Consider the following 57,671-nt stretch of genomic DNA (forward strand, 5'->3'; position numbering starts at 1 on the left):
GCAAGGCACGAATGAGCAGCATGACCGCGCCGCCCAATATCGGTGCGATCGTGGCAAGTGCGGCGACGAGCAGCCCGCTCAGTGTCGGCGCCGCCGTCGAGATCAGCGTCGCCGCACCGAAGTAGAGGAACAGCAGGCCCGAGCCGATGCCGATGGCCCGTTCCGGTAGGTGCTTGCCGACCAGGATGCCGATGCCGATGGCGAGCGCGTCGGCGGCGACCATGCCGATCGTCGAGCCGATCCACACGCCGACCCAGTCGTAGTCGGTGGCCAGCGCCGCGGTCGCGAACATGGTCCGGTCGCCGAGCTCGGCGAGCAGGAACGCGGACAGCACCACGAAGAACGGCGCGGTGCTCGCCCGCAATGACTTCGGGGCCTGCTCTTCCTCGTCCGCGCGGAAGTGTTCACGCAGCGTCCACAGGCCGACGGCCAGGAAGGTGAGCGCGGCGACCAGTGCGATGGCCCGCGTCGGCAGCGCCGAGCCGAGGAAATAGCCGACGCCCACCGAGAGCAGGTGGACCGCGGCTGAGGCGGTCGCGATGCCGCCGAGCACCACCCACCAGCGGTAGCGCAGCGCGAACGTCAACGCCATCAGCTGGGACTTGTCACCCAACTCGGCGAGAAAGACGATGCCGATACTCAGCAAAACAGTGGCGATCATGATGTGTGCGGCTCCCGGGTCTCCGGCCTGCCGGTCGGAGTCTGGGTATGCCTCCGGCCGACAACGAATAGTTGTCTAGGCCGAAGGTCTCGCCCACCGGATTGTTCCGGTTCACACAGCCGGACCCGAACCCTCGTGGGGTGGCGGGTCAGTATGTCGACTGTGCAATTGGGGGCTACTCCCCTTCGCTGTCACCGACTCTACCGGCAGACGCGCGACTGTGCCAACATGGTGTTGCCCAAATCGCAATGCGCGCAATAAGTTTGGCGATCCGTCCGGCGGGTTTCGGGTACCCTTACGCGGCAAGCAGCATGGCCAGAACCGCGGTGTCGGGATCGCTGATCGGGTCCAGGCCGACGCGGCTGACCAGGGAGGTCACCGTGCCGTCGGATTCCGCCTCGGCCCACGCGGCCCGGTGTTCCAGCCCGAGATGCGGCACCCCGGGCAGCAGCACACAGCCCGACGCGGCGCCCGCGCATTCCGGCAGCGACGGCCGGGTTTCCGAGGGCGGATGCAGCATCAGCAGGGCGGCCGGCACATGATCGGCAAACCGGCCCGGCGCCAGCGCCTCCGCACCCAGCACCGTGCCCTCGGCCAGCACCAACCCGACCGTGCCCGGCGCCGGATCGTCCGGTAACTCCTCGCGCACCCCGAACACCGTCGAGGTGGTCAGCAGGCCGGGCAGCGTGGCCACCCGGACGGCGAGCACCAGTACCTGGGCCCATTCCTTGGTGGTGTCCGGCCAGCGGCCGGAGATGACGAAGCCGCGCAGCGAGCCACGGGCCTGGAAAGGCGTGATGCCGATTGGTCCATTCATCCGCATGATGCCTCCCGTCGTATAACCGGGGGCGGCTTTGCCCGTCCTCTGTGGATTCAGAGAATGACTGACGAAACACCTGGCACACAAGTACCAAAGAGTGCCAGCTGGCCAGCGGAAACGAGCTGACCAGCGATCGTTGCTGCCCAGGGGCTCGCGGCGGCTCGTCGCTCGCGTGCCCGATACCGGTTTGCGGCCCGGGCGTGTCCTGATCGCGTCGAGATATCGAGCTCCGGATACAGACGGGCCCGCGCCCCGACCGCTGATCTGCGGAAGGAGCGCGGGCCCGTTCGGTGCCTACCGGCTATCAGCCGAAGATGAGGCCTTTGCCCTGGCCGACGGCGCGGGCGAAGCGATCCTGCACGTCTTCCCAGTTGACGACGTTCCAGAACGCGGTGACGTAGTCCGCCTTGACGTTCTTGTACTGCAGGTAGAAGGCGTGCTCCCACATGTCGACCTGCAGCAGCGGGATGATGCCCAGCGGGACGTTGGCCTGCTGGTCGTAGAGCTGGAAGGTCAGCAGCTTCTGGCCGAGGGTGTCGTAGCCGAGCACCGCCCAGCCGGAGCCCTGCAGGCCGTTGGCCGCGGCGGTGAACTGACCGCGGAACTTGTCGAACGAGCCGAACTGGTCGTCGATCGCCGCGGCGAGGTCGCCGGTCGGCTTGTCGCCACCGTTGGGGGACAGGTTCTTCCACCAGATGGAGTGGTTGACGTGCCCGCCGAGGTGGAAGGCCAGGTTCTTCTCGTACAGGAAAATGGCGCCGTGGTCGCCGCTGTCACGGGCGGCCTCGAGCTTCTCGAGCGCGGTGTTCGCGCCTGCGACGTAAGCGGCGTGGTGCTTGGAATGATGCAGCTCATTGATCTGCCCGGAGATGTGGGGCTCCAGGGCGCTGTAGTCGTAATCCAGATCTGGCAGCGTGTACTCAGCCACGATGTCCCTTCCTATGTCGGGCTGTGTGCGCCCGTCTCGAGCACACCCAACCATCATTCGTACACCCGCTCGGTTCCAACCGGGCCTGATGCCCCCGCATTCCGTTGTGGGCTTGGGTTGTGCACCTCGAAGTCACCTCGGCGCCGGGTCGAACCTCACAAATAGCATCGAACCATGTAGTCCTCGTGCCGGATACCCACAAGGTCAGCAGTCATCCCCTTGCCGCCGACGATTCCCGGCGGCGGGCACAGAAACGAATACCGCACATCCGGAAGCCGGGTGTGCGGTATCGGTGTCGGTGGTTCAGAGGGGCGGCGCGATGCCGGGCCGGGTTGCCCGCGGGTCGCCCGCGTCGTGGGCCTCCCACCAGCGTGCCGCGCCCGCGATGAATTCCGCCAGCGGGATCTCCCGGCCGGTCGAGTCGTTGATGAGCAGGTTGTCGAACCAGACGCGCACGTCCAGCTCGCGCGGGTCGATGCCCTCTTCCTGGGAGAACTCCAGGACGTGGGCGGAGATGTGCTCGTCGATCTCGGTGTCGAAGCTGAGCAGCTCGCGCCACAGGGCCCAGCCGCTGTCGTCGAGGTCGATGAACTCCCAGCCGTGCAGCCTGCCGCCGCCGAAGCTGCGGATCGCCTCGTCGAGGCCGTTCAGTTGCAGGGGCAGCACCTGCGGTTCGAGGTCGTCCCAGTTCTGCATGCGCAGCGACGCCGCGACGCGACCGACTCCGGTGAAGGTCACCTGAACTCGGTAGTCCTCGGTGGGCGTTCCGTTCTCCGGAAGCGTCAGCACCTCTAAGTCGAGTCGTAGTTGCTTGGCCGCCGCATCGACCTCCAGGCCGAGGCATGTCGCCTCGGACAGCGCGACGTTGAGCCCAGCTGTGTCCATGCCGTCGAGTAGCCCCCTGCTCACGTTCATGGCCACAGGCTACCGACAGCTACCGCTAGAGCCCAGTATTTAAGTTTTTCGCTAGTGTTCTCGTTTTTTATGGAACCGAATCGGACCGGCCGCCGTCCAAGTACGTATCGGAACCCGCTGAGCCCGCGAGTTTCGAGGTCGGCGGCGAATGACCGCTCCGGGATTGGATGCTGGAGGGGAGTCCCGGATCGGTCGTTCGCGCCGCACGCTTACGCCGCGAATCTGCTGTCGATCGGGGAAACGCCCTGGATCGGGGTGCCTGGGCCCGCAGCGTGCATTAGCCGGTGGGTAGCTTTGATAGCCAAATCCTGAACTGGCGCGCTGTCTGATAGCTGCAGCCTGTGGATGAAGTTGTGGATTATGTGGATAACTCTGTCGGAGGTATGCACATGCCCGCCCCGAGCGGGGCGTCGATCAGGGATCCGGGACGCAGAACATACCTGAAGTATTGGCTCGATGTCGAGTCGCCGACGGCCGAGGCGCGGGCCGGAACTCCACGGCACCCGCCCACCCATGGCAGGATCGAAACCGTGACGAGTCCCCATGTTCCTTCGGTCCCGGTGGACGCGGTGCCGAGCGAATTCGACAGCAGCCCGCCGAGCACGGCCGAGGGCGCGCGGGCGATCCTGCTCGATGTGCGCGAAGACGACGAGTGGCAGCTCGGGCACGCGCCGGGGGCCGTGCACATCCCGATGGTCGACGTGCCCGCCCGGGTGGACGAACTGGATTACGACGTCGATCTCTATGTCATCTGCAGGCAAGGCGGCCGTTCCCTCCAGGTGGTCGAATACCTCACGCACATCGGCTTCGACGCCATCCAGGTGAACGGCGGCATGGTCGCCTGGCAGCAGGCGGGCCGCCCGCTGGCCGCCGACGGTGACCAGCAGGCGAAGATCTACTAGTCCGGCAAGACACAGGAGGCACGGTGAGCACGGTCGTACAACCTTGTGCGCGGTGTGGCGCGCGCTGGGCCGTGCAGTCGACCCCGATGCACTGGTGCCCGCGCTGCCGCGGCGTGCTGCTCTCGCCCGCGCCGATCGACGCGCCCGCCGAGCGGCGGAACTATCGCTGGGTGGCGCGCAGGCCCGACCAGCGCACCCGCCGGTCCCCGGTCGCCGGTCGCACGCAGAGCCGGGAAACCCCGCGCTACACCCAGATTCCGCGCTGGGGCCTGCTCGACCCGCCGCCACGTCCCGCCGCCGCGCCGCCGCGTCCGCTCACCAGGCTGACCAGGTGGGCGTCCGTGCTGCCGATCGCCACCGCGGCGTTGTTCGCGCTCGCGGCCGTCGCCGAACTGCTGCGCTATCTGCTGCTGTTGCGTAATCGCACGCGGCTGATCCATCCCGCGGTGCTGGTCTGTTCCGATGTGTTCGTCGTCGCCGCCGCGCTGCTTGCCCTGTTGCTCGCGTTGCTGACCGCGGTGGCCGTCATCGGCTGGTTGATCGACACGCGCAGGCTCGCCTTCCAGGAAACCGGCCGCGCTGACCCGCGCTCGGTGCGGGCACTGGTGCTCGGCTGCGTGATTCCGGTGGTGAACCTGCTGTGGCCCGGCGTCTTCCTGACCGAGATCGTCGCCCAGCGCGCCGATCCACGGGCGCTGCGGGCGATCCGGATCTGGTGGGCCGCCTGGGTATTCGGCGGTCTGGTCGCGGTGGCCGCGCTGCTGTGGCGGACCGCGGATTCGTTGCAGGTGAAGGCGGACGGGGTGCTGTTCACCGCGTTCACCGATCTGGTCGCCGCCGCGGTCGCGCTGCTCACCCTGGCCATGATGCGGGCGGTGGAAGAGCGAGATGTGCTCGGCCGCAGCCGGACTGCGCGACGCTGGTTGATCGCCGTCGACCCGGCGGTGCCGGTGATCGAGCCGGTGCATCCCGGCGGGCGAGCGCAGCGTGCGGCCGTCGAACCGGTAGGGGACACCGAGCCGGTGCGGGACACAGATGAGGACAACGGTGCAGTCGACCGTGAGCACGAGGAGGTTTTGACCAAGTGAGCGAGGCCAGTCGCGCACCGTTCGTGGTGGCGCACCGAGGTGCATCGGCGGCGCGCCCCGAACACACGCTCGCCGCATACGAATTGGCGCTCCAGGAAGGCGCGGACGGGGTGGAATGCGACGTCCGGTTGACCAGGGACGGGCACCTGGTGTGCGTGCACGATCGCACCGTCGACCGAACCTCCTCCGGCACCGGCCTGGTCAGCGAGATGACCCTGGACGAACTGAAGGAACTCGACTTCGGTGCGGACGGCGAAGCGGCCGAGGTGCTCACCCTCAGCGAGCTGATCACGCTGGTGCTCGACTGGCGCAGCAGGCCGACCAAGCTGTTCATCGAGACCAAGCACCCGGTTCGCTATGGCGCGCTGGTGGAGAACAAGCTGCTCGCCGAGCTGCAGCGGTTCGGCATCGCCACCCCCGCGTCCGCGGATCATTCGCGCGCGGTGGTCATGTCGTTCGCGGCCACCGCGGTCTGGCGGATCCGCCGCGCCGCGCCGCTGCTGCCGACGGTGCTGCTCGGCGAGTCGTCGCGCTATCTCGGTGGCGGTGCCGCGACCACGGTCGGTGCCACCGCGGTCGGCCCGTCGGTGAAGACGCTGCGCGATCACCCGGAACTGGTCGACAAGGCCGCTGCGGCGGGACGTGCCACGTACTGCTGGACCGTGGACGACCCCGACGATGTGCGACTGTGCGCCGATCTCGGCGTCAGCTGGGTCGCCACCAACCATCCCGGGCGTACCAAGGCGTTGCTCGACGCCGCCTGAGTCGCTCGAAACAGGCTCGCGCCGGTCACTTCTGGACCGAACCTCGGCTCGCGCGACAGCTGGGCGAAAGCCGGCTTGACAGAGTCGGTCCGATGTCCAGGTCGCCTCGGTTCCTGGTGTGGGCGAATGAGGTTGTGCACCTGCGTAGTTGGCCGGTCGCCGGTCCGCGTTCCGCCCCGACGCCGTCTCCGACCGGGTTTGATGCCGTGGCGCGCGGGGTAGTGGCGCGCACACCATGTAGGTTGACCCCCCGTGGGTAAGAGCAAGCGGAATAGTCCTAAGCCCGGAGGGAACCGGGCACTGCGTCTCGCCGAGCGGAAGGTGGCGCTGGAGCAGGCGACCCAGACCGTCTCGCGTCCCTTCGAGGGGCTGGCCGCGGAGTGCGATCTGGTCGCGCTGTGCGAGTTCGTGCCGTCGGCGACCGCCGAGCTGAAGCTGGCGCCCGGTGTCGCGGCCGAGCGTCCGGTCGTGCTCGCCACCGTGCTGCCCGGTGCGGTGGCCGCGCTGGTCCGGGCCGGCGATCAGCCGAGCGGCTATGTCGGCGCGCAGGTGCAGTTGCAGGGCGCCGACCTCGGTGCCGATCTCGCCGCCGCCATCCTGTGGACCCAGTCCGCCGAGCCCGGCGACTCGCTGGCGTCGGTGGAGAGCGTGGCCGGCGGCCCGCGGCTGACCGACGTGATCGATCCCGGTGCGGACCTGGAACTCACGGTGCACCAGGACTTCGACTGGTGGGTGCCCGAGGGCGTGCAGCCCGACCCGCAGGTCGCCGCGACCATCGAGCAGGCCAAGCAGGCGATCAAGCCGTCGGCGCGGATCGCGCTCGGCCCGGACGCGACCGGCGCGGCGTGGTGGGTGGACGCGGGTGACAAGGCGCATATTCGCTGGGTCCGTCCGGAGAACGAGGACGACCTGATGCTGGCGCTGGCCCGCCTGCATGCCGCGGGTGGTCTGCACCTCGGCGAGGGCTCCCGGTTCGCCGGCTCGTTCCGCACGCACGGCGTGCTGGTTCCGGTCTTCGATCTGGATCCCGAACAGCATCCCGACGAGTGGGTAAAGCCCGCACAGGAATTCGATGCCCGGCTGGCCGAGGCGCTGGCCTCGGAGGCGCCGTTGACCGCCGGTGAGCGCCGGTCCAGGGACGGCCTGCGGTCGCGTCAGGTGACCCTGCGCTGATCTTCGGCGACAGTGCGGAGAATTTTGTGAAGAATCCCCCTTTCTAATATTGTCAGCGTTGGGTTCTCCGCTACTATCGGACGCTGGTGGACTCACCGACCTGATGATTGAAAGAGGAAAGACTCCATGGACGAACTGATCGCCGCGCTTCGGCTACTGCTCAGCTCCATCAGTGCCAAGTAGGCCATCTGCCTGAACGACAAAAAGCCCAGCTCTTCGCGAAGAGCTGGGCTTTTTTGCGTTTAACCGGCAACGCGGATCAGATGGATCCACCCGCGGCCGAAGGTGCACCGGAAGCATCGCTGGCACCACTCATTTCCCTGGCGATGAACTCTTCCAGATCGAACAGGTTGGACCCGGCGCGCTCGGCGATGGTGAGCAGGGTGGTCATGTTGGCGACCTCCTCGACCTGCTCCTTCAGGAACCACTGCATGAACTGCTCGCCCAGGTAGTCGCCCTCTTCGCGGGCGGTGCTGGCCAGCTGGATGATCTGGTCGGTGACCGTCTTCTCCTGCGCGAGGGCCAGCGCGATCGGCTCGTGCACATTCTCGAACTTCGACTTCGTCGCGTCGATGCCGGACAGGTCGACGGTGATATCCCGATCGAGGAAGTACTGGATGATCATCATCGCGTGGTTGCGTTCTTCGACCGCTTGCGCGTAGAAACGCTTGGCCAACTGCGGCAGGTCCGCATTGTCGAACCACACCGCGATCGCGATGTATTGATGCTCGGCGTTGAATTCATGCCTGATCTGATCATGGAGCAGGCCGTGGAATTTGCTGCGTGGGGACTCCGGATGGCTGGACATGGTATGGGACATTAGCGCTGGTCACAGTGCTTGTCATCCAAGTGCAACCTTATTGAGGCTAGTATTGCCTAATTAATTCTTCGCTGCCCCAGCCATTCTCGGAGTCGCGTTGTCGACCCGTTGCGGGGCGCGAAGTTCGCGTGCGATGAAGTCCTCGACGTCGAAAAGATCATCCGTCGAACGGTCGATCACGGTCAACAGAGTGGTCATCTTCGCGACGTCTTCGACCTGTTCCTTGAGGAACCATTGAATGAAGCGCTCGCCGAGATAATCACCCGATTCGCGGGCCGCGCGCGCGAGCCCGGTGATCTGCCCGCTCCTGGTCTGCGACGACGCCAGCAGGAAAGCTATTGCGGCACGGGGGGATTCGAAGGTGGACCGGATCTCGTCCAGGCCGCCGATGCGGATCTCCAGATCGCGGTCGAGCAGATACTGGACCATCCGCAGTGCGTGCGCGCGCTGCTCGTCGGACTTGGCGTAGCAGTGTTTGGCCAACTGCGGCAACCGATTCGAGTCCAGGTACACGGCGGCCGCGAGGTACTGCTGCGCGGCCGTGAAACCGCGACGAATCTGCGTACTGAGCAAAGTGGGGAACGGCTGATCGAGCTCGGTATCCGTCATGTAATCGACGCTACCGCGTCAGCAGGTCCTCCGGAATCGGTCTGTCCGAGGCAATCGCATCGAAGAACTGGCCCGCCTTGTTCTTGTCCCACAGCAGCACATTGCCGCTGTCGGTGTCTTCGAAACCGCCGACCGGTACCGTCGTCGGGATCGTGTCGCCGCGCATCGCCCAGCCGAGCTGCGCCAGATTCCAGATATGGTCGCCGTCGTCGACCTTCAGCGATTTCACGGTGTCGGTCGCCAGCGGCCACAGCTTGAACGGATTGGCCAGCGTCGCACCGCTGGTCGCCTTCTTCACCAGCGCCGCCATGAAGATGCGCTGATTGTTGATCCGGTCCAGGTCGGCGAGCGCGGTCGCGCGGCTGCGCACGAAGCCCAGCGCCTGCGGTCCGTTCAGCTTCTGGCAGCCCGCGGGCAGGTTGATGCCGGCCAGCGGGTCGTCGATGGCCTTCGGCACGCAGACGTCGATGCCGCCGAGCGAGTCGACGACACCGGCGAAACCGCCGAAGCCGATCTGCGCGTAGTGATCGATGTGCACGCCGGTCGCGATCTCGACGGTCTGCACCAGCAGCTGCGCTCCGCCGATCGCGAAGGCCGCGTTGAGCTTGTCCTTGCCGTTGCCGGGAATGCTGACGTAGGAGTCGCGCGGCAAGCTGACCACCGTGGTCTTACCCGACTTCGGGATGTGCACCAGCATGATCGTGTCGGTGCGTTCCGGGCCGACCTCGCCGCCGGTGGCGAGCTGCTGCTCCTGCTCGGGCGTCAGGCCCGCGCGACCGTCGGAGCCGACGAGCAGCCAGTTGGTGCCCGGCGTATCACCGACCCGGCCGGCATAACCGGCCAGCGCGGGGATGCGGGTCAGCGAACCGTCGAGTTTCACGACGGCGCCGACCACGGCCACGATCAAAATCAGCAGCAGGACCAGGAACCAGCGGAAGTAGTGGCGCTTGCGGCGCGGCCGCGGCGGGCGCGGCTGAAGTTCGCCGCGCGGCGGACCGGGCGGCGGTGGCGGCGGGCTGCCCCGGTGCGGCCGCTGCGGCGGCGGACCCTCGCGATAGGGGACCGGCTGCTGCGTCGGCGCGTGCGTCGGTGCCCGGTACGGCTTGTCCAGCGGCGGTGGCCTGCGTGACGCGACGTTTTCCGGCGGGACCTGCGAATACGCGAGCGGCTGCTGCGGGCCACCGCGGTGCAGCACCTGGGTCGGCTCGAGGTACGGCGACTGCGGCTCACCCGGTGGCCCAGCGCGATGCGGCCCGGGACGCGGCATCGGCGGTTGACCGGGCGGCGGCACCCGGCGCATCCGCGCGCGGTACTGGGGGTCGTCGCCATTCATCACTGAGACTCTACTTATCCGTCGTCGTTCGGGGTGGTCGTGCGACGGATGATCTCGCTCCGATTCCGGCGCTCGGCGTACCCAACTGCCCTGCGTACGTCGCGCCGGTCTCAGTGCCCGTCCGTCGGTGCACTCTCTATGAATTCGCCTGTGCCGCCGCGCTGTTATCGCAAAGCGGAGAACAGTTGGATCACGAGCTCGGCTCGGTCGTATCGATGCAGGTGAGGGCGATGTCGGCGGATGGATGTGTTTGTCGACACCCGGCGGCTTCCGCGCGGACGACGGCCCGGGCGGTCGGTGCGGCGGCGGTCGGGCAGTCCGGTGCGGCGGTAAGGGTGCGCGGGGTGCGGCGGAAATGACTCGAGGGGCGCGGCACGCGGGGCGTGCGCGTCGCCGGTCGCGGCGGGGCAATAGATTCGAGTCCATGCGTGGTGAGTCCGGGGCCGAGAGTGGCGAGTCCGCGGTGACCGATCTGGAGCGGCTCGGGATCAAGCTCGAGATCGCGGTCGTGCTGGTGGTCACGTTCGGGTTGAGCGGGCTCAACGCGGCGCTGTCGCTGGTGGAGAGCGCGCTCGCGCCGGGCGGGGTGGGCGGGCGTACCGTCGCGTTGAATCCGTCGCGGTCCGCGCAGTCGACGATCGATCTGCTGTTCCAGCTGCTGAGCGTGGCGCGGCTGGTCGGGTGGGCGGCGCTGGGCCTGTATCTGTTGTGGCGCAGCGGGATCGGGCCGCGCCTGATCGGGGTGGCGGCGCGGCTGCGCTGGCGCGCGGATGTGGTGCCGGGGCTGGTGCTCGCGGCCATCATCGGCCTGCCCGGCCTCGGCCTCTATCTGACCGCACACGCCATGGGGATGAGCGTGACGATCGTGCCCGCGTCGCTCGGCGACCACTGGTGGCGGCTGCCCGCGCTGATCCTGTCGGCCTGCGCGAACGCGCTGGCCGAGGAGATCATCGTGGTCGCCTACCTGATCACCCGGCTGCGGAAACTCGGCTGGTCGGAGAACTCGTCGCTGCTCGCCTCGGCCCTGCTGCGCGGCAGCTACCACCTGTATCAGGGCCTCGGCGGCGGCATCGGAAACCTGGTGATGGGCTTGATCTTCGGACGCTACTGGCAGCGGACGAACAAGCTGTGGCCGCTGATCCTCGCGCACGCCACCATCGACACGGTTGCCTACCTCGGGTACACGATCTTGCACGGCCACGTGTCCTGGCTGCCATAGCAAACCCGTGAGCCGTCAGCCAGCACCCCACACAGTTCGAACACCACGTCTGATGGTGGCCGTTATCGCCATGCCCGTAATCGGCTAGTTGCCGGGGGTTGAGTGACCGGGTGGATCAGTCGGCGATCAGATGCGGCGGAGTCCGTTGAGGAATGGGCAGCCCGCCAAGGTGCGGACGGCGCGGCTGAGGGATTCGATGTCGTCGGCGGGGGAGCTGAACGGGAGGCGGAAGTCGTGGTCGCCGTCGCGGCCCTCGACGCGCAGGGTGAGGCCGTAGCGGTCGATGGCGAGCGGGTGCACGATGCCGTGCTGCAGCCGGGGCGGCAGGTGGCGGGCCAGCTGCGCGACGACGTCCGCGTGGTCGGCGTCCATGTGCTGCAGCCAGGCGGATTCCAAGGTGCAGAACGGATCCGGCTGGGCCAGCCGCAGTTCGTCGATGCTCACCGATTCGGCGCCGGTCGAGTCGGCCACCACCGCGGAGTTGATCACCAATCGCAGCAGGGTCGCGGTGTGTCCCACGTCGAGCAGACCGGGATCCGGGTTCTCCTTGGCGACCTCACCGGCCAGCGCGCGCTGGGCCTGCGCGGGCACCGCGCGCACCCAACCGCGCAGCCAGACCAGCGCGCGAACCGGTTCGCGCAGCGGCAGCGGCGCGTGATCGGTCAGCTCCAGCACCGCGGGTGCGCCCGCGTCCGGGGAGTTCCCGGCCACGATCGCCGCCACCGAGGTGGTCGGCACCGCGATCACCGCGTCGCCGCACTCGCGCACATGATGCACGGAGACGGGCGTCGGGTCGATGCCCGGCATGGCCAGCACCGCCTGTTCGGCATGCGCGCACGCACTGCGCACCCGCTCTGCGGTGGACGGTGTGACAGTCGGTGTCGGACGCGGCATGCAAACCTCCGTGGTCGGGCGTTGTTCGCCTCGCTCGGGCGCTCAATTAGGTTACCCTAAGCTAAGTGACGAGCGGAACATCCGCAACCGTTCGCCCCATCCTGATCCTGAGAATTCGCCCGCGCGATCGCGCTCGGCAGCGTGCCCGGACCCGGTTGTTACGGTGGATCAGTGGCGCACGGATCGGAATCAACCGCAGAACCAGTACTCATCGCATTGACGACCCCGGCCCGGCGCAGCATCGTCGACGGCCTGGTGCGCGCCCCGCGCCCCGGCGCCACCGCCCCGATCCTCGACGCGGACGCCCCCGACCCGGACATCGCCGCCTTCCTGGCCACCATCGTCCACACCGACACCGGCTTCATCGCCCGCACCGCCTCCGGCCCGCGCGCCCTGGCCATCGTCGCCGCCACCGCCGCCGCCCTCTGCGGCGAAGACATCCGCACCGCCCTCGCCACCCCCGACACCACTTTTCTCAACGCCCTGAAACCCCCTGCGGTAGAAGCACTCCGAACCGTCCTCCTCGCCATCGAGACCGACGCCATCGCCGAAGTAACCCAAGCCCTCCACCCCTTGGCCCGCTGACCCACAAGCGGCAACCTGCCCAGCCGATGTCGCAGCCCGGTGCCACTCGCCCCGACGTCAGCGAGCGAATCTCGAAGCCCGAGCGGGGGTGTGTGGCGCATCATCGCGGCGGTCGGCACGCATCTTGGCGCAGGGCGAGCGAGGAGGGCGCTATGGCGGAAGCCAAGTCGGCCGCGGCCGTAGCAATGTCCTGCTCGGGCGATGTCGCATCCATGTGGCACTCACGGGGAGGCTGCGGTGCGGTAGCTCGGGATGCTGCCGACGGACCGATGCGCGGCGGCGGCGCGCTGTGGCCGGCGGCGGAAAAGCCTGGTCGGGTGGGGGTGGTGGTTAATAGCGGGAGCGTCGGTCGCGGACGCAAGTAAGGTCGTAACCGTGCCGCGTATCGCGTACTTCGGGCCCTCCGGAACTTTCACCGAGATGGCCCTTGCCGAACTCGAAACCTCGGGCGCCTTCGAAGGGGTCGTCGAGCGGGTTGCCGCGCCCAGTCAGGGGGCCGCGCTCGAGCTGATCCGGTCCGGGGACGTGACGGGGGCGGTGGTGCCGATCGAGAGTTCGGTCGAGGGCTCGATCTCCGCGACGCTCGACTCCCTTGCCATCGGCCCGCGGCTGCAGATAGTCGCGGAGACCGAGCTGGAGGTGACCTTCACGATCCTCGGTCATCCCGGCACCAGCCTGTCCGAGGTGCGCACGCTGGCCGCCTATCCGGTGGCCGCCGCCCAGGTGCGTGAGTGGGTGTCGCGGGAGCTGCCGCAGGCGCAGCCCTACGTCTCGGCGTCGAACGCCGCGGCGGCCGAGGACGTGGTGGCGGGCAATGCGGATGCCGCGGTGTCGACGGCGCTGGCGGGGGCGCGGCTCGGGTTGGCCGTGCTGGCCTCCGGCGTGGCCGACCACGAGCAGGCGATCACCCGTTTCGTGCTGGTCACCCGTCCGTGTGTGGCGCCGCCCGCGACCGGTGCGGACCGCACCTCGATTGTGCTGGAGTTGACGAACGAGCCGGGTTCGCTGATGCGCGCGTTCGCCGAGTTCGCTACTCGCGGCATCGATTTGACCAGGATCGAATCCCGCCCCACCCGCACGGGCATGGGCACCTATCGTTTCTATCTCGACTGCGTCGGGCACATCGATGACACCGCGGTGGCCGAGGCGCTCAAGGCTTTACATCGCACCGCCCGGATCCGGTTCCTCGGTTCCTGGGCGGCGACGTCGGCAACCGGCACGCCACCGCCCTCGGACGATGCGGCGGCCGAGTGGCTGACCCAGCTCAGAAAGGGGGTGGCGGATCTGTGACCGAAGCAAAGATCGGCCCGGGCAAGTTGGTTCTGGTCCGGCACGGCGAGACCGAGGGCAACGTCGCGAAGCTGCTCGACACCAAGGTTCCCGGCTTACCGCTCACCGAACGCGGTGCGGCACAAGCCAAGCTGTTCGGCGAGAACCTGCTGAACCCGCCGCAGGTCCTGTTCTGTTCCGCGGCGCAACGCGCCCGCCAAACCGCCGGCTACATCGAAGCCGCAACCGGCGTGCCCGCCGTCGTCTTGGACAACGTGCAGGAGGTGCAGGCCGGCGACCTGGAAGGCAAACACAGCGAAGAGGCCCACCTCTACTTCCAGCGGATCTATCGCGCCTGGCACAACGGCGACCTGGACCAGCGCGTCCCCGGCGGTGAATCCGGCCGCGACGTCCTGGCCCGCTTCCTCCCCATCATCGAGGAACTCCGCGAAACGTACCTGACCCCCGACTCGGCCACCGGCGATGTCCTCCTGGTAAACCACGGCGCCGCAATGCGTCTGGTCTCCCGCTACCTGGCCGACGTCCTCCCACCGTTCACCACGAACAACCACCTCGACAACACCGAAACCATCGAACTCGTCCCCCTCCCCGACGGCACCTGGGACTGCATCCGCTGGGGCCGCTTCACTCCACCCTTCGGCTACGACGTCGCCCCCACCTCCGACGACCCGATGGGCTAGCAGCGCCCCACGTCCCGCGCACAATCCCTCCCGCCGCGCACGAATCCGTTGGCAATCTCTTGCGCGGCACACAAACCCGTGCGCTGGGTGTTCGACGCTGCGACTGCTGGCGGCTCCGGTCGGCTAGTTGAGCCGCCCCCGGCCTCGCGCACGAATTCTCCCGGCGCGCGCGATTTTGCTGGCAAATCCGTGCGCGGCAGGCAAATCCGTGCGCGGCGTGCTCGGCTCCGCCGCGACATCGGCCCGACTCTGGCGGGCCGGCGGAGTAGCTCTACGGCCCTGCGCACGATTTGTTCCGGCGCGTGCGATTTTGCTGGCTAGCTGGTGCGCGGCCAGCCAATTCGTGCGCGGCGCCTTGCTCGGCACCGTTGCCGAGGCACCCATTGCGTCGCACGCTCATTCGGGGCGACGTCCATGCTGGGGCTTGTGCGCACTGCGAAGGGCGTGGCTGGCCGGTGTCAGGACGCCGCTGCGTGCTCACCTTGTATCGATCTGGACAGGCGGGTGGCGAGGGCTGCGACGCCGAGGCCTAGCAACCAGCCGACGAGCACATCACTGGGCCAATGCGCGCCCAGGTACACCATCGCGCAGCCCACCACCACGACGATCCCGGTCAGAGCGACACCTACCAACCAGCGCACCGACGTCGTGGACCACGCAGCGCCCAAGATCAGCGTCGCTGCTCCGCCCGCCGTAATGGCAGCCACCGTAGACGGCATCGACCAGCCACCCACGTGAACAATCGACACGTCCGCCGAGGGCCGTGGTCGGCCGATGATCGTTTTCAGTATCCAGGTCAGCACCAACGCCGACACCGCAGCGCCACCCACCACCAGGCCGAGCCGCCACCACCGACCCGCGAGCACCGCGACAAGCCCAACGACACCGCACACCAGAATCACGAGCGAGCTGGTGCCGAAATCCATTGCCCACCGCGCCACCGTCGTAACTGCCGGATCTCGATGATCATCAAGAAAGGTCATGATGATCCGATCCAGTTTCACGACTGAGCCTCGCAACCGCTCGGCCCGGTCGCGCGCGACCGCACGCTATATCGTCGCTCCACTAGCTGACACTTCCGCACGAGGCCATACTGCCGACCCTCGTCGAAAAGCACATCATCTCCACAACCCACGCACCCGAACTGGCTGACAATGTAGTGCGCGGCAAGCAAATTCGTGCGCGGCGTGCTTTGCTCTCCGCGACGTCGGCCCGACTCTGATGGGCTGACCGGCTAGCGGAGTCACCCGACGTACGGGCCCGCGCGACTTCTGCTGGTGCGAGCGACGTTGCCGGCAACTTCATAAGCCGCAGGCGAATTCAGTGCAAACCCCTGGAGTGCGATCCCTACCGGGAACTGCACGCCAGGGGTGGCCAAGAATATTCACCGAGCGGACCTGAGCCGTTAGACCTGCTCCGGCTTGCGCGGGAACTCTGCCCGCTCGGGCAGTTCACTGATCAAGTCCTGCAACGCTGTTCGCAACCGTGCCGGTGTCCCGGTGGCAAGCGACGTCCACTTGACGCCGTCGTCGGACTTGCTTGCGGTCGCGATGAAGCGGCCGCCGCGGGTGTTGAAGACGGCGATGTGGTTGTCGGTGACGTCGCGGGTGCCGTCGCCGTACACCACGGCGACGATCTCGGCGTGGGAATGGATCTGCACCATGGCCGAGGCGAGGGCTTGCGCGTCGGCGGGCGGGGTGCCGACCTTTGCCAGCCGGGTGGTGGTGGCCGCCGCGTCACCGGTGTCGTCGAAGATCGGGACCAGCTGTTCGGTGGGTGCCCGCATGCCGGTGAGGTCGAGCGGGTCGGCCGGGCCGAGGGCCGCGATCACCGGGCCGGGCAGGTCGTCCTGGGCCTCATCGATCACGTAGGACTGCGGCCCGCGCAGGGCGACGGTGACAACATCGTCGCCCTTCGCGAGACACATGCGGCTCGCCTGACCGTCGACGAACAGCCGCAGCGCGACCACCCAGTGCGGGCGGTACAGCGCGAGCAGCCGGTCTTCGAGTTCCTGATGGATCACGTCGCCGATCAGCAGTTCCCGATCGGCGAGCGACTGAGCGGCCACGGCCATCGCGGCATCGTGATCGGCCACGTTGTCGTATTGCCCGCGTGCGTCCAGCACGACGGGCACCTCGTCGATCTCCAGCTTCTCCAGGAGAAACTGCATCTCGTCGAGCGACAACACCACCGACGCGAGCATCGACGGGCCGCGGCCCGCACCGAGCACCGTCACTTAGCGGCCGTACCGGCTGCGTCGGCGCCGATCACTCCGTCGGCGGCGTAGCGGCCGTCGCTGAAGTCGTCCGAGCGCAGGTAGTCCAGGCTCTTGTGTTCGGTCTCGTCGTCCTCGTCGCGAACCTGGTTGCCCAGCAACGGGCTACCCGGCGTGTTATTGCGCTGCACCGGCGCCGCGGTGGATTGGCTGACCGAGACGTTCTCGGCGACCGGCGCCGCGGTGGGTGCGCCACCGATGGTGCTCGAACCCCAGCCTTCGGGCAGCTTCATCGAACCGTTGCCGAGCGAGACCGAGGCACCGGAGCCGAACGATGCGGATCGCGTGCCCGCGGACACCGCGGCGGACGCCAGACCCGCGCCGCCGACCATGGTGGCCGGTGCGACACTGCTGACGCTGGGTGCCGCGACACTGCTGACGGCTGCGATGGCGTGCGAGCCGATGGTGCCTGCGGTGGACACACCGGTGGTCGCCACCGAACCCGCGACGTTCGCCGCCTGCGTCACCGCGCCGACCACGCCGGGGTTGTTCACCAGTGCCGCCGCCGTCGAGATCGCGGTCTGCACCGGATCGGCATTGGTGGCCTGGTACGCCTGATCGGCCTGGCCCGCGGAATCCGCGGTGCCCGCGCCGTGCGCGATCGCGGGCGGGTTGATGAACTCGCCCGGCGTCAGCACCATCGCGGTGGTCGCCGCCTCGTAGGTCTCCATGGTCAGCGCCGCGCGCAGGTCGAGCGCGGCCTTGGCCGCCTCGGCCGCTTCCGAGGAGCCGTTCAGCACACCGCCGGTGGAGGCGGCGGCGACCCGCGCCGCGTCGACGGCGGCGATCTCCGGGAGGCTCGGCATGGCGATCGAGGCCACGGTGTACGCGATCGCGTTGCCCGCGGCCTTCGAGCCCATGGTGGCCGCCATGACGCCCTGCTGCTCGGCCCAGCCGATGAAGCCGGTGAGCTTGGACAGCGCCGAGATGCCGTTGATGCCCTGCATGCCGACACCGAGCTCCGCCATCACCCGGGCGACGGTCGCGGTGGCGTCGACCCAGGCGGCGGTGAGCCCGCCCCAGGCGGTGGCCGCGGCCGAGATCGGGATGGCGTGCGCGCCCGAGTTCAGCGCGATCGAGTTTCCTTCTGCGAGGCGGGGCAGCCAGAACACCCCGGTGATTCCTGCGGTCATGCTTTCTCCCCTTGCTTGTGCTGTTTGCGATGCCCGCAGGCGTTAAGCGATTGTTCCGCTGATGATGCTGACGACGCCCGCCCGGGCGACGTCCTCACCGATGTGGGTGACGAGCTGGCTGCGCAGCGTCGCGGCGGCGTGATGCAGCTCCAGGATCCCCTGGGCGACCGCCTGGTCGTGCGTCATCGCGCCACGGTTGAGGTGGTTCGCGGCGTGCAGCGACACCTCGTCGACGCCGGAGGGGATGACGTGCGTCGCGGGCGCGGTCACCGCGGCGGCGGCAGCCAGCCGCTCGGCGAGTAGATCCAGCTCAGCGGCGGCAGCGAGGACGACTTCGGGTTGTACTAATACGTGGCCAACCATGACTCGACTCCTTCTAGTGGCGGCTATGGGGCGGAACCACGAGAATTCCCCCTTCGAGTGATAGGACGCGACAGCGAAGCGATCGGTTCCATCGAATCCCCTAAAGTTTCTTCCTGTCTCACCCCAACTGCAACCGCACTCATACAGCTGGGATAAAGACTAGCCCCATCCCAGCTGATGTAGGCGGTCTTCGTCAATGCCGAAATAGTGTGCGATCTCATGGATCACGGTGATTACCACCTCTTCCACCACTTCGTCCTCGTCCGCGCAGATGGCGAGGATGGACTCGCGATAGATCGTCACCGTGTCCGGCAGCGAGCCGCCGTAGTGGCTGTCGCGTTCGGTCAGCGCGATCCCGTGATAAAGCCCGAGTAAATGTGGATCCTTCGGATTGCGTGGTTCGATCAGCACGACCACGTTATCGATGGCTCGGGCCAGCTCCGGCGGAATGCGGTCGAGCGCGTCGCCGACCAGCTCCTCGAAACGGTCCTCGGACATGGAGACCGGCATCGTCGCGGATTACCTCGGCTGCGGGGGCAGCGGCGCCGCGCCGGGCAGCGGCGTCGGGGTCGAGCGCCCGGAGTTCGGCGGTGGCTGCGGGGCCTGGCCGTTGATCAGGATGTCGCCCTTCGCGGAACCGGTGATCGGCGCGAACCCCTCCCGATCGGCCCCCTTGCCGACCATGCAGTCCAGCTTGCGACTGCCCGCCAGCCAGCTGCGCGCGTCCAGGTAGTCGAAGAACAGCGTCAGCGTCTTGTTGCGCACCACGTCGGGCCCGCCGAGATAGTCCGCCGAGGTCCGCGCGCATTCGTCCTCGACGAACCTGTCCTGATCATCCTTGGCGGGCGGCCCGCCCTGGAACCGCTGGCCGAGGTCGATGGTGGATACGACCTCCACCGCGTGCACCTGCCCGCAATCCACCGGATCGGTCGGCAGGTTCTGATTGATGCCGAGGCACACGCCCGGCCCGTACACCTTCGACTGATCGTGTTCGGCGGCGCTGCCCACCGACGGCGGCGTGCCGGTGCTGGCCGCGTACTGCAGTCCGCAGCGCAGCGTGCGGTCGCCGTGCTGCCAGCCGTCGGGGCTCGGATACATCAAACCGACGATGTAGCGCCCGCGCGGATCGAACTTCCCGCCCAGGTACTGCTGCACCGCGGGCACGCAGTGCTCTTCCTTCAGTTCGGTCAGCCGCAGCGAGTCCGGGAACCGCGAGCCGGGCCCGAATTCCTTGCCCGGGTACTTGCTCATGTCGACATCCGCCGCGACCTCGAACATGTGCTTGGTATCGCAGCGCACCTTGAACAGATCGGAGTGATCCGGCTTGGACCAGCTCAGGCAGTCGCCCTTCACCGCGGTGCCGAATTCCTTGTCGACCACCGGCTCGCCGGGCGAGCCCGGCGTGTGCGCCTCGATCTTGTTGTTGTCGAACCCGGTCACGAACAACGTCACCAGCGCGGCGATCACGGCACCGGCGGCCACCAGCAGCAGTCCCCAGCGCAGCGTCGGCGCGGGCAGCGGCGTATCACCGGTGAACAAGCCCCGAAACGTGTCGAGCGAACGCCGCGTCCCGCCGGGGCGCGACGGCAGGCCACGTTTGGTCAGCCGGCTCGATGGCTCTGGCTTGGGTGCACGATCGGAGGAGGACATCGCGATCCATCATGGCAGTCTCCGCGCCGCGGTGCCACGACCTGGTCTGATCAGCCCTTTTCGCCCTGCCCGGCCGGGTCAGCCGCGGAACGCGGAGACGAAGATGCCGGGAATCCGCGCCGGGTTGCCGCTCGCGTAGAACTCGGTCAGCTTGCGTCCGGTCTCCGCCGCGGCCGCGTTGTCGACGAACCACGGCGGCTTCGGTGACAACGCCAGCTCACCGTGCAGCACCGAGCGCGGTGCCGGCCGGAACGGTCCGTGTACCACCGTGCGTTCCACGTCGTCCAGCAGGAAAGCGTTGTGCACCACGCCGATGCCGCTCTGCACGTCGTCGAGGGTGTGGCCGGGGAACGCGCCCCACGAGGCGCGCGGGGCGAGGAAGGCGAGCCCGGTCCACGCGTTCACCGCGATCGCGCCGTAGCGCAGCCGTTCGATCGCGCGGTCGAAGCCGACGCCGAGTTTGCGGATGGTCGCCGGATGGGCGAGCACGTTGGCGCCGAGCGTGCCGGTGAGTTCGTTGTTCGCGAAATCGACCGCCTGCTGCAGGAATTCACCATCCGCGTAGGGCAGTTCGACCACGCCGAGGACGGGCGAGAAGTATTCGGTGCGCAACAGCGGCGTATCGGTGAGCGGCAATTGTTCGACCAGCACCCGACCCGATCCGACCTGGTCGGCGTCGGGATAGGCGGCGAGCGCGTCGGCCACCCGCGAGTCGCTACCCGGGTAGTACGCGGTCCGCTGCGGCGCCTGCGCGAGCGCGGTGCGCAGCTCGGCCAGGAACTTGTCCTTGAGCGGCCAGTCCTTGCTGAGCACGATGGCCTGCGCGGCGATGCAGTTGTAGCCGCCGTTGTGCAGCCGCTGGGTCGCCACGTGCTCGGCCTGGAATCGCAGATCGGCGTCGGACCAATCGCCCGGCACCACGATGGTCGGCGAGACCCCGCCCAGCTCGCTGGTGATCGGCTTGTCCAGCAGCGGCCGCTTGTCCTGCTTGCGTTCCAGCCCCTCCGGCCCCGCTCCCCACACGATCGCGTCGTGCGTCTGCGCGCTGCCGGTCATGTGCACATGCGCGACGTCCGGATGATGCACCAGGTAGCCGCCGGTCGCCGCGCCACCCGTCACGATCCGCAGCACGCCCAGCTCGCACAGCGGCGCGAACACCATCTCGAACACCGTGTACAGCGGATCAGTGATCGGGTTCAGCTTCAGCACGACCACCCGGTTGTGCGCGTACAGCTCGTACAACGCGTCCAGCGGCGGAATGGAGGTGATGTTGCCCGCGCCGAGCACGACCCCGATGCCGCCGGTCGCGGTCGGATCGAGCTGCGCCAGCCCGGCCCGCCGCCGCGCGGTAGCGGCGTCCACACCCGGCCGCAGCCACACCTCGCCGTGAAAACCGTTGAGCAACAGCCGGTCATAGGTGCTCAACGGCAGAATCGGGACCGCGACCCGATTGCCCGGCGCGGCTTTGATCGCCACCCCGTCGAGCGGACTGCGCCCGTCCTCCAGCGCGGCCATCGTCGCGGACAGCGCCGCGGTGGCCTGCAGCAGGGTCATCGGTCCGGACATCCACTCCTCGCCGACCAGCGGCGAGTCCGCGTCCAGGCCCTTGATGGTCCGCGCGGCCCGCACCCAGTCGTCGGCGAAGCGTCCGGTCCGGGCGTGGATGTCGTCGAGGAGCTCCCGGCGGCGGCGCAAGGGGGTCTGTGCCCATACCTTCGCGCCCGCGGTCAGCTCGGCCAGTGCTTCATCGATCGCTGATTCGTCGAAAGTTGTACCCACCAGCCAACTATGCGCGCGTCAGCGGCCGAGCGGCCAGCATCCTGGGATATCGGGGTGAAACAGTAATAGCCGGACCACTAGGCTGAGGACCCATGATCGACCTCCGATTCCTGCGGGACAACCCCGACGCGGTCCGCGCCTCGCAGCGCGCCCGTGGCGAAGACCCCGCCCTCGTCGACGCCCTGCTCGCGGCGGACACGGCGCGCCGCGCGGCGGTGGCCACCGCCGACAACCTGCGCGCCGAGCACAAGGCGATGGGCAAGCTGGTCGGCAAGGCGAGCAAGGACGAGCGCTCCGGCCTGCTCGCGCAGGCGCAGGAGATGTCGGTCAAGGTCAAGGAGGCCGAGGTCGCGCAGCACGCCGCCGACGCCGACCTGGACGCCGCGCACCGCGCCATCTCGAACGTGGTGCAGGACGGCGCGCCCGCCGGCGGCGAGGCCGACTATGTCGTGCTGGAAAACGTCGGCACGCCAACGGAATTCGATTTCGAACCGAAGGACCACCTGGACCTCAGCGAGTCGCTCGGCCTGATCGACATGGAACGCGGCGCGAAGGTCTCGGGCGCCCGCTTCTATTTCATGACCGGCTACGGCGCGCTGCTGCAGCTCGGGCTGCTGCAGCTGGCGGCGCAGAAAGCGGTGGCCAACGGCTTCACCATGATGATCCCGCCGGTGCTGGTGCGCCCGGAGATCATGGCGGGCACCGGCTTCCTCGGCCAGCACGCCTCGGAGGTCTACCGGCTCGCCGAGGAGGACCTCTATCTGGTCGGCACCTCGGAGGTGCCGCTGGCCGGTTACCACTCGGACGAGATCCTCGACCTGAGCGACGGCCCGAAGCGGTACGCGGGCTGGTCGTCGTGCTTCCGCCGCGAGGCGGGCAGCTACGGCAAGGACACCCGCGGCATCATCCGGGTGCACCAGTTCGACAAGGTCGAGATGTTCGTGTTCACCACGCCCGAGCAGGCCGACGCCGAGCATCAGCGGCTGCTCGGCTGGGAGCGGGAGATGCTCGCCGCCGTCGAGGTCCCGTACCGGGTCATCGATGTTGCCGCAGGCGATCTCGGCAGCTCGGCCGCGCGCAAGTTCGACTGCGAGGCTTGGGTGCCCACCCAGCAGACCTACCGGGAACTCACCTCGACCTCGAACTGCACCACCTTCCAGGCCCGCCGCCTCTCGGTCCGCTACCGGGACGAGAACGGAAAGCCGCAGATCGCAGCGACTTTGAACGGCACGCTCGCGACCACCCGCTGGATCGTGGCGATCCTGGAGAACCATCAGCAGGCCGACGGTTCGGTGCGTGTGCCCGCGGCGCTGGTCCCGTTCGTCGGTACCGAGGTGCTGACTCCGCCGAAGTAGGCACACCCGGAGTCGGCCGCGCCAGCAGGCGACAGGCGGACATTCGGCCGTCCGAACTGCCTGCGGTTGGCCTCTGTACAGACCGCGCCGGTGCCGACGAATGTGGACTGTGGGCACCGGCGGCCAAGTCGCGTTGGCTACCCGAATGTTTCGCGAAGATGAATAGCTACCAGTTCGCCATGCCGGATTCACGGGATGTGGCAACCGCTGGGATTCGTTGTGTCTAGGCTATTCCCCGTGCGAGGAATCGGGGCGCGCGGCGATACCCGAACCCGGGTGCGGGCGGCATCGGCGCTGGCGACAGCTATGGTCATGGCTCGGACCACCGGGGCGTTCTACGTCATGGGTGGTGTGCTGGGTCTGCTGATTACTGCGATCGCCCCGGGCGAGGAGGGTAATCGGCCGCTGGTCGGCACGGCTGCGGCGATTGCGCTGACGCTCGGGCTCACCCTGCTCGCGTGGGGTCCGCGCCTGCCGCACTCCGTCCATCACGGGTACGTCGCCATCGCGACGGTGCTGGTGACGGTCGCGGTCTACGCCTTCCCCAATACCGTCGGCGCGATCAGCCTCGCCGCCTTCTATGTCTTCGTCGCCTGTGACGCCGCGCTGTTCTTCGCGTGGTCGCAGGCCGCCGCGCACATCGCCTTCGCCATGGTGCTGTGTCTCTGGGTATTGCCCATGCGGCCGGTGCATCCCGGCTTGCCGTGGTGGTCCGGGTTGATCCCGGCCGGGGTGACCCTCGGCGTCGGCGTGGTCGTCGGCATCCTCACCCGGATGGCGTCGGAAGCCGATATCGACGTGCTGACCGGCCTTTTGAACCGGCGCGGCTTCGATCGCGCGCTCAACGCCGCGATCGAGCAGGCCACCCGCACCGGCCAGGGCCTTGCGCTGGTGCTCGTCGACCTCGACCGATTCCAGAAGATCAACGACCACCTCGGCCACCGCGCCGGCGATGCCGTGCTGCAGCGGGTCGCCGACACCTGGTCGAAACTGCTTGCGCCGGACCAGCGCCTGGCCCGCTACGGCGGCGACGCGTTCGCAATGCTGTTGCCGAACACCACCGAGCAGGCCGCCATTCTGCTCACCGAGCAGTTGCGCGCGGCGGTGACCACCGGCTGCTCGGCGGGCGTGACCTCTTGGCAGCCAGGCGAATCCGGTTCGCTGCTGGTGAGCCGCGCGGACGTCGGCCTGTATCGGGCCAAGCAGGCGGGCCGCAACCGGACGGTGCTCGAGTCCTCGCGCCAGCTGCCGCTCGCAGTGGAATTGCGCGAGGCCATCGACCGCGGCCTGCTCGACGTGCACTACCAGCCGATCGTCAGCCTCACCGAGGGCGGCGGCAAGGCGGTCGGTGTCGAGGCGCTGCTGCGCTGGTCGTCGAGCGCGCAGCCGGACGTCACCACCGAGGGCCTGATCCGGGTCGCCGAGGAATACGACCTCATCTCCGATCTGGACGAGCTGGTGCTGCGCCGGGCCTGCGCGGACGCGGCGCGACTGCAGGACACCTTCGCGCAACTCGATCTGACCTTGAACGTGAACGTCAGCGGCCTGGAGCTGGCCGAGGCCGGCTATGCCGATCGCGTCGCGGGCATCCTCGCCACCACCGGCTGGCCGGCCGAGCAACTGGTGCTCGAGGTGACCGAGAGCGAGCTGGCGGCCGAATCGCACACCGCCATCGCGAATCTGCACACCTTGCGCGACCGCGGCGTGCGCATCGCCATCGACGACTTCGGCACCGGATACTCCTCGCTCAGCAGGCTGGCCACGCTGCCGAGCGACATCCTCAAGGTCGATCAGTCCTTCGTCGCCGCGATCCGCTCCGACTCCCCGGCGCCGCCACTGCTCGGCGTGATCGCCGCGTTGAGCAGCGCGCTGGACCTGCAGGTGATCGCCGAAGGCGTGGAGACCGAATATCAGGCCGCGGTGCTCACCGAACTCGGCTTCGCGCTCGCGCAGGGTTACCACTACAGCGACTCGCACCCGGTGGCGGATCTGATCAGCGACCTCAACGAGAACCATGGACGGGTCGGGCCCGGCACGATCGGCCGGGAGCTCGACGACGGCGATTCGATGCACGCCGCCAACGGTTGGCTGCCGCTCGGATAACTGCTTGACGCAGCATGTCGCAGGTACCCATGCTGATTCACATGCGTTTGCTCGTTTACGTCTGTTGATCTGTCAGAGGGGTGTTCGCCCGGCAGACGGGTAACGCCGCCACTCTCCGTCTTCATTCACGCTCGTCCCCGCTCAGAGTGCCGACCGTTCCGTCGTTGCGCTCACTGACGATCCGCGCCGTGCTGTTCAAGGGCATCGGCGACCTGATCCCGCTGTACGCGCTGTACTCCCTGCTGTTCGCCGACCATGGGCTGAGCACCGGGCAGATTTCGTCGTTGTTCGCGATCTGGTCGACCACCGCGTTCCTGCTCGAGGTGCCTTCCGGTGCATGGGCGGACACAGTGTCGCGACGTGCGCTCCTGGTCCTCAGCGGTGTCCTGCTGACGGCCGGATTCGCCCTCTGGACTCTCCTCCCGACCTACCTGGGCTTCGCCGCCGGATTCGTACTATGGGGTGCCGCAGGCGCTTTGGTGTCCGGCACCTTCGAAGCGCTCTTGTACGACGACCTGGCCGCTCGTGGCGAGCAGTCCGCCTACGCCCGCATTCTCGGTTACACCCGCGCGGCCTCGGAAACCGCGATAGTCGTCGGGATCGTTGCCGCCACACCGTTGTACCTGTGGGGTGGGTACGCGCTGATCGGTTGGTGCAGCGTCGGATTCGCCGCACTGCATACAGTGATCGCGCTGTCGTTCCCCAGCGCGCCGAAGGTGGTTTCCGCCGCCGATATCGATGAACTGGAAGACGAAGCGACGACACCGGCAGTCGGATCATTGGCGGACAAGGGCACCTCGACGCCGGATGATCGTGCGGGCGAGCCGAATCGGGATGTCACCACGGACGGTCTCGCAACGACGGTTGGTGATCGAGCCGTATCGGTCGACGCCGACGCGAAGCATTCGGCGGGACCGTTCGCCCGTTACCTCGCCATGTTGAAGACCGGTGTCGGAGAAGCGATTCGAGTGCGCACGGTGCGCAACGGCGTGCTGCTCGGCGCCTTGTTGTTCGGTATCACCGCCTTCGACGAGTACTTCGCACTGCTCGCCGAGTCGGTCGGTGTGCCGACTGCGGTGGTGCCGCTGCTCGTCGGCCTCACCGTCCTCGGTTCGCTGGGCGGCTCGGTCCTGGCCGGCCGCACCGAGGGCATGTCGGGCCGCGCCATGGCGATCGCCGTCGGCGTCGGCGGCGTCCTGTTCCTCGGCGGCGCACTGATCGCCGGACTCGCCGATCACCGCCCGAGCGCTGTGTATGTCCTTACCTGCCTTGGTTTCACCGCAATCGGCAGTTCCTACGGCATCATCTACAACGCCGGTGTCGTCGCCGGAGCACGTCTCCAAGACGCGATCGAAGGCCCGGCCCGGGCCACCGTGACCTCGGCATCCGGCCTGCTCGGCGAAGTCGTCGCACTGGTCGTCTTCGCCTTCGCCGCCCTCACCACCACCTGGTGGTCGATGGCCGCCATCCTCGCCTTCCTGGGCGCGACGATGCTCCCCATCGCCTTGCTGACCCCGTCCTGGCTACCGCCGAGGCGTCCGGACTAGTCGAGCCGGACGCCGATGAGATGGCCTGCGGTGAGCAGGAATTGGTCGGTGGAGCGGTCGATCAGGTCGGCACGGGTGACCGGGAGGGTGCCTGCCAGCCAGCTGTTGGTGGTTTCCCAGAGGCCGCCGAGCAGGTGGGTGGCGGCGAATTCGGCTTTGTCACCGGCACTTTCGACCAGTTCGGCGCCGACCTCGTCCGCGCACACCGCCATCATGATGCCCGCGAACGAGCGCATCACCTCGGCCCTGCGCATCAGCAGGGCCGGGTTCAGTTGGGCCTCGACGGTGGCGATGCGGGCCTTGCGCGGGTCGTCGGCGATCAGATCGATGGCCGCGGCGATCGCCGCCCTGGTTTTGGCGCGGATGTCGGTGGGCGTGGTGACGAACGCGGTGACGACCGCCTGCCCGATCTCGTCGACGATCCGGTCGAACAGCTCGCTGAACACCGCGTCGAGATCGCGGAAACTCTCGTAGTAGTACCGCTCGGACAACCGGGCCTGGCCGCACAGTCCGGACACGGTCAATTTGGCGAAACCCGAGGTCCCGATGATTTCCTGCGCGGCGTCGAGCAGCGCGGCGCGCCGCCGCGCTCTGCGCTGTTCGATCGGCACGCCGCCGTAGGACCGCGAGGTGGTAGCCATCCGGCCCATTCTGGCATACATCCTTGCCAGATATCTGATTCTGTGGGACGGTCTTGTCAGAATGCTCGACCGCGAACCTCGATCCGACGGGTGAAGTGCAATGGCGCATGACAACCAGAAACTGCCCACTCCGCAGCTGTTCACGGAGTTCCCGTACAAGTACGCCGTGCCCGTACTCGCGCCCGGCGACCTGAGCTGCACCGCCGCCCAGCGCGACTCGTTCCGCCGATTCACCACCGTCGGCGATCCGCTCGCCGACGCCATGGTCGCGATGTTCAAGCAGCTACCGGTCGGCGAGGGACGCCGGATGTTCGAGGTCGCGGTCGAACGCGGCATCGCCGCCGTGCCGGACGCGCCTGCGGAACTGGCCGCGTTCTTCGAGCAGGTGGAAGCCGATCCGTACTGGCTGGACCGGGAAAAAATCGACCGCGGCGCCCGCGTCGTGGGCCGCACCAGCGTCTGGGGTGGCATCGCGATGGGCATGTTCGCGCTGATGGGCGGCTACCTGGCCTCGCGTGCGGACAAGACCCTGGTCGGCACCGGCGATCTCGACGCGATGGCGCCGCGCCGCCTCGCCGAAACCACCCAGTGGTGGCTCGACGTGACGACTCCCGGTGGCCTGCAACGCAATGCGGTCGGCTACAAGAGCGTGCTGCGGGTGCGATTGATGCACGCACTGGTGCGCGCCGGCATGAACCGGCGCCCCGACTGGGACTACGAGGCGTGGGACCATCCGATCAACCAGGTGCTCACCGTCGGCACCCTCGGCCTGTTCTCCATGGCGAATCTCGTTGGCGCCCAAGCACTCGGCCTGCAGTTCTCGGCCAAGGAGAAGGACGCCGTCTTCCAGCTCTGGCGCTACGTCGGGTTCCTGCTCGGCGTCGACGCGGAGATCCTGCCGACCTGCGAGACCGACACCTGGCGCGCCTTCTGGATCCTCGCCGACACCGAATTCATCCCGGACGCCGACTCCCAGCGCCTGGCCCAGGCCCTCATCCCCGCGGCGGGCGGCCTGTTCGTCGGCGACACCACCGCCGGGCACCGCGCGCTACGCCGGGTGATCACCGCCTACATGGTCGCGTACAGCCGAATCATCCTCGGCCCCAGCAACGCCGACTTCCTCGGCCTGCCCGACAGCAGGTTCTTCCAGAGCGCCGTCATGGCCACCGCCGTCGTCAACGGCGCACTCGAGCTGCCCCGCCGCATCCTCCCCGGCGCCACCCGCTTCCACGAAAACCTCGGCGCCCGCCTCCGCACCCGCCTGGTCCGCGGCTCCATCGCCCGCAACGGCGGCGACCGCACCTACGCCCGCCACGACACCTACGCCACCCGCCCGGCCCTGCGCGCAGGCTGACCCGCACCGCGCGCTTCTCGGCCGGGTGCGGCGGTAGCGTGCCGAGGATGACCGCGCGGGTGAGGTTGGGGCTTGGGTTCGGGTTCTGCATCGGTGCGGGAGTGGCGGTGCAGGGGCGGATCAATGGTGCGCTCGGGGCGCGGCTGCATGATGGAATCGCGGCGGCCACCATTAGTTTCGGGTCCGGTCTGTTGATTCTGGTGATCGCGTTCGTGTTCAGTAGTCGGCTGCGTGCGGGTGCGACGAAGGTTCGAAACGCGCTGTCGGCGGGCACCTTGCGGCCGTGGCATCTGCTCGGCGGGCTCTGTGGTGCCTTCTTCGTCGCGTGTCAGGGGCTTACCGTCGCGGCGATCGGCGTCACCGCATTCACCGTCGCGGTCGTCGCGGGTCAACTCCTGAGCAGCCTGGTGGTCGACCGCCTCGGCGTCGCCCCGAGTGGTCGAACTCCGGTCACCGCGTTGCGGTTCGGTGGTGCCGCGCTGGGCATACTCGCGATACTGATCGCCGGGGTCGGCCGCTCGGGCGCATCTCCTGGCGCACTCTCGGTCCCCGACTCGCTGCGCGGCGCACCCACCGCACTGCTGATCATCCTGCCCGCCTTGGCCGGCATCGGGCTGGCCTGGCAGCAAGCGGTCAATGGTCGCGTCGGCGAGGTCGGCGGCTCGCTGTCCGCCACGTTGGTCAACTTCTGCGTCGGCCTCGTCGCGTTGGTCGTGCTCGAGGCCGTCGTGCTGATCGGCTCCGGCCTTCCCGACGAATTCCCCACGCAGCCTTGGCTCTACCTCGGCGGCCTCATCGGCATCGCCTTCATCGCGCTGGCCGCCAGCACCGTCCGCTGGATCGGCGTCCTCCTACTCGGCCTGACCTCCGTCGCAGGCCAACTCCTGATGTCGATCGCCCTGGACATCGCCACCCCGACCAGCGCGGGCTTGTCCGCCACCGCGGTAGTCGGCAGCGCTTTGACCTTGGTCGCCGTCGGCGTCGCCACCCGCTCCCATCCCTGACGTCCGAGTCGGCGGTGGCTCAACTCAGCTTGCGCGAGCGCAGTTCGTGGCCCTTGGACGTCTTGCACCGGCCCGATTCCAGATCCCACTGCCAGCCGTGCAGGTTGCAGGTAAGCGTATTACCTTCCACCACACCGAATTTCGACAGGTCCGCCTTGAGGTGCGGGCAGCGGCGCTGCACTTCCCACCCGGCCAATTCGGTCGAGGCGGAATCGTCGTGCGCCTCGGAGAACCAGCCGTCGGCGTAGGCGATGCGTTCGTCGGTAAGACATTTGAAGAAGGTGTAGAGGAATTCGTTGTAGCCGCCGATCCGCCACGCCTGGAAACGGGTGGACAGGAAGATGGTGTTCACCCAGTCGGGTTCGTTGTCCCGCAGCACGGTACGCACCAATTCGGGAGCGATGCGGAAACCGTAGCGGTACTTGCCTTCTCCCTCGATGGCGCCGCGCACCACGCGCTTGGGGAAGTCGAGCACCACGGTCTCGTCGCCGATCACCAGGCCGACGGGGTAGCCGATGCCGTCGCAGATCAGGTCGCTCTGCGCCATGATCGGCTCGAACAGCTCCTTCAGCGGTTCCAGCAGCGGGCCGTCACCCGTTGCCCAGGAAGCCTTTTCGGCCGCGAGCACCGGCGCGAGCCGCTGCGCCATCAGCTCGATGTATTCGGCCTTGTTGTCGTAGACCAGGCCCGGCTCGAACGGATGGGTCAATTCCAGCTCGGCCCCGCGCACGTCGGCGACGGACCCGGGGATCATCAGGATCCCGCCCTCGTTGCCATGGATCCGCATCTGATCCAGGAACACCATCTGGTCCGGGAAGATGTTGCCCTCGTCGCCGCGATCGTCGTTCAGGTAGCGCAGCTCGTCGTCCAGGAACACCGGCGGCCCGGCCGACGGCACCACCCAGGTGGCCCCGACCTGCTCGATGTAGCTGCGGCACCGGTCCATGCCGCGCTGGCGTTTCTGCTTGCCGAAGTTCGACTTGGTCCGGCTCGGGATGTCGTAGACCATCGGGTACCAGATGGCGCCCGAGTACTGCAGCAGGTGGATGTCGATGTGGCCGAACGAGTCGTGCAGCACGTCCATGTCGACCGGGCGGGCGTCGTTCATGTTGAAGCAGGTGGTCTCGCCGTCGGAGACGACCAGCCCGGAGTCGCCGATCGGCCCGTCGGCGGGCGCGCGCAACGCGATGATCATGATGTCGAGCTCGGCGCCGTTGCCGGTGATGGTGTGCTTGACCGAGTCCTCGGTCTCGAAGAACTTGTGGAAGCCGAGCTTCTCCAGCTCGCGCTTCAGATCCGGTACCGGATAGTCCGGCAGCAGCACCGTCGCGTCCTTGTTGACGTGCTCGGCCAGGTTCTCCGCGTCGAAGTGGTCGCGGTGCAGATGCGAGACGTAGAGGAAATCGCAATTGCCCAGCTCGTCCCAGTCCAGCTGGGTGTTGTCGGGAAACGGGAACCACGAACCGAAGTACGCGGGGTTGACCCAGGGGTCACAAAGGATCGACCCCGCCGCGGTGCGGATGTGGAATCCGGCGTGTCCGACGCTGGTGATCTGCACGAGCTGCTCCTCCTACCGTTACCAGCCATTCAGGGTAATGGCTGTATGGAACTACCAGACGCTCGCGGTGCCGATGGCGAGCGGGTTACGGGGAGACGTCGCCGATGCAGTAGCCCTGCGTCCCGGAGGTCAGGGTGAAGGTGCGGGTCTGGGTTGCCCCTGCGGCGTTGGTGACCGGAGCGAAGACGGCGATGTAGTCCCCGCGCAGTGGTTCGGATCGGATCTCCTGGTCGGCGAACTTGGTGACGCCGGTCAGCTTGCCCGGGTTGTCGGCCAGCGGCGCGGCAATCGACTTCCCGGTGCCGGTGGGATCCCAGGTCGCCGGGGACGCCTTGCAGACCAGCGGGTAGGTGCCTTCCTTGTCGGCGGCGTCGAGCGGAGTGCCGACCAAGCGGGACAGGTAGCGCCGCACGGTGTGCCTGGCGTCGGCGTCGTCGTACTCGATGTCCGCGCCCGCCGAGGCGACGCGGGGGCAGGCGTAGCCGGTGTCGAGCGCGGCCCGGTCGACGGCGACGGTGGTGGTCCGGGACTTCCAGGTGATGGCGTCCGGCGTCGCGGTGCCCGGCTGGGCGAGGGCGGCCAGGATGGGCTGGTCGTCGGCGTACATGGTGGCCACGGTCTGCGGCGCGATGGTCCAGCACTTGGCCTGCAATTGAGCGATGGTGCTCGTCTTCAGATCGGCGGTCCAACGCTGCACGGCGGCAGGCAGTTCGGTGACCGGGCCGACCGAGGGCGCCGCCGAGGTGGTGGTCGGCACCGGGGTGTTCTGGGTGGGGACAGCGGCCGCCGGCGTCCCGATCGAGGCCGTGGCCTTTACCGGTTCTTCGTTCGGAATGCCGACCGCGGAGTCGCATCCCGCAAGCACCAAGGCCCCGGTGATCGCCAAGCCGCCGGCCAATACTCGTCGGCCATGGGTACTGCGCTGTAGTCGCGAGGTGGTCGCACGGATCGCGGCCGAAACCGGGTCGCCGGGGGAGTCGGGCGCTGTCCTGCCGAGGTGATCCGGTGCGCTCCGGTCGCGTCCAGGTGGATTCGGATGGGCGCTTGGCACTTCGACGATCCTCTTCTCTACAGCGTGCGACGGGCCGATCGAGCCGCCCAGCCTCGGTGTGACCCATAAAGCAGCGGCCCACTGCCGGATGGGACAGTCAGCGACTACGCTAGCGGAATTGTGGAACCCGTCTACCGGACGATCATCGGCCTTGCCCGTACCGTCTTCTTCGTCGAAGGCCTGAAGTTCACCGTCAAGGGCGCTGAACATATCCCCGCGCGGGGTGGTGCCGTACTAGCGGTCAACCACACCGGATACATGGACTTCACCTATGCGGGCCTGCCGGTGCGCACGCCCAAGCGCTATATCCGGTTCATGGCCAAAAAAGAGGTCTTCGACGACAAGATCTCCGGCCCGATCATGCGCGCGCTCAAGCACATTCCGGTCGACCGGGGTGCGGGCGCCGACTCCTACAAAGCCGCAGTCGATTACCTGCAGCGCGGCGAGCTCGTCGGCGTGTATCCCGAGGCGACCATCAGCCGCAGCTTCGAGATCAAGGACTTCAAGTCCGGCGCCGCGCGGATGGCCATCGAGTCCGGTGTGCCGATCATCCCGATCGTCATCTGGGGCGCGCAGCGGGTGTGGACCAAGGGCTTCCCGAAGCGGCTCGGCCGCACCAACACGCCGATCTCCATCGCGGTCGGCGCGCCCATCGCCCCGTTCGAGCCCGCATCCGAGCTGACCGCTCAACTGCGCACGACCATGCAGGAAATGCTGCTCGACCTGCAAAAGGACTATCAGCACGAGCTGGGCGCGTACTGGGTACCGGCCCGGCTCGGCGGCAGCGCTCCTACCCTGGAGGAGGCCGACGCGCTCGATGCCGCCGAGGCCGCGGAGAAGGCAGCTCGGAAGAAAACAGCCTCGTAGTAGCGGAGATTCGGATGGCGCGGGAACCGGTTTACGACATCCTCACCGGCTTGGTTCGCACCATTTTCCGGTTACAAGGGCTGCGGATCGACATCGCCGACCAGCACCGGATTCCGAGTGCGGGCGGCGCGGTGCTGGCCGTGAACCACACCGCGTACCTGGACTTCATGGAGGTCGGACTGGTCGGCCGCAAGTCCGGCCGCAACGTCAGATACATGATGAAGGCCGAGCTCGAGCACGGCATCGTCGGCTTTCTGATGAAGCACTGCAAGGCAATCGGCGTCGACCGAACGGCGGGCGCCGAATCCTATAGCCGCGCGGTGCAAGCCCTGCGTGACGGCGAACTCGTCGTGGTCTATCCCGAGGCGACCATCAGCCGCAGCTTCGAACTGAAGGACTTCAAGTCCGGCGCTGCCCGCATGGCCATCGAAGCCGACGTCCCGATCATCCCCGTCGTCATCTGGGGCGCCCACCGCGTCTGGACCAAGGACATCCCGAAACAGCTAGGCCGCCACAAGTTCCCGATCAACATCCGCATCGGCGACCCCATCCCACCCGCCGAACCCCCGGAATCCCTCACCACCACCCTCCGCACCCACATGACCGACCTCCTCACCGCGGCCCAACACGACTACCCCATGGCCCCCGGCGCCCGCTGGGTCCCCGCCCGCCTCGGCGGCACCGCCCCCACCCTCGCCGAAGCCGCCATCCTGGAACAGGAAGAACTAGCCCGCCGCCGAGCCAAATCCCAACACCCGAACCCCTGAGTTCGCTATCGAGTAGTGGCAGGGCGCCCGAGTCAGCGCCTATTCCGCTTCGTTATTCACCCTTTCGAGCCGATGCTGAGAACCACCCCGAAGACGGTGGCACCCACCTCCCAACCCGCGAACGGGAACCAGAGCACGGTCCCGGAGGGGTTCGCCGCTCCGCGGCTAGAGGTGTGACTCGCAGCCGTGGATGGCGCTGTTCTCGTAACCACAGGTGGCAGACCAGCGATGAGGATCGCCCGCATCCGACGATTCGGCGTATTCGCATTTGACCTTGCCGTAACGGCAACTTCTACCGTCGAAGACAGGCCGGACAGACCGGTTACATGGAAGTGATGGGAAGTGTCATGAGTTGGTCGATCGCCGAGGTGGCGAGGATGTCGGGCATCACCGCCCGCACCCTGCGGCACTACGACGACATCGGTCTGCTCGAGCCCGCGCACGTGGGTGTCAACGGCTATCGCTACTACGAGGAAGAGCAACTGCTTCGCTTGCAGCAGATCCTCGTGCTGCGTGAGCTCGGCCTGAGTCTGGCCGAGATCGCCGAGTCGGTCGACTCCGAGCCCGACACCCTGGTCGCCCTCGAGCGCCAGCACATCCGCCTGCGCACCGAGAGCAACCGCCTGGCGCGGATGGCCGACACCGTGGCACGCACCATCGCAGACTTGGAGGGGAAGACCGAGATGGCAGTGAAGATCAATCGCCCGGAGAACCTGTTCGAGGGCTTCGATCACTCGCAGTACGAGGCCGAGGCCCGCGAGCGCTGGCCGGAGCAGTACGAGCAGTCCCAACGCCACTACGCGACGATGACCGCCGAGGATATCGAGCAGTGGCAGCGGGAGGGCACGGCGTGGCTGATCCGTATGGCCGAGCACATGGCGGCCGGCACGCCGGTCGAGGACCCGGCGGTCCAGGCAGAGATCCACACTCATTACCTGGGCTTGTGTCGCTTCTGGACTCCGAACCGGGAGGCGTACAAGGGTATGGGCCAAATGTTCGTCGATGACGACAGGTACAAGGCGACGTACCTGAAGATCGCCGAGGGCCTCGCCGAGTATCACCGGGACGCGATGATCGTCTACGCGGACCAGCGGCTCGCCGAGTAGAGCCTTCGGCGGTGAGTGACGCGTGGCTGCGGCATCGGTCCGGGTAGCACCCGCCGCGGTGGGGATCAGAGGTGGTCGAGGGGGCGGCAGGGGGAGGGGGTGGGGACGGCGCCGCGGAGGAATGAGCTGGGTGGGACGCCCATGAGGGTGCGGAAGTCTGCGGTCATGTGGGATTGGTCGAAGTAGCCGTTGTCGGCGGCGAGGCGGGCGAGAGACGTTGTCGGCTCGTAATCGCCGGTGGTGGTGGGAAGTTGCGGCGATGGTGTGCTTCGCGCTTGTGCCAGGATGCGGCGCACTCGATCGATGCGCGCGAAGTGCTTGGGGGAGACGCCGATTCCGGCGGTGAACAGGTTGCGGAGTTGGCGTTCGCTGACGGCGAGGTCGCCGGCCAACGCACGCACGGAGCGGCCGTCCGGGTCCGCCGACAGCGCTGCGACGGCCGAGCGGAGTACCTCGCGTTGCGTGCGTCGGGTCGCATCCTCGGAAATACGTTGCGGCAGCTTATCTTCCAGAAAGCCGAAGATTTCGTCGGCGCTCAGCTCGATCAGCTCGTCGGCGAGATCGGCGGCGGCGCCGGGCAGGTCGGCGAGGCGGATGACCCGATCGGTGAGCAACGTTGCGGGCACGCCGAGCAGCGGCCGGGCCGCGCCGTGCGCCAAGCGCAGTCTCAGGCAGGACGCGGGTTTGCTCGGATGGGAGTACAGCGCTTTGGTCTGCGGGCCGATGACGAGGGCCTCGCGCGGCCCGCCCTCCTGTGAGCGCAGCACGATCGTGGTCGCGGCCTGCGGGATGTGCGCGAACGACTCGGCCAGGTGACGCACCGTCGGAATGCGCCCGAGTTCGGTGAACCACGGCCGCAACGACTCCGGCGCGGAGGCCGTCGTCTCGACGAGGTCGGCGGTCACGACGGGCGCCGTGCGCAGCATGGTGGTCACCGAATCCACTGTAGGCACTCGGCGGCGCGGCGGCTGTGCCGAAATTTCCTAGAGAACCCGGTGGTCCGGGCGGCAACGTTGGGCTCATGATTCTGATCACCGGTGCCACGGGCACCATCGGCAGCGAAATCGTCCGGCAGTTGGTGGCGCGCGGCGAGCAGGTCCGGGCCGTCACCCGCGATCCGGCGCGGGCGCAACTGCCCGCGGGCGTCGAGGTGGTGCGCGGCGACTACCAGGACCCGGCTTCGATCGCGGCGGCCGCGAAGGGTGTCGACGCCGCGTTCATCGTCGGCATCCTCGGCCCCGAATACGTCGACGCCGACCGCACCCTGATCACCACCGCGCGGGACGCGGGCGTTCAACGCATCGTGAAGCTCTCCGCCATCGGCACCGGCGAGGACGCGGTCGGCGGGATCGGCACCTGGCATCTGCCCGGCGAACAGGCGGCCCGCGCGAGCGGCGTCGAATGGACCATCCTGCGCCCGAGTTCGTTCGCCTCGAACACCCTGAGCTGGGCCGACGCGATCCGCAACGGCCAGCCGGTGCCCAGCATGACCGGCAGCGGGCAGCAGGGTGTCGTTGATCCGCGTGACGTCTCCGCAGTCGCGGTGGCCGCCCTGACCTCGTCCGACCACGCGGGACAGATCTACACCCTCACCGGCCCGGAACTGCTGACCAGCGCGGACCAGGTGGCCGTGCTCGCCGAGGTGCTCGGCCAACCGCTGGAAGTCGTCGACGTGCCGAACGAGGCGGCACGCGAACACATGCTCGCCGCCGGGCTGTCCGAAACGTTCATCGACGGCGCCCTCGAAGGCCAGGCTTACGTCCGCAGCGGCGGCAACGCCATCCTCACCGACGACCTCCGCCAGGCCCTCGGCCGCGCTCCACGCACCTACGCCGAGTGGGCCGCCGACCACGCTGCGGTGTTCCGCGAAGCGCCGACGGCGGCTGCCCGTGGCCGTGGAACCATCGCGTAGCTACGCATTGTCTGTGCCGGATCACCGGCTGTGAATCGGCTGGCAATTGCGCGGGAGGTTGCCGAGAGTTCCGCTGCGACCATTGTGGAGTGCTGTTGGGCGGCAGTAACTTTCGCTTGCTGATCAATGGCTCTATGGAAGGTCGAAATCATGCTCGCTCTGCTTGCCCTATTGGGTGCGACTGGTAGCGCCGCCGCGGCGTGGGGTACTGGAAGTGCCGCAATGGCATTGGGAAACAGCGGCGTCCTGCAGTAGCCCGAAACGCCGAACGGGACGGCACCATCGGTGCCGTCCCGTCGGGTTTCCGGGCTACTGCGCGGTGGAACGGAACGTGCGCAGCCGCAGGCTGTTGCTCACCACGAAGACCGAGGAGAACGCCATGGCGGCGCCCGCGAGCATCGGGTTCAGCAGGCCGGCCATGGCCAGCGGGATGGCGGCGACGTTGTAGGCGAACGCCCAGAACAGGTTGCCCTTGATGGTGCCGAGGGTCCGGCGGGACAGCCGGATCGCATCGACCGCGGCACGCAGATCGCCACGAACGAGCGTGAGATCGCTGGCTTCGATCGCCACATCGGTGCCGGTGCCCATGGCCAAGCCGAGATCGGCCTGGGCCAGTGCCGCGGCATCGTTGACGCCGTCACCGACCATCGCGACGACCTTGCCCTCGGCTTGCAACCGCTTGACCGTATCGACCTTGTCCTGCGGCAGCACCTCCGCGATCACCTCGTCGATACCGACCTGTGCGGCGATCGCCGCGGCGGCGGCCGCGTTGTCACCGGTCAGCATGATCGGGGTGAGCCCCAGCGCCCGCAGCTGCGAAATCGCTTGGGCCGAGGTCGGTTTCACCGCATCGGCGACGACGAGCAGGCCGCGCGCCTTGCCGTCCCAGCCCACCGCCACTGCGGTCTTCCCCTCGGCCTCGGCGGCCCGCATGGCCCGCTCCAACTCGGCATCCAGGTGCTGTGCCCAGTCGGCGAGCAGCCGGGCCCGTCCGACGATCACCGCGTGCCCGTCCACCACGCCTTGCACCCCGAGACCTTCGACATTCGCGAAACCCTCCACCGTGTGCAGCGCACCGACCCGCTCCCTGGCCCCCTTGGCGATCGCCTGCGCGATCGGGTGCTCGGACGAATCCTCCAGCGCCCCAGCGAGAGCAAGAACCTCGTCGGCGTCTTCGCCTTCCGCCGCAACGACATCCAGCAGCGTCATCCGGCCGGTGGTGACGGTGCCCGTCTTGTCCAGCACCACGGTGTCCACCCGCCTGGTCGATTCCAGCACCTCCGGACCCTTGATCAGGATGCCGAGCTGCGCGCCGCGACCGGTGCCGACCAGCAGCGCGGTCGGCGTGGCCAGTCCGAGGGCGCACGGGCAGGCGATGATCAGCACCGCGACCGCGGCGGTGAAGGCCGCCGCGACGGAACCGCCGGTGCCGAGCCAGAATCCGAGCGTCGCCACCGACAGCGCGATCACGATCGGCACGAAGATGCCGGAGATCCGGTCGGCCAGCCGCTGGGCCTGCGCCTTTCCGGTCTGCGCGTCCTCGACCAGCTTCGCCATCTGCGCCAGCTGGGTATCCGAGCCGATCCGGCCGGCGCGCACCACGATCCGCCCGCCGACGTTCACCGTCGCGCCGACCACCGCGTCGTCGGTCCCGACCTCCACCGGCACCGACTCACCGGTCAGCATCGAGGCGTCGACCGCCGAGGCCCCCTCCACCACCACACCGTCGGTGGCGATCTTCTCGCCGGGGCGAACCACGAACTGATCGCCAACGGCCAACTGCTCCACGGGTATCCGCTGTTCGGTCCCGTCGCGCAGCACCGAAACCTCCTTGGCGCCGAGCTCCAGCAGGGCTCGCAGTGCCGCACCGGCGCGTCGCTTGGACCGCGCCTCGAAGAAGCGTCCGGCCAGGATGAACGTGGTGACACCCGCCGCGGCCTCCAGGTAGATGCTGCCCGTGCCGTCCATCCGGGAGATGGTGAACTCGAACGGGTGCTTCATGCCCGGCATGCCCGCCGTGCCCCAGAACAGTGCGTACAGCGACCAGCCGAACGCGGCGAGGGTGCCCATCGACACCAGCGTGTCCATGGTGGCGGTGCCGTGGCGCAGGTTGGTCAGCGCGGCCCGGTGGAACGGCAGCGCGCCCCACACCACGACCGGCGCGGCCAGCGTCAGCGACAGCCACTGCCAGTTGGTGAACTGCAGCGCGGGGATCATCGCCATCGCGATGACCGGCACCGTCAGCACCAGCGAGACCAGCAGCCGGATGCGCAACGCGACGGCCGGATCACTCTCGGCCGCAACGGTTTCCGCGACTTTCCGGGCGGGCAGTGTGGCACTGTATCCGGCCTGCTCGACCGTCGCGATCAGTTCCGCCGGCGAGACGTCACCGGTGACATCCACCCGAGCCTTCTCGGTCGCGTAGTTCACCGTCGCGGTGACACCGTCGAGCTTGTTCAGCTTCTTCTCGATGCGATTGGCGCAGGACGCGCAGGTCATGCCGCCGATCACCAGTTCGACCTGCCCGATGGCGGGTGGTTGTGCCGTGGTGGTCATGGTGTGCTCCGTTCTGTGCGGCACGGTAGTGGAGATTCGGGTGTTGCGGGGGCGGCACGATGGCGCGGCCCCCGCGACGATCAGTGGCTGTGCGCCGGTGCTGGCGCGCCGTGTCCGGCGTGCGCCGGTTCGGGAGCGCCGCCGTGCCCGTCGTGGGTCCCGGGCACGACCGCCGCGGTGCCCTGGCCGACGGTCACGGTGAATTCGGCCGTGCGGACCACTCCTTCGTGCTGGAAGTCGAGGAACAGGCGGTAGTCGCCCGCGCTCGGCGCGGTGACGTAGAAGGTGATGCCGGGTCCGGCCGGGGTGACGCCGTCGCCGGGGTGGCCGTCCGGGTGCACGTGCAGGTAGGCGAGGTCGGCGGTGCGCAGCGCGACCAGGTGACCGTACGCCGCCAGGTAGGGCTGCAGGTCGGTGACCGGCTTGCCGTCCCGGCGCACCGACAGTGTGACCTTCGAGGCTTGGCCGGCGGCGACGGTGCCGTCGAGGGCGACCGTGTAGCCGCCGACGGTGGTGCTGGTCGACGCGGCAGGCAGCGGCTGCGGGTCGTAGTTGCCCGCGACTCGCAGATCGGCACCGAGGGTCAGGTTCCGGCCGCCCTCGGGGATGAAGTCGGCGAACACTCGGTAGTCCCCGGCGCGGGTGAGATCCAGTGGGACGCTCCAGGTTCCGTCGCCGCCGAGGACGGGGTGCACGTGCTGGAAGGCGACCATGTCGCGCCGGACCACGATCAGGTGCAGGTCCTTGTCGTGGTTGGGCTGATAGCGGGTGACCGGTGTGCCGTCCTGGTTCAGGATGCGGAAGCGGAGCGGGACGTTCGGCGCCGCGGTGGTCAGCGCGGTGTCGAGCCGCAGGGTGTATCCGCTTTCGGTGGTCATCATTCCTCCGGGTGTCTGGTCGGGACGGGCGGCGGGCTCGTCCTCATGAGCGTGCGATTCAGGGGCGGCGGGATCGGGGCCGATCGCCGCGCCGGTGGCAATGGCGATCCCGAATACGGCGGCCAGGCCGAGGGCGAAGCCGGCGAACTTGGTGGATGCGTTCATCGGATGCTCCGTTTCCGGGTGGTCGCGGCGTCAGCCTGCGACGGCGTAGCCGGCCTGGTCGATGGCGGCGACGATCGCGTCGCGCCCGATCGAGTCGGTGGTTTCGACAGTGACTCGGCCGGTGGGCAGGTCGACCGTGACCCCGTCGACGCCATCGACCAGGCCGATCCCGTCGCGTACTCGGTTGGCGCAGCCGCCGCAGGTCATTCCGGTAACGGTCACGGTGATCGCGGTGCTCATGGTGTCTCTCCTTCTGCGGCGACGGCCTCCGCCGTGCTCATGAGAATTACCATACCCCCCTAGGGTACTTCGTCAAGACGGGGTTTCGCGGAGATCGGCGTGCGCCTGGTCACAGCCGGACGAACGGGCTGGTGGGGGCCATCGCGGGACGATCGAGGGCATGAAAAAAGCCGTCGCCCTGGGGGATCAGGGCGACGGCTAGTGCTGGCGGCGATCGGGTCAGCCGGCGTGCAGCTTGCGCGCCGTGGGTGAGGCTTCGGTGTCGGCCGGGTCTGGATGGGTGCCGAAGAGGCGGTCGGCGGTGCCGGAAGTGGTGACGGTGAACCAGTAGTGCTCGTTCTTGTAGTGATGGTGGCGGTGGTTGCGCCAAACCGCCCGGTAGAGCGAGCCTTTCGGCTTGTAGTCGGTATGGATGAGGTAGTGGGTCCACTCGTAGCCGAAGCCGAGGATCGTGATGGTGAGCAGGAAGGTCAGGCCGAGGCCGAGGCGCGGGAAAGCGAAGCTGGCCAGCGCGATCAGGACAACCACCAGCACCGACAGCGTCTTGGTCGGGATGAAGATCAGCGGGATATCGCGCGGATCGACATGGTGTTCGCGATGTTTACGCGCCAGCTCACTATCGATCGGGATGGGGCCGAGTTGCCGTGGCCGCCAGTGCAATACGGTGACGTGCACGATCCATTCGAAGACCGGGAACACCGCGAGCATCGCCGCGGGCACCAGCGCGTCGGTCAACTGCCAGTCGCCGACCAGGATTCGGCCGATGAGCGCCGCGATCAGGGTGAGGCCGATGAGCCATGGCGAGGGATGGCGCAGGAACTCGCGGAACGCCGCGTCGAGCGTGAGGCCGCGGCGCAGTGCCCGTTCGTCGTTGCGCACTCGCGCGCGAGCGTTCGCCTCGACCGAATCCGGCTCGGAGGACGTGGATTTCGTCATGGTGTTTCCTAGGTGAAGCGTGATCAGTGTCCGCCGAGGACCTCGATCAGTGCGGTGGTCGCCGGTTCGAGCAACGCCCGAGCGATATCGGCGGCCTCTTGCGGCCGGCCCGCCACAATGGCGGCGGTCAATTCGCGATAGGCTTCGACGTTGCCCACCTCGGCGGACATGATCGGGGCCAGCGCCGCGAGCGCTGGTTCATAGGCGGCGCGCAACATGTTGAACATCAGCCGGAACACGATCGAGTCGGCCGCGTCGACGACGTGATCCCAGAACTCCATCGCATGCCGCTGCTGTGCCACCGGATCCTGTTCCACGGCAAGCGCTTCCACGCTCCCCGTCAACGCGGCACCGACCGTCGCGGAATCCGTCGCACCGAGCCGGACGGCGGCGAGCTCGGCCACCTTCGGCCCGTTGTGCAGCCGCGCCTCCAAAATGCTGCGCGCCACACCGGGATCCAACTCTCCGGCCTGTACCAGCAACCGAGGCAAAACCTCCAGTCCAGCCCCCCGCCGATAGTCCAGCACGGTCGTCGCGTCCCCTTGCCGCACCGCGACCAACCCCGCCGCCGCCAGCCGCTGCAACGCCTCCCGCACCGCAGGCCGGGACACCCCCAACGCCTCCGCCAACTGTCGCTCACTGGGCAATGTCGCCCCCGGCGCCAACTCCCCACTCAGCACATCCGCCGCGATCTGCTCGAAAACATCTCCCGACACCGACCGCTTGACCACAGGTTGCAACGCCATACCCTCACTGTGCGCCCAAATAGGTCAGGAGGTCAAGTGGTCAGACCAATTCGATCCATGGCACTCTCGCGTTCGCCGCCGCCACTGGTCTAAGAGCGGGTGGGCCAGGTTCGCCACGGCAGCAACAGCGAGCTGCTCAACAGGGCGACGGCTGCGCAGCCGATCGCGAAACGGACGCTCGTGACGGTGGCCAAGACACCGCCGAGAGCGATGAAGGCGGGCTGACAGCTGCGAGCGCTGATGGACCACGCGATGCCGACCCGCGCCATGTATTCGTCGTCCGTCGCGCGCATCCGGAACGTGGTGAACACCGGGTTGAATACACCGGCGCAGAACAGCAACGCGGTCTCCGCGGCGACGATGATGACGAGTCCGAGGACGCCCGGCCCGGCGAATACCAGGAAGCCCATCCAACAGGTACGTAGCACCCCGAAGCCGAGTAGGACGGTGCGTTCGCCGAAACGTGTGATCAGTCGGCTCGTCAGCAGCGACCCGACGATGCCGCCGAAGCACGGAATGCCGAGCGCCACTCCGTACTGCCAAGGCGCGAGGTGCAGATCGCGCAGCATGAGAATCGCCAGCAGCGGACCGGCGAGCCGGATCGCGCCACCGAAGACCATCGCGTTCCAGAACAGCGCGTGCAGCGTGCGATGCCGAAAGATGTACGCCCATCCAGCACGGATGTCGGTCATCCAGTGCCGCTCGGCCTGCGCGACCGGAGGTGGCGGCTCGGGTCGCTCCAGCGAGCGAATCCCCCACGCGGACAACAAGAAACTGACGGCATCGAGCAGTACGGTGGCGCCCGCGCCGAACACCCCGATCAGCACGCCGCCGATCGGCGCGCCGAGACCGGCGACGGTCCAGGCGGTCGTCTCGAATCTGCTGTTCGCGGTAGTCAACATCGGTCCTGGCACCAGCGCTTTGAGATGCGCACCGCTGGCTGCGCTGAAGACCATGGTGCCGAGCGCCTGAGCGGTGGCCACAACGCACAACTGCCCATAACTGGGCACCCCGAACACCATCGCCGCCGGGACGGTCGCCAGCGTCGCGAAGCACAGGAGATCCGAGCCGATCAGCACCGGACGTTTGCGGCGGAACTCGACAAAGGGCCCGAGCGGCAACGCGATGGCCGCGCTGACCACGGCCGAGAGCGCCGCGAGCAGCGAGACTCGAAAGTCGGACGCGCCAAGCACAATGATCGCGATCAACGGCAATGCGCCGGTGCTGAGCGAACTTCCGAGCTGACTGACCGTGAACGCGGCCCACAGTCGATGAAAGTCTTTGGGGAGCTTCGGTTCCGCCGTCAGGGTGGACCGGGCGATCACTGCTCAGCTCGGGTCGGAGCCACGAATGGCGGAGAGCCAGAGGGCGGTGGCTGCGGCAACGGAGGTGGCGGCGAGGAAGGTCGTGAAACCGCCGCTGTCGACATAAATCCACATTAGGGCCGCGAATGGGGCGGCGACGGTGGATTGCGCATCGAGCAGTAGACGTCGATGCGTACGAGTCGCGGTGGTGGTGAGTGCGGGGCCATCCGGGTCAGGGCGGGACGGGTTGTCGATGAGTCGCCCTGGCGGTTCCGTGCTGCGGATGCGGCCGGATGGATAGAGGCGATGACCCGCCACGTGGATTGTCCGGTCCGTGAGCTCAGCCCGCGTCTCGGTCATGCTCATCAATGCCGAGTCGAAATAGACCGGGAGCCAACGAGGTCGCCCGGTCCCGCTTATCTCCAGCCACGACCGGCTGACCAGCCGATGCTGCTGACGAATCCGCGAAACCCCCACGGTACGTACCGATCCCGAGGGCCAGAACGCGAGCAGCCCATGCGCAACAGCGATCCGGTAACCCGAGTATCCGACGATCCCCAGCCCCACCGTAGCCAACGCCGCCACCTGGTCCACATCGCCGAACGGCGCCCAGGCGAGGCATACCGCCAGGGCGCCGATCGTCACGCTGATCGGATAGGCCAGGGGGTGGCCCGATCCGAAACTCACTTCAGAAAGCCAACTTTGGTGTAGTCGGCTGAGGCGAGGCCGAACGCGCCGTAGTTGGCGAGGTTGTCGCGGACGGCGTAGGTTCCCGACGCCTGTTGCAGCGGAACAGAATAGCCCTCGGCCCAGATCATCTGGTCACACTTGTTGGCCAGCTCGATGGCCTTCTGCGGATCGAGTTCCGCGACCGTCTGCTCGATCAGCGCATTCAGCTCCGGCGAACCGATCCGAGCTTTGTTGCCCTGCAGGTTGTTCGGGTCATAGGCGTAGATCTGCGGCAGCGCGCCGAGCGGGAGAACGCTACCGCTCCAGCTGAACTGGGCGATATCGAAGTTGCCCGGATCGATGACGTTCTTGAACAGTCCACTCCCAGGCACCGTCTGGATGGTCAGCTTCACGCCGACCTTCGCCAGATTCTGCTGCACGATCTGCGCGGTCTGCACCCACAGGTCCTGCTGGTACATCACATCGCGGAGTTCGAGCTTGCGCCCGTCCTTCTCCCGTACATCACCATTGAGCTTCCAGCCCAGCTCGTCCAGCATCCGCGCGGCCGCGTCGGGGTCGTACGCGATCGGCGCCGCGTTGTCCTGGTAGCCCTTCTGACCCGCCACGAAGATATGATTGTTGAGTGGCTTCGGGTTGTCGACCACGCCGTTCTGCGCGGCGGTGACCACACCCTGCCGGTCGATCGCCTTCGAGATCGCCACGCGCAGTTTAGGATCCTCGAGCAGCGCGCCGGGCGCGCCGTTGAAGGTCAGGTGCGACCAGCTCGGCTCTGGCGTGCGCCTGATAACGACGTTCTTGGCATTGCGTGCGGCGGTGACATTCTCGATGCCGGACATATAGGCGTAGTCGAGTTCGTTGTTCTGCACCGCAGGCAGCGTCGCCGTGCTGTCGAGCACGCTGAAAGTAATCCGGTCCAGCTTCGGCGTCGGACCCCACCACTTAGGATTGCGGCCGAGGGTGATCCGATTCTGGCTGCGGTCGATCTCGGTGATCACGAACGGACCTGCGCTGGCGGTCAGGCTGTTGCGGTCGCGATCGTTGAACGCCTCAGGGGTAGCCGTGGTTTCCTTCGGATAGAGGATTCCGAACTGGCCTTTCCATTCGGCATAGGGCTTGTTGAACGTGACGATCGCCTGGTGATCGTCTATCCCACGCTCGACCTTCTCGACGCGGTCGAAACCACTGGTGGACGACACGAGGAACCGATTGTCCCGGCCGCTCTGCGCGGCGGCCTGCGAGCGCAGATCCTCCCAGGTGATCGGCGAACCGTCGGACCACACGGCCTTCGGATTTATCGTGTAAGTCACCTGCTGCGGGCTGGTATTCGTCAGCTGCACATCGGTGAAGTAATTGTGGTCGACAGAAAGGTCACCGGCGGCGTCACTGACGAACGGCGACGGCATCAACGGCGTGACAATGGTCGCCACGTCCTCGATGCCGCCGTCGACGTGCAGGTAGTTGAACGTTTCCGGGAATGAGGTCAGCGACAGGCGCAGATTGCCGCCGTCGCGTAGTTCGCTGGGATCCTTCGGATTGATGTCGTTTGTGCTGCCGACCGTGCTAGTGCCCGGCGTCACGCCGCCATTGTCGGCACAACCGGACACGATGAGCCCGATGGCGACGCACGGAATCGCGAACCGTGCGCCGAGGGAGCGAATCCTCATTCGGGACCTTCCTGTTCAAAAGCAACCGGAGACGTCTACTTCACGAAACCGATCTTGGTGTAGTCGTAGGAGGCAAGTCCTTCGGCGCCGAAGTTGGCGAGGTTGTCGCGCACCGCGACGGTTCCGGCGGACTGCACGATGGGCAGCGAGAAGCCTTCTTCGAAGATCATCCGATCGGCCTTGTTCGCCAGCTCGATCGCCTTCTGCGGATCGAGTTCGGAGATGACTTCCTCGATCAGGGCATTCAGCTCCGGGGTACCGATCTTGCCCTTGTTGCTCTGCGGCAAGGCGGGGTCGTAGGCGTAGATCTGCGGCAGCGCGCCCAGCGGAAGGGTGCCGCCCGACCAGGTGAACTGGACCATGTCGAAATTACCTGGATCGACGACATTGGTGAAAAGCCCGTTGCCAGGGACGGTTTGGATGAGGAGTTTGACGCCGACCTGCGCCAGGTTCTGCTGGGCGATCTGCGCCATCTGTACCCACGCGTCCTGCTGGTACATCACATCGCGGATCTCGAGCTTCCTGCCGTCTTTCTCGCGGACGTCACCGTTGAGCTTCCAACCCAATGCATCGAGTTCCTTGGCAGCCTGTTCCGGGTTGTAGGCGACAGCGGCGGCGTTGTCCTGAAAGCCCTTCTGGCCGTCCATGAAGATGTGGTTGTTCAACGCCTTGGGATTGGCCACGACCCCGTTCTGCGTCGCGGTGGCGATACCCTGCCGATCGATGGCCTTCGAGATCGCCACGCGCAGTTTGGGATCTTCGAGAATCGAGCCGGGCGCTCCGTTGAAGGTGAAGTGCGAGAAGCGAATGCCGGGGGCGCGTCGCACCTTGATGCCAGGCGAGTTGGTCGCGGTCTTCACCTCATCGATGCCGGACACGGTCGCGACATCGAGTTCGTTGTTCTGCAAGGCGTTGATGCGAGCCGAATAGTCGAGGACGCTGTAGGTGACGGTGTCCAGCTTCGGGGTGTCGCCCCACCATTTCGGGTTGCGGCCGAGCACGATTCGTTGCTGCGCCTTGTCGATCGAGGTGATCATGAACGGGCCGGACGACACCGGCAGGCTATTGCGATCGACGTCGTTGAACGCCTGCGGCGTAGCCAGCGAAGCCTTCGGATACAGCGGGTTGAACAGGCCCTGCCACTCTGCGTAGTGCTTACCGAAGGTGACGACCGCCTGCCGGTCGTCGACCCCGCGTTCGACCTTGTCGACTCGGCTGTAGCCCTGGGTGGCCGAGACCAGGAAATCAGGGTTACGGCCGCTCAGCGCCTCCGCTTGGGTCCGCAGGTCCTCCCAGGTGATCGGGCTGCCATCGGACCAGACGGCCTTCGGGTTGATCGTGTAGGTGATCTGCTGCGGATCCGTGCTGGTGAGCTTCACATCGGTGTAATAGTTGTGGTCGACGGACAGGTCGCCGGCCGCGTTCGAGGTGATGGTGCCCGGCATCGCCCAGGAAATCAGATCCGTGACCTCGCCGTCGGAGTCCACATGGTGCGCGTTGAAGGTCGCGGGGAAATTGGTGAGCGTGAGCCGCAGGTTCCCACCGTCTCGGAGCTCGCTCGCATCCTTCGGATTGATGTCGTTGACCGCGCCGATCGTGCTCGAGCTCGTTGCCGGATCACCCGACGAACCACACCCGGCCAGGATCAGCGCCAAAGCCACAGCTGGTGCGGCGCACCGAATACCGATGGCCCGGCCGATGCGGGCTTTCTTCGCGGTTGAGTTCACTTCACGAATCCGATCTTTGTGTAGTCGAAGGAATATCGGCCCTTGCTGGTCCGGAGCGGCATCGCAGTCCCCTTCTATCGGCTGACGGCAGGTACCGGCACGGCGTCGATCAAATCGCGCGTGTACTTGTGCCTAGGGTCGGCGAAAATCTGTTCCGCCGGACCGGATTCGACGATCTTGCCGCGCAACATCACCGCGATGTCGTGGGCTAGATTGCGCACCACGGACAGGTCGTGCGAGACGAACAGGTACGACAGCCCGCGCTCGATCTGCAGGTCGCGCAACAGGTTAAGCACACCGGCCTGGATTGAGACGTCCAGCGAGGACACCGGTTCGTCGAGAACAAGGATCTCCGGATCCAGTGCGAGCGCGCGGGCGATGCTGATGCGCTGCTTCTGCCCGCCCGAGAAATCGGCCGGATAGCGTTCGGCGTGATCGCGGCGCAGGCCGACCTGTTCGAGCAGTTCCGGCACCCGGTGGGCGATCTCTTCGCGCGAGCGGCCGTCGATGCGCATCGGCTCTGCCAGCGCGTCGAAGATCGGCAGGCGTGGGTCGAGCGACGCGGTCGGATCCTGGAAGACGATCTGCATCTTCCGGCGGATCTCCCGCTTCTGCGCCTTGGTCAGGGTCGCGACATCGCGGCCCATGATCTCGATCGTGCCTGACTCCGGTCGGACCAGGTCGAGGATCTGGCTGAGCGTGGTCGATTTCCCGGAACCGGACTCGCCGACCAAGGCCAGCGTGCGGCCTGCGCGCACCTCGAAGCTGATGCCGTCGACCGCGCGGATCTCCCCCTTGCGGCGTTTGAGAAGGATGCCCGAGGTGATCGGGAAGGTCTTCACCAGGTCCGAAACCCGAAGCACCACTTGATCACTGACCTCGGCCTCGGCCCTCGGCTCGGTGATCTCCTGCCGGTAGGCCTCGAACAGGTCGTCGATGCCGACCTCCGCGGTGCGGATGCAGGCGGCCGAGTGGCCGGGGTTGGTCTTCTCCAAGGGAGGCTCGGCGACCCGGCATTCATCGATCGAGATCGGGCAGCGCGGCGCGAACGAGCAGCCCGGCGGCAGTGCATGCATGGCTGGCGGCGCACCGATGATCGGGATCAGCGGCTGGCGGGGCGGGCGATCCATCCGCGGGATGGAGCCGAGGAGGCCCACCGTGTACGGCATCCGCGGTGCGGCGAAAAGCTCAGTGGTGGTGGCGGTTTCGACGATCTTTCCGGCGTACATGACCGCGACCCGGTCGGCCAGGGTGGCGGCGATACCCATGTCGTGGGTGATCATGATGACGCCCGCTCCGGTGATATCGCGCGCCTTGCGCAGCAGGTTCAGGATCTGCGCCTGCACCGTCACGTCGAGCGCGGTGGTCGGCTCGTCGCAGATGATTAGTGCGGGGTCGTTGGCGATCGCCATGGCGATGACCACGCGCTGGCGCATGCCGCCGGAGAACTCGTGTGGAAAAGCCTTGGCGCGCACCGCGGGTTCCGGGATGCCGACCAGGTCGAGCAGCTCGATCGCGCGGGCCGCAGCCTCGGACTTGCTCATCTTGCCGTGCGCCAGCAGGGCTTCGGCGATCTGCTCACCGACCCGGTACACCGGGGTCAGCGCCGAGAGCGGGTCCTGGAACACCATGCTGATAGAACTGCCACGCAGCCTGGACAATTCGCGATCACCGAGGCCGAGCAGTTCGCGTCCGCGCAACCGGATCGAGCCGCCGATCCTGGCTTGCTCGGGCAGCAGGCCGATCACCGCGAGCGAGGAGACCGACTTGCCGGAGCCGGACTCGCCGACGATGGCTAGCACTTCGCCGTCGGAGACGGTGTAGTTGACCCCGCGCACCGCCTCGATGCGACCCTCCTCGCTGGGGAAGGACACACGCAGGTCGGTGACCTCCAGCAGCGGTGCGGTGAAATTCTTTTCGACCACGACCTTCTCGATGGGGTCAGCGCTCGTCATACCTTCGCCTTCTTTTTCGAGCGCGCCCGCTTGGCGCTGGGATCGAACGCGTCGCGCAGTCCGTCACCGACCAGGTTGGCGCACAACACAACGGTGATCAGCAGGCCACCGGCGAACATGAACAGCCACGGATAGGTGGTCGCCGACTTGGTGCCCGCCGCGATGAGTGAGCCGAGCGAAACATCGGGCGGCTGCACACCGAAACCGAGGAAGCTGAGCCCGGTTTCGGCCATGATCGACGCGCCAACCGCGAGGGTGGTGTCGATGATCAGGATCGAGGCGATGTTCGGCAGGATGTGACTGAGGATGATGGTGCGGGTCGGCGCGCCCATATACCTTGCGGCCCGGACGAATTCGCGGTCGCGCAGGCTCAGCGTCAGGCCGCGCACAATGCGTGCGCTGATCATCCAGCCGAACACGCTGAGTAGCACGATCAGCAGCAAGATCGATCCACTGCCCTTAGTGCGGGGCGCGAACAGCGCGACGATGATGAAGCTCGGCACCACGAGCAGCAGATCGACCAGCCACATGATTGCGCGATCGGTCCAGCCGCCGAGTAGCCCGGCCGTCGCACCCGTGGTCGCGGCGATGGTGGTCGAGATGAGCGCGACGCACAGGCCGATCAGCAGCGATTTCTGCATGCCGCGCAGCGTCTGGGCGAGCACGTCCTGCCCGATCTGCGAGGTGCCGAAGGGATGCCTGCCACTAGGCGGCTGCAGCAGGGCGGTGTAATCGAGCTGCTGGTAGTCGTATTTCAGCAGCGGCGGCAATGCGTAGCTGGCGATGAAGAGCAGGATCAGGATCAACCCGCCGACCACCGCGGGCTTGTTGCGCAGGAACCGGCGCATAACCAACTTGCCGCGGCCTGCCGCAGCGGGCTCTGGTGCGCCCTGGACGATTATTTCGGCTTCAGTCACTGCACACGCACCCGGGGATCCAGAAGAGCCAGCACGACGTCGGAGAGCAGGCCGGACACCAGCACGACCAGTCCGGCGAACGCGGTCACCGTCACCACCGGGTACAGGTCCTGGGCGTTGATCGAATCGACCAGCCACTCACCGACGCCGTGCCAGCCGAAGATCTTCTCGGTGAACGTCGCGCCGGTGATCAGGCCGAGCAGGCTGTAGGCGAACAGCGTCGCCATCGGGATCAGCGCGGTGCGCAGGCCGTGCTTGTAGAGCGCCTTGCTGCGGGACAGGCCCTTGGCGCGGGCGGTGCGAATGAAATCGCTCTGCAACACGTCGAGCATGGCGTTGCGCTGATAGCGGCTGTAGCCCGCCATGCCGCCGAGGGCGAGACCGGCCGTCGGCAGCACCAGGTGCTGCACCCGGTCGAGCAGTTGCGGCCAGAATCCGTCGATCCGATTCGCCGAGGTCTCCCCGGTGTAGAGGAATATCTGCGACCCGGTGAGCGAATTGATTTCCAGCGCACCGTATTTCAAGAGTGTCGCAAGAAGGAACACCGGGGTGCTGAGCACGAGCAACGAGATGATCGTGGTGAAGTAGTCACTGAATTTGTACTGCCTGATCGCACCGGCCGCGCCGATCAGGACGCCGAGCACGGTGCCGATCAACGAACCGATGATCAGCAGTCGCAGACTCACCGCGACCCGGCGCGGCAGCTCCTCGCTCACCGGCTGCCCGGCCAGGGTTTTCCCGAAATCCCCTTGCGGTATCCCTTTCAACCAGGTGATATAGCGCTGCGGGATCGGGTCGTTGAGGTGTAACTCCTCAGCCTTGGCATCGATCACCGCCTGCGGCGGGCGCGGATTGCGTTGTTCCAGACTGTCCAGCGGGCGGAACGTCAGCGACGCCAAGCTGAAGGTCAGGAACGACGCCAGCAGCAACAGCACGACATAGTGAAGCGCGCGTCGTAGCAGGAAGCCGGTCATCAGTCCTCGTGGTCTTTCGGCTGGACGGACCAGCGTCGAGTATTAGCCCCTGATCATAAGGACGAAGACCCGGGCGCGCGTGTCACGCGGGGCTCGGGCATGTCCTTTATTCTTGCGGCACACGCGTACGCGGTCGGTTCGACGCGACACACTGCGCTTTTGCGAACGGCCGAGCGGACTGTCGGCGAGGGGGACACATGAGTTATCCGCAATATCCGGGTGGGTACAACCCGTATCCGGCGTATCCGCCTGGAATGCCGGCACCGAGCGGGGCCACCGCGATCACCGCCGGAGTGCTGGCCTGTGTCGGTGCGGTCACTGAATTGTTCGGCGGCGGAGTCAGTTTGGTGTTCGGGATCATCGGCGCGCGGCTCGGTGAATACGACACCACCGGGCTGTTTTCCGAGGGCTGGTTCCAGACCTGGGCCATCGCGTCCGGTGCGATCGGGCTGATAGCCGCGGTCCTGCTCGGGGTCGGTGCGGTCGCGATGTTCACCAGGAAGTCGTTCGGCCGGGTGCTCATTGTCGTCGGCTGCGTCGCGGTGATCGTCGTCGGCATCACGGGGACCGTGCTGGTCCACTCCGTCAACACCAACTCGGACAGCCTGAGCTCCCTCAGCGGCGGAATCGGCGGCCTGTTCGGCCTCATCTTCCCCGTCGCCACGGCAGTACTCGCCCTCCTGCCGATGACGGGCCGCTGGCTGGCACACACCCCGGTCGCCGCCGCCCCGCAGCCCTACGGCTACCCCTATCCACAGCCCGGCGCGCCTAGGCCGATGCAACCAGGTGCCGCCGGTCAGCTCGACGGGCCGCCACCAGCCGCATGGGGCCAGGCTGGACAGGTGCCCGCTGGTCAGGCCTCGTGGCAGCAGGCACCGCCGGTGCCGCCGACCGCCGGAAGCCCGCCTGCTCAGGCCTGGCAGCAAGCGACCACCGACGGGCCCGACAAGCGTTCGGCCGCACCACAACCCGCCTGGGGCGTACCCGCACAACCAGCTCCCTCGGCCTCGGATCAGGTCAGCGGAATTCCTCCAGTGCCACAGGCCGCTTGGGGTGTGCCCGCGCAGCCAGGTCTCTCGGTGCCGAATCAGCTCGACGGACTGCCTCCGGTGTCACAGGCCGCCTGGGGTGTGCCTGCGCAACCAGGTGCCGCGGGGCCGAATGATCGGGGTGCGTGGCCGCCGTCCGAGCCGCAAGCCTGGGGCGCACCCGCTGCCATCGGGCGCAACGATGAGACGGTTCTGCGGCCACCGCCTTCGGTCCCACCGTCCGCTCCTGCGGTCCCACCGCAGCCTGCGGATGACACTGTTTGGCGTCCGCCGCCTGCGTAGCCGGGAGCAATCCGCTGCCGCACGGCAGCCTGCCCGGCGCTTCGCTAGTCGGGGTCACGCCACCCTCGGCGCGGACGGCCGGTCGGACGCGAGGGCAGATTCTGGGGGTTCGACTGATGGCTCAGCTCCGCTGATGCGCATCTTCCTGGCGATACCCCCGGCACTGCGAGTCGGTCGTCCGGCAGGATGGAATGGGTGACCCTCCTGCACCTGCCCAAGCCGAAGATGGTGGCGACCGATGTCGACGGCACCCTCATCGATCATGACGAGCGGGTCACCGCGCGCACCAAGGCCGCGGTGGACGCGCTGATCGGCGACGGTGTGCCGTTCGTGCTCGCCACCGGACGACCGCCGCGCTGGATCGATCCGGTTGTCGACGGGCTCGGCTACGCGCCGCTGTGCGTGTGCGGCAACGGGGCGGTCATCTATGACAGCGCCACCGATCGGGTGCTGGCCAGCATGACGTTGGACGTGGCGACGCTGTCCTGGATCGCGGACCTGGCCGAGGAGGCGCTGCCCGGGTGCGGGCTGGCGGCCGAACGGGTCGGCGAGAGCGCGCACGACGCGGTCACCCCGCAGTTCGTGAGCTCACCGCTGTACGAGCACGCCTGGCTGAACCCGGACGACACCACGGTCGCCCGGCACGAGGTCATCGACGCCCCGGCGATCAAGATGCTGATCCGACTACCCGGCGCGCGCAGTTCCGACATGCGCGCCGTGCTCGCCCCACTGCTCGGCGAGCGCACCGACATCACCTACTCCACCGAGCACGGACTGATCGAACTGTCCGCCCCCGGCGTCACCAAGGCCTCCGGCCTGTCGATCGTCGCGCAGCGCCTCGGCGTCGAGCCCGCCAACATCGTCGCGTTCGGCGACATGCCCAACGACGTCCCCATGCTCACCATGGCAGGCCACGGCGTAGCGATGGCCAACGCCCACCCCGAAGCCATCGCCGCCGCCGACGAGGTCGCCGAATCCAACGCCGACGACGGCGTAGCCCGCATCCTCGAACGCTGGTGGCTCTGAACAAGCCGCCGCACCGGCACCTTAACGAATTCGCTTGCGGCGCAGCGGTTTGCGAGCTGTTCTGAGTGCGGTGCGTGAGAAGTGCGCGGCCGGGGGAACGCAGTCGGAGCCCGCGGCTGTTGGCTGCGGGCTCCGAGTGGTGGCTTGGTCTGGATCAGCCTGCTGGTTCGGGGGCGGGGGTCGGGAGGAAATCTTCGGGGGTCGGGAACTTGAGGGCGTCGGGTGACGGAGAGGGGAGATCAGCCTGCGCCGGGGCCGGGACGTCAGCGGGAGCCGGCGTCTCGGCGGGTGCGGGAACCTCAGCGGGAGCGGGGGATTGGGCCGGGATGGGGGCTCGGCCGGGGGCGGGGCGGGCCGCGTCCTGCTGGTAGGTGTCGTTGTAGGTCTTCCATACCGTGGTGACGATGCCGGTCACCTGGTTGAGGATGAGCGAGCCGTATTGGAAGTCCGAGCGTTGGCCGTTCGGGACGTTGTAGGCGTCGCTGGTCGGGAGGCCGAGGACGCCCGCGTCGCCGCCGAGTTGCAGGAAGCGGTCGAGGATCTTGCCGAGTACCTCGATGACCTTGCCGTCGGGTGCGGTGTAGACGTAGCCGTTGGCGAACTTGGCGTACTGCTGGCCCTGCGCGGCGGGCAGCGGCTCGGTCTGCGCGGCGCCGAGTGGGCCACTGGGACCGCCCTTGTCGGACCAGTGCTTGGCGATGGGGTTCTCGTTCACCATGCCGAGCAGCTTCTTGGTGAGGGCGGCGAGCGTGCTGAGGTCGGGCTTGTTGCGCGGCGCAGGCTGCGGGGCCGGGCTGTTCGCGGTGCCGTCGGTACCGGTGCCGGTCCCGTTGTTCGCGTAGCTGTCGGTACCGTCGCTGTTTCCGCTGTTCGCGGTGCTGGCGCCACCCGCGACACTCGCGGCGATTTCGCGAATTCGATCCATTTCCGCATAGGCGGCATCGCCGGGGCATGCGGTGTTGCCGACGTCGCGGTGGGCGAACACGATCGGCAGGTTCACCGCCTGGCCCATCGCGTAGGAGGTGTACTCCGTGCCCTCGGAGTACATGGTGGTTTTCCCTTGCGGGTTGAGATGCGCGATCTTGGCGCGCCAGCCGATGAAGTTGCCGATCGCCTGGATCGATTCTTCGGTGGGCGGTTCGGAGGAGTAGTTGCCCATCAGCGCGACACCCGCGGTGTTCTCGTTGAACCCGCCAGCGTGCGCGCCCTGCACCGCGCGGTCGAGCCCACCGGCGCGGCCTTCGAAGATCTGACCGTACTTGTCGACCAGTGCGTTGTACCCGATGTCGCACCAGCCCAACGTTTGTGCGTGATAGGTGTAGATCGCGCGGACGATGCCCGCGGACTCTTCCGGGGTGTAGTCGTTGCGTCCGGCCGTGTGGTGCACGGTGATGCCGCCGAGGCCGTCCTTGCCGGGGCCGTCGTCGTAGGTGGGTTCTTCGCAGCGGATGCTCTCGTCGGCGCCCCAACCCTCGCGGGAGATCACCTTGGGTCCGCCGCCGGGTGCGGGCGCGGCGACCTTGTGCAGTGCGCCGTCGATGGCGCCGCGGCCCGGATCGATCAGGACGGCGGTGAGGTCGACGCCCGACATTTGGGCGGGATCGTCCGAGCGCGGTGCGGGCTGGGTGGCCTGGTCCGGTGCTGTCGCGGCGGCGTTCTTGCGGGTGACCAGCATCTGCACGGCCTTGGTGGTGCCGACGTAGAGCGGTTCGGTGCCGGTCTTGCCGCCTGCCGCGGTCCGATCGGTGCGGCGGGTGTCCACCGGTTCGGTGTTGAACCAGGGACCCCAGCTGCCGTCGGGTTGGCGGGCGCGCAGCATCGCCTTGGTGTTCGTCAGATCGGCGGCGGTGAGGGCGACGACGCTGAAGGGCGTCTCCCGGGACAGTTCTTTGACCTGTGCGCCGACCTGGTCCGCCAGCTCAGGCGGGACCGCGCCGGGGGTCAGTGCGGGTGTGTCGGGTGTAGTGCCCGGTTCGAGTCGGCTGGGGTCGGCGACGAAACGGGTGCTGCTCGGCAGAGGCTGGGCGGGCGCCTGCGCGGTCTGCCCGGAATTGGGGACTTGACCTGGCATGGAGCCGGGCGCGGTGACCTGTCCCGGGACGGAACTCTGCGTCGGTGCGGCCGCCTGGCCCGGAATGGTGCTCTGGCCTGGTGCGACGGCTTGTCCAGGAATGGAGTTCTGGGCTGGTGCGGCAGCTTGGCCCGGAATGGTGTTCGGGCCCGGTGTGCCGGCTTGCCCGGGAATGGAGTTCTGGGTCGGCGCGGCGGCCTGGCTTGGAGTGCCGTTTTGTTTCGGTGCGGCGGCTTGGCCTGGAATGTTGTTGTGGTTCGGCGCTATGGCCTGCCCGGGAAAACTGTTCTGACTTGGCGCGGCGGCCTGCCCGGGGAATGGTGTCTGCCCTGGTGCGAGGCCCTGCCCGGGAGTGGCGTTCGAGCCAGGTGCGGTGTTCAGACCTGGTGCGCTCTGCTGGCCGGGGGTGGCCGGGTGTGGACCGTTCAGCTTCGGTAGCGGAATTTCTTTCGGTAGTTGCACACCGGGCGGCAGTGGTAGTCCATCGGGAATGGGAATTGACGCCGGTAGCGGCAGCATCCGCAGATCCGACAGATGCAGATCCGGCAGATCCAATCCGGTGAGTTCGCGCAGCGGCAGCACGATATCGGGCGCCGAGTTCAGCACCACCTCGGCCAGCTGCGCCGGTACGGCGGCGAGCTCGGAGCCGGTGGTGGTGCGGTAGTCGGGCGAGTCGCTCATCGTGAGCGCCGCGAGCGGGGCCGCTACCGCAAGCGTGGTGACAACCGGGAGGACGTAGGAACGTTTCGGTTTGCGGTAGGGCACGAGCGTCTCCATTCAGGTCGAACCAGTGATCGTGTGCAAAACCAGGGTTGCTTCCTGATGTATCAACGATCACAATAGTCACAACTGTCACATATCTAAACCTCTGGTTGAGGATTATGTGATTGCTCGAATGTAGCTCTCGGAATGCGGCCGGATGGAACGACATGCCGACAGGTATCCAATCCGCCCGGCCCCGGAATACCGTGGGAGTGAACGGATGCGACGCCACATAGCACCGGAACGAAAGAGCACGGGGGGAACACAAATGCGGGTGAAATCTGCGCGCAGAGCGAAACGAGCGGCTCGCCGGGGACAGCGTCGGCGCGGGCCGGGACAACCTGCGCTATCCGTGCGGTCAGCGCTGGTCACCGGCGGTGCGACGCTGACCGCCGGTGCCGTGCTGGTGCTGTGGATATGGCCGGGGGAAACGCCGTATCGGACGGTGGCCGGGCCGGGCCACGGGCGCGGGATGAGCCAGCTCGGCGCGTTCGCGAGCGCCCAGGAGGGGCAGACCGCGGAAAACATCCTGGCGCATTACTACCCCGGCGCCACGCTCGGCACAGTTCCGGCAAACACCGTC

Annotated in this window: 52 protein-coding genes (2 of these 52 running past the window's edge); 20 read left to right on the forward strand and 32 right to left on the reverse strand. The window is 67.5% G+C overall.

Annotated features, from left to right (window positions below):
- From ACFWF1_RS03490 to ACFWF1_RS03505, 4 genes are all read right to left on the reverse strand, one after another.
- Positions 1-661, reverse strand: the 5' portion of a protein-coding gene (locus ACFWF1_RS03490) for a TMEM165/GDT1 family protein (protein WP_379283077.1). Its footprint begins 65 nt before the window's first position; only the first 661 of its 726 coding nucleotides appear in the window; it begins with the start codon at positions 659-661; the stop codon falls past the left edge of the window.
- A gap of 295 nt (positions 662-956) precedes the next feature.
- Positions 957-1,484 carry a peptidase gene (locus tag ACFWF1_RS03495; RefSeq protein WP_379283075.1) on the reverse strand — a complete coding sequence of 176 codons (528 nt, stop codon included), beginning with the start codon at positions 1,482-1,484 and terminating at the stop codon, positions 957-959.
- A gap of 301 nt (positions 1,485-1,785) precedes the next feature.
- Positions 1,786-2,409, reverse strand: coding sequence for a superoxide dismutase (locus ACFWF1_RS03500; RefSeq protein ID WP_357380064.1), 624 nt, complete (start codon positions 2,407-2,409; stop codon positions 1,786-1,788).
- 303 nt (positions 2,410-2,712) lie between these two features.
- Positions 2,713-3,324, reverse strand: a complete 612-nt coding sequence (locus tag ACFWF1_RS03505) for a hypothetical protein (protein WP_379283074.1) — start codon at positions 3,322-3,324, stop codon at positions 2,713-2,715.
- Positions 3,325-3,854: 530 nt separating this feature from the next.
- Between ACFWF1_RS03505 and ACFWF1_RS03510 the strand changes: the two genes are divergently transcribed.
- From ACFWF1_RS03510 to ACFWF1_RS03525, 4 genes are all read left to right on the forward strand, one after another.
- Positions 3,855-4,226 (forward strand): rhodanese-like domain-containing protein, encoded by a 372-nt coding sequence (locus tag ACFWF1_RS03510; RefSeq protein ID WP_379283408.1) that lies wholly within the window; start codon positions 3,855-3,857, stop codon positions 4,224-4,226.
- 23 nt (positions 4,227-4,249) lie between these two features.
- A complete protein-coding gene (locus ACFWF1_RS03515; protein WP_379283073.1) occupies positions 4,250-5,314 on the forward strand; it encodes a DUF4328 domain-containing protein in 1,065 nt (354 codons plus the stop codon).
- On the forward strand, positions 5,311-6,078 hold the full coding sequence (locus tag ACFWF1_RS03520) for a glycerophosphodiester phosphodiesterase (RefSeq protein WP_379283071.1): 768 nt from the start codon (positions 5,311-5,313) through the stop codon (positions 6,076-6,078). The genes ACFWF1_RS03515 and ACFWF1_RS03520 overlap by 4 nt, the downstream gene beginning before the upstream one ends.
- 252 nt (positions 6,079-6,330) lie before the next feature.
- Positions 6,331-7,251, forward strand: a complete 921-nt coding sequence (locus ACFWF1_RS03525; RefSeq protein WP_379283070.1) for a DUF5926 family protein — start codon at positions 6,331-6,333, stop codon at positions 7,249-7,251.
- Between the two features lie 259 nt (positions 7,252-7,510).
- Here ACFWF1_RS03525 and ACFWF1_RS03530 read toward each other — a convergent pair whose 3' ends face one another.
- The 3 genes from ACFWF1_RS03530 to ACFWF1_RS03540 form a co-directional block, all read right to left on the reverse strand.
- Positions 7,511-8,059, reverse strand: a complete 549-nt coding sequence (locus tag ACFWF1_RS03530; protein ID WP_379283069.1) for a ferritin — start codon at positions 8,057-8,059, stop codon at positions 7,511-7,513.
- Between the two features lie 72 nt (positions 8,060-8,131).
- Complete coding sequence (locus tag ACFWF1_RS03535) at positions 8,132-8,680, reverse strand: ferritin (RefSeq protein ID WP_379283067.1); 549 nt, start codon at positions 8,678-8,680, stop codon at positions 8,132-8,134.
- A 10-nt stretch (positions 8,681-8,690) separates the two neighbouring features.
- The gene (locus ACFWF1_RS03540; protein WP_379283066.1) at positions 8,691-10,013 is read right to left on the reverse strand and encodes an LCP family protein; all 1,323 of its coding nucleotides are present in this window, start codon (positions 10,011-10,013) and stop codon (positions 8,691-8,693) included.
- A gap of 424 nt (positions 10,014-10,437) precedes the next feature.
- On the opposite strand from ACFWF1_RS03540, the gene ACFWF1_RS03545 reads away from it, so the two are divergent.
- On the forward strand, positions 10,438-11,232 hold the full coding sequence (locus ACFWF1_RS03545; RefSeq protein WP_379283064.1) for a CPBP family intramembrane glutamic endopeptidase: 795 nt from the start codon (positions 10,438-10,440) through the stop codon (positions 11,230-11,232).
- Between the two features lie 126 nt (positions 11,233-11,358).
- Here the strand turns inward: ACFWF1_RS03545 and ACFWF1_RS03550 are convergent, their stop codons facing one another.
- The gene (locus tag ACFWF1_RS03550) at positions 11,359-12,126 is read right to left on the reverse strand and encodes a DUF2470 domain-containing protein (RefSeq protein WP_379283063.1); all 768 of its coding nucleotides are present in this window, start codon (positions 12,124-12,126) and stop codon (positions 11,359-11,361) included.
- A gap of 171 nt (positions 12,127-12,297) precedes the next feature.
- Here ACFWF1_RS03550 and ACFWF1_RS03555 point away from each other — a divergent pair, with 171 nt between their 5' ends.
- The 3 genes from ACFWF1_RS03555 (at position 12,298) to ACFWF1_RS03565 (ending at position 14,681) form a co-directional block, all read left to right on the forward strand.
- Positions 12,298-12,711 carry a hypothetical protein gene (locus tag ACFWF1_RS03555; RefSeq protein WP_379283062.1) on the forward strand — a complete coding sequence of 138 codons (414 nt, stop codon included), beginning with the start codon at positions 12,298-12,300 and terminating at the stop codon, positions 12,709-12,711.
- A 375-nt stretch (positions 12,712-13,086) separates the two neighbouring features.
- Positions 13,087-14,001 carry a prephenate dehydratase gene (gene pheA, locus ACFWF1_RS03560; protein ID WP_379283061.1) on the forward strand — a complete coding sequence of 305 codons (915 nt, stop codon included), beginning with the start codon at positions 13,087-13,089 and terminating at the stop codon, positions 13,999-14,001.
- Positions 13,998-14,681: a histidine phosphatase family protein gene (locus ACFWF1_RS03565; RefSeq protein ID WP_379283060.1), complete on the forward strand. Its 684-nt coding sequence runs from the start codon at positions 13,998-14,000 to the stop codon at positions 14,679-14,681. Before pheA ends, ACFWF1_RS03565 begins: the two co-directional genes overlap by 4 nt.
- 458 nt (positions 14,682-15,139) lie before the next feature.
- Here the strand turns inward: ACFWF1_RS03565 and ACFWF1_RS03570 are convergent, their stop codons facing one another.
- From ACFWF1_RS03570 to ACFWF1_RS03600, 7 genes are all read right to left on the reverse strand, one after another.
- A complete protein-coding gene (locus ACFWF1_RS03570; RefSeq protein ID WP_379283059.1) occupies positions 15,140-15,685 on the reverse strand; it encodes a phosphatase PAP2 family protein in 546 nt (181 codons plus the stop codon).
- A gap of 401 nt (positions 15,686-16,086) precedes the next feature.
- Positions 16,087-16,917 (reverse strand): ESX secretion-associated protein EspG, encoded by an 831-nt coding sequence (locus ACFWF1_RS03575; RefSeq protein WP_379283058.1) that lies wholly within the window; start codon positions 16,915-16,917, stop codon positions 16,087-16,089.
- Positions 16,914-18,089 (reverse strand): PPE domain-containing protein, encoded by a 1,176-nt coding sequence (locus ACFWF1_RS03580; RefSeq protein WP_379283057.1) that lies wholly within the window; start codon positions 18,087-18,089, stop codon positions 16,914-16,916. The genes ACFWF1_RS03575 and ACFWF1_RS03580 overlap by 4 nt, the downstream gene beginning before the upstream one ends.
- Before the next feature lie 42 nt (positions 18,090-18,131).
- Complete coding sequence (locus tag ACFWF1_RS03585; RefSeq protein ID WP_357380045.1) at positions 18,132-18,452, reverse strand: PE domain-containing protein; 321 nt, start codon at positions 18,450-18,452, stop codon at positions 18,132-18,134.
- A gap of 159 nt (positions 18,453-18,611) precedes the next feature.
- Positions 18,612-18,962, reverse strand: coding sequence for a metallopeptidase family protein (locus tag ACFWF1_RS03590; protein ID WP_379283056.1), 351 nt, complete (start codon positions 18,960-18,962; stop codon positions 18,612-18,614).
- A gap of 9 nt (positions 18,963-18,971) precedes the next feature.
- A complete protein-coding gene (locus tag ACFWF1_RS03595; protein ID WP_379283055.1) occupies positions 18,972-19,991 on the reverse strand; it encodes a septum formation family protein in 1,020 nt (339 codons plus the stop codon).
- Between the two features lie 189 nt (positions 19,992-20,180).
- Positions 20,181-21,881, reverse strand: a complete 1,701-nt coding sequence (locus tag ACFWF1_RS03600; RefSeq protein ID WP_379283054.1) for an aldehyde dehydrogenase family protein — start codon at positions 21,879-21,881, stop codon at positions 20,181-20,183.
- 92 nt (positions 21,882-21,973) lie between these two features.
- On the opposite strand from ACFWF1_RS03600, the gene serS reads away from it, so the two are divergent.
- From serS to ACFWF1_RS03615, 3 genes are all read left to right on the forward strand, one after another.
- On the forward strand, positions 21,974-23,236 hold the full coding sequence (serS, locus tag ACFWF1_RS03605; protein WP_379283053.1) for a serine--tRNA ligase: 1,263 nt from the start codon (positions 21,974-21,976) through the stop codon (positions 23,234-23,236).
- Positions 23,237-23,473: 237 nt separating this feature from the next.
- On the forward strand, positions 23,474-25,339 hold the full coding sequence (locus ACFWF1_RS03610) for a putative bifunctional diguanylate cyclase/phosphodiesterase (protein ID WP_379283052.1): 1,866 nt from the start codon (positions 23,474-23,476) through the stop codon (positions 25,337-25,339).
- A 164-nt stretch (positions 25,340-25,503) separates the two neighbouring features.
- On the forward strand, positions 25,504-26,886 hold the full coding sequence (locus tag ACFWF1_RS03615) for an MFS transporter (RefSeq protein ID WP_379283050.1): 1,383 nt from the start codon (positions 25,504-25,506) through the stop codon (positions 26,884-26,886).
- On the opposite strand, the gene ACFWF1_RS03620 is transcribed toward ACFWF1_RS03615, so the two are convergent.
- Entirely contained in the window at positions 26,883-27,527 is a 645-nt protein-coding gene (locus ACFWF1_RS03620; RefSeq protein WP_379283049.1) for a TetR/AcrR family transcriptional regulator, read from the reverse strand. The genes ACFWF1_RS03615 and ACFWF1_RS03620 overlap by 4 nt on opposite strands.
- 100 nt (positions 27,528-27,627) lie before the next feature.
- Between ACFWF1_RS03620 and ACFWF1_RS03625 the strand changes: the two genes are divergently transcribed.
- Both ACFWF1_RS03625 and ACFWF1_RS03630 read left to right on the forward strand, forming a co-directional pair.
- Positions 27,628-28,881: an oxygenase MpaB family protein gene (locus ACFWF1_RS03625; RefSeq protein ID WP_379283048.1), complete on the forward strand. Its 1,254-nt coding sequence runs from the start codon at positions 27,628-27,630 to the stop codon at positions 28,879-28,881.
- Positions 28,882-28,928: 47 nt separating this feature from the next.
- Positions 28,929-29,885, forward strand: a complete 957-nt coding sequence (locus tag ACFWF1_RS03630) for a DMT family transporter (protein WP_379283046.1) — start codon at positions 28,929-28,931, stop codon at positions 29,883-29,885.
- A 19-nt stretch (positions 29,886-29,904) separates the two neighbouring features.
- Here the strand turns inward: ACFWF1_RS03630 and ACFWF1_RS03635 are convergent, their stop codons facing one another.
- Together ACFWF1_RS03635 and ACFWF1_RS03640 are read right to left on the reverse strand one after the other, a co-directional pair.
- The gene (locus ACFWF1_RS03635; protein WP_379283045.1) at positions 29,905-31,443 is read right to left on the reverse strand and encodes a Rieske 2Fe-2S domain-containing protein; all 1,539 of its coding nucleotides are present in this window, start codon (positions 31,441-31,443) and stop codon (positions 29,905-29,907) included.
- A gap of 85 nt (positions 31,444-31,528) precedes the next feature.
- Positions 31,529-32,494: a hypothetical protein gene (locus tag ACFWF1_RS03640; protein WP_379283044.1), complete on the reverse strand. Its 966-nt coding sequence runs from the start codon at positions 32,492-32,494 to the stop codon at positions 31,529-31,531.
- A 120-nt stretch (positions 32,495-32,614) separates the two neighbouring features.
- Between ACFWF1_RS03640 and ACFWF1_RS03645 the strand changes: the two genes are divergently transcribed.
- The 3 genes from ACFWF1_RS03645 to ACFWF1_RS03655 all read left to right on the forward strand — a co-directional run bounded on the left by ACFWF1_RS03645 (position 32,615) and on the right by ACFWF1_RS03655 (position 35,234).
- Positions 32,615-33,361, forward strand: coding sequence for a lysophospholipid acyltransferase family protein (locus ACFWF1_RS03645; RefSeq protein WP_379283043.1), 747 nt, complete (start codon positions 32,615-32,617; stop codon positions 33,359-33,361).
- A gap of 14 nt (positions 33,362-33,375) precedes the next feature.
- Positions 33,376-34,128: a lysophospholipid acyltransferase family protein gene (locus ACFWF1_RS03650; protein ID WP_379283042.1), complete on the forward strand. Its 753-nt coding sequence runs from the start codon at positions 33,376-33,378 to the stop codon at positions 34,126-34,128.
- 347 nt (positions 34,129-34,475) lie between these two features.
- A complete protein-coding gene (locus ACFWF1_RS03655; protein ID WP_379283041.1) occupies positions 34,476-35,234 on the forward strand; it encodes a MerR family transcriptional regulator in 759 nt (252 codons plus the stop codon).
- A 65-nt stretch (positions 35,235-35,299) separates the two neighbouring features.
- On the opposite strand, the gene ACFWF1_RS03660 is transcribed toward ACFWF1_RS03655, so the two are convergent.
- A complete protein-coding gene (locus ACFWF1_RS03660) occupies positions 35,300-36,169 on the reverse strand; it encodes a helix-turn-helix domain-containing protein (RefSeq protein ID WP_379283040.1) in 870 nt (289 codons plus the stop codon).
- Between the two features lie 86 nt (positions 36,170-36,255).
- Between ACFWF1_RS03660 and ACFWF1_RS03665 the strand changes: the two genes are divergently transcribed.
- A complete protein-coding gene (locus tag ACFWF1_RS03665) occupies positions 36,256-37,146 on the forward strand; it encodes an SDR family oxidoreductase (protein ID WP_379283039.1) in 891 nt (296 codons plus the stop codon).
- Positions 37,147-37,455: 309 nt separating this feature from the next.
- On the opposite strand, the gene ACFWF1_RS03670 is transcribed toward ACFWF1_RS03665, so the two are convergent.
- The 12 genes from ACFWF1_RS03670 to ACFWF1_RS03725 all read right to left on the reverse strand — a co-directional run bounded on the left by ACFWF1_RS03670 (position 37,456) and on the right by ACFWF1_RS03725 (position 51,898).
- A complete protein-coding gene (locus tag ACFWF1_RS03670) occupies positions 37,456-39,702 on the reverse strand; it encodes a heavy metal translocating P-type ATPase (RefSeq protein WP_379283037.1) in 2,247 nt (748 codons plus the stop codon).
- Positions 39,703-39,782: 80 nt separating this feature from the next.
- Positions 39,783-40,745 (reverse strand): hypothetical protein, encoded by a 963-nt coding sequence (locus ACFWF1_RS03675; protein ID WP_379283035.1) that lies wholly within the window; start codon positions 40,743-40,745, stop codon positions 39,783-39,785.
- Between the two features lie 30 nt (positions 40,746-40,775).
- On the reverse strand, positions 40,776-40,985 hold the full coding sequence (locus tag ACFWF1_RS03680; RefSeq protein WP_379283034.1) for a heavy-metal-associated domain-containing protein: 210 nt from the start codon (positions 40,983-40,985) through the stop codon (positions 40,776-40,778).
- A 219-nt stretch (positions 40,986-41,204) separates the two neighbouring features.
- Positions 41,205-41,921: a sterol desaturase family protein gene (locus tag ACFWF1_RS03685; RefSeq protein ID WP_379283033.1), complete on the reverse strand. Its 717-nt coding sequence runs from the start codon at positions 41,919-41,921 to the stop codon at positions 41,205-41,207.
- 23 nt (positions 41,922-41,944) lie between these two features.
- Complete coding sequence (locus ACFWF1_RS03690) at positions 41,945-42,667, reverse strand: FadR/GntR family transcriptional regulator (RefSeq protein WP_379283032.1); 723 nt, start codon at positions 42,665-42,667, stop codon at positions 41,945-41,947.
- Positions 42,668-42,756: 89 nt separating this feature from the next.
- Positions 42,757-43,992: an MFS transporter gene (locus ACFWF1_RS03695; RefSeq protein ID WP_379283031.1), complete on the reverse strand. Its 1,236-nt coding sequence runs from the start codon at positions 43,990-43,992 to the stop codon at positions 42,757-42,759.
- A 3-nt stretch (positions 43,993-43,995) separates the two neighbouring features.
- The gene (locus ACFWF1_RS03700; RefSeq protein WP_379283030.1) at positions 43,996-44,658 is read right to left on the reverse strand and encodes a hypothetical protein; all 663 of its coding nucleotides are present in this window, start codon (positions 44,656-44,658) and stop codon (positions 43,996-43,998) included.
- Positions 44,655-46,325: an ABC transporter family substrate-binding protein gene (locus ACFWF1_RS03705; RefSeq protein WP_379283029.1), complete on the reverse strand. Its 1,671-nt coding sequence runs from the start codon at positions 46,323-46,325 to the stop codon at positions 44,655-44,657. The genes ACFWF1_RS03700 and ACFWF1_RS03705 overlap by 4 nt, the downstream gene beginning before the upstream one ends.
- 35 nt (positions 46,326-46,360) lie before the next feature.
- On the reverse strand, positions 46,361-48,052 hold the full coding sequence (locus tag ACFWF1_RS03710) for an ABC transporter family substrate-binding protein (RefSeq protein WP_379283027.1): 1,692 nt from the start codon (positions 48,050-48,052) through the stop codon (positions 46,361-46,363).
- Between the two features lie 74 nt (positions 48,053-48,126).
- Positions 48,127-50,007 (reverse strand): ABC transporter ATP-binding protein, encoded by a 1,881-nt coding sequence (locus ACFWF1_RS03715; RefSeq protein WP_379283026.1) that lies wholly within the window; start codon positions 50,005-50,007, stop codon positions 48,127-48,129.
- On the reverse strand, positions 50,004-50,924 hold the full coding sequence (locus ACFWF1_RS03720) for an ABC transporter permease (protein ID WP_379283025.1): 921 nt from the start codon (positions 50,922-50,924) through the stop codon (positions 50,004-50,006). Before ACFWF1_RS03720 ends, ACFWF1_RS03715 begins: the two co-directional genes overlap by 4 nt.
- A complete protein-coding gene (locus tag ACFWF1_RS03725) occupies positions 50,921-51,898 on the reverse strand; it encodes an ABC transporter permease (protein ID WP_379283024.1) in 978 nt (325 codons plus the stop codon). Before ACFWF1_RS03725 ends, ACFWF1_RS03720 begins: the two co-directional genes overlap by 4 nt.
- A 197-nt stretch (positions 51,899-52,095) precedes the next feature.
- Between ACFWF1_RS03725 and ACFWF1_RS03730 the strand changes: the two genes are divergently transcribed.
- Positions 52,096-53,229: a hypothetical protein gene (locus ACFWF1_RS03730; RefSeq protein ID WP_379283023.1), complete on the forward strand. Its 1,134-nt coding sequence runs from the start codon at positions 52,096-52,098 to the stop codon at positions 53,227-53,229.
- A gap of 186 nt (positions 53,230-53,415) precedes the next feature.
- Complete coding sequence (locus ACFWF1_RS03735; protein ID WP_379283022.1) at positions 53,416-54,255, forward strand: HAD family hydrolase; 840 nt, start codon at positions 53,416-53,418, stop codon at positions 54,253-54,255.
- 154 nt (positions 54,256-54,409) lie between these two features.
- Here the strand turns inward: ACFWF1_RS03735 and ACFWF1_RS03740 are convergent, their stop codons facing one another.
- Entirely contained in the window at positions 54,410-57,103 is a 2,694-nt protein-coding gene (locus ACFWF1_RS03740) for an N-acetylmuramoyl-L-alanine amidase (RefSeq protein ID WP_379283021.1), read from the reverse strand.
- Positions 57,104-57,440: 337 nt separating this feature from the next.
- On the opposite strand from ACFWF1_RS03740, the gene ACFWF1_RS03745 reads away from it, so the two are divergent.
- On the forward strand, positions 57,441-57,671 hold the 5' portion of the coding sequence (locus ACFWF1_RS03745; protein ID WP_379283020.1) for a SpoIID/LytB domain-containing protein. Its footprint extends 1,791 nt past the window's final position; the window shows 231 of its 2,022 coding nt (coding positions 1-231); it begins with the start codon at positions 57,441-57,443; its stop codon lies off the right edge, out of view.

It is taken from the genome of Nocardia sp. NPDC060255 (assembly GCF_042727395.1).
In the GTDB taxonomy this organism is placed as follows: Bacteria; Actinomycetota; Actinomycetes; order Mycobacteriales; family Mycobacteriaceae; genus Nocardia.

Excerpts from the sequence above, each read along its gene's own strand:
- ACFWF1_RS03495 (WP_379283075.1), bottom strand. The coding sequence starts at position 1,484 with ATGCGGATGAATGGACCAATCGGCATCACGCCTTTCCAGGCCCGTGGC.
- ACFWF1_RS03505 (WP_379283074.1), bottom strand. The coding sequence starts at position 3,324 with ATGAACGTGAGCAGGGGGCTACTCGACGGCATGGACACAGCTGGGCTC.
- ACFWF1_RS03530 (WP_379283069.1), bottom strand. The coding sequence starts at position 8,059 with ATGTCCAGCCATCCGGAGTCCCCACGCAGCAAATTCCACGGCCTGCTC.
- ACFWF1_RS03535 (WP_379283067.1), bottom strand. The coding sequence starts at position 8,680 with ATGACGGATACCGAGCTCGATCAGCCGTTCCCCACTTTGCTCAGTACG.
- ACFWF1_RS03540 (WP_379283066.1), bottom strand. The coding sequence starts at position 10,013 with ATGAATGGCGACGACCCCCAGTACCGCGCGCGGATGCGCCGGGTGCCG.
- ACFWF1_RS03545 (WP_379283064.1), top strand. The coding sequence starts at position 10,438 with ATGCGTGGTGAGTCCGGGGCCGAGAGTGGCGAGTCCGCGGTGACCGAT.
- ACFWF1_RS03550 (WP_379283063.1), bottom strand. The coding sequence starts at position 12,126 with ATGCCGCGTCCGACACCGACTGTCACACCGTCCACCGCAGAGCGGGTG.
- ACFWF1_RS03580 (WP_379283057.1), bottom strand. The coding sequence starts at position 18,089 with ATGACCGCAGGAATCACCGGGGTGTTCTGGCTGCCCCGCCTCGCAGAA.
- ACFWF1_RS03585 (WP_357380045.1), bottom strand. The coding sequence starts at position 18,452 with ATGGTTGGCCACGTATTAGTACAACCCGAAGTCGTCCTCGCTGCCGCC.
- ACFWF1_RS03590 (WP_379283056.1), bottom strand. The coding sequence starts at position 18,962 with ATGCCGGTCTCCATGTCCGAGGACCGTTTCGAGGAGCTGGTCGGCGAC.
- serS (WP_379283053.1), top strand. The coding sequence starts at position 21,974 with ATGATCGACCTCCGATTCCTGCGGGACAACCCCGACGCGGTCCGCGCC.
- ACFWF1_RS03620 (WP_379283049.1), bottom strand. The coding sequence starts at position 27,527 with ATGGCTACCACCTCGCGGTCCTACGGCGGCGTGCCGATCGAACAGCGC.
- ACFWF1_RS03625 (WP_379283048.1), top strand. The coding sequence starts at position 27,628 with ATGGCGCATGACAACCAGAAACTGCCCACTCCGCAGCTGTTCACGGAG.
- ACFWF1_RS03630 (WP_379283046.1), top strand. The coding sequence starts at position 28,929 with ATGACCGCGCGGGTGAGGTTGGGGCTTGGGTTCGGGTTCTGCATCGGT.
- ACFWF1_RS03650 (WP_379283042.1), top strand. The coding sequence starts at position 33,376 with ATGGCGCGGGAACCGGTTTACGACATCCTCACCGGCTTGGTTCGCACC.
- ACFWF1_RS03655 (WP_379283041.1), top strand. The coding sequence starts at position 34,476 with ATGAGTTGGTCGATCGCCGAGGTGGCGAGGATGTCGGGCATCACCGCC.
- ACFWF1_RS03665 (WP_379283039.1), top strand. The coding sequence starts at position 36,256 with ATGATTCTGATCACCGGTGCCACGGGCACCATCGGCAGCGAAATCGTC.
- ACFWF1_RS03670 (WP_379283037.1), bottom strand. The coding sequence starts at position 39,702 with ATGACCACCACGGCACAACCACCCGCCATCGGGCAGGTCGAACTGGTG.
- ACFWF1_RS03675 (WP_379283035.1), bottom strand. The coding sequence starts at position 40,745 with ATGAACGCATCCACCAAGTTCGCCGGCTTCGCCCTCGGCCTGGCCGCC.
- ACFWF1_RS03680 (WP_379283034.1), bottom strand. The coding sequence starts at position 40,985 with ATGAGCACCGCGATCACCGTGACCGTTACCGGAATGACCTGCGGCGGC.
- ACFWF1_RS03685 (WP_379283033.1), bottom strand. The coding sequence starts at position 41,921 with ATGACGAAATCCACGTCCTCCGAGCCGGATTCGGTCGAGGCGAACGCT.
- ACFWF1_RS03690 (WP_379283032.1), bottom strand. The coding sequence starts at position 42,667 with ATGGCGTTGCAACCTGTGGTCAAGCGGTCGGTGTCGGGAGATGTTTTC.
- ACFWF1_RS03705 (WP_379283029.1), bottom strand. The coding sequence starts at position 46,325 with ATGAGGATTCGCTCCCTCGGCGCACGGTTCGCGATTCCGTGCGTCGCC.
- ACFWF1_RS03715 (WP_379283026.1), bottom strand. The coding sequence starts at position 50,007 with ATGACGAGCGCTGACCCCATCGAGAAGGTCGTGGTCGAAAAGAATTTC.
- ACFWF1_RS03725 (WP_379283024.1), bottom strand. The coding sequence starts at position 51,898 with ATGACCGGCTTCCTGCTACGACGCGCGCTTCACTATGTCGTGCTGTTG.
- ACFWF1_RS03730 (WP_379283023.1), top strand. The coding sequence starts at position 52,096 with ATGAGTTATCCGCAATATCCGGGTGGGTACAACCCGTATCCGGCGTAT.
- ACFWF1_RS03735 (WP_379283022.1), top strand. The coding sequence starts at position 53,416 with ATGGAATGGGTGACCCTCCTGCACCTGCCCAAGCCGAAGATGGTGGCG.
- ACFWF1_RS03740 (WP_379283021.1), bottom strand. The coding sequence starts at position 57,103 with ATGGAGACGCTCGTGCCCTACCGCAAACCGAAACGTTCCTACGTCCTC.